Raw genomic sequence first — 57,002 nt, 5'->3', positions numbered from 1 at the left:
ACCTGGTACGTAAATTCGATGCGCTTGAAGCTAAATGTGCGGCACTGGAAAACAAAATAATGCCAGTGTCAGCTGAACTGCCGCCAGCAAATGAAAGTGTTCTGTTATTTGATGCTAACGGAGAAGGCTGGCTGATTGGCTGGCGTTCTCTCTGGTACACCTGGGGACAAAAAGAAACCGGAGAATGGCAGTGGACATTTCAGGTCGGGGACCTTGAAAACGTCAATATCACTCACTGGGCAGTAATGCCAAAAGCACCGGAGAATAAGAAATGAGCGTGATAAAAACTCATACAGGAATTGTTATCACCCGAGACGGTCCGCAGGTAAAAAAACTGCACCAGACAAAGCGGATGTGGGTCGTCGGAAAAAACGAGTTTTACCACAGAGAAACCGGACGCCGCCACTTTGCAGAAAATACTCGCCGCCGACTGCTGATCGATACCATCAAGCCTATCGAGGTGAAGCATGTTTAAACAGAACGAAAAATCTATCGCTCAAATTGCTGAGTATATCCCGCGTGCGTGCCGGGGTATGCAGTTGCAGGAAGCTAAAGCACGCCTAGAGAAAAAAATTGCGCTCTATATCGATGACGGCTGTGATGCTGCCGTTCTTAACGCGGCGTTCGCGCCAGCTCTTAACAGTCATACGCGAGAGTCTTTTTTTTCGTGCATCGCAGCGCAGATCCGCAAAGGAGGCAACCAGTGAGTGAGTCAAAATGCCAAATTAATGGCAATAAGATAGAACCATGTGCAGCACTGGCAAAATCCCTTGAGCATGATGCTGAATACACGGCGCGAAAAGGTCTGCTGATATACAAAATCTGGAATGAGAGTTTAACTCGCGGCCCTGATTTGGTGATGTTGCGTTCCGGTGAATTTTCTAAATCACCAGTGCGGGTTTCATTTTGTCCGTTCTGTGGTGAAAGTCTGAAAACGTGGGAGAACAGAAATGAATGAAATTAAAGAAATACCAGTAGTACGTGATGAATATGGCTGCTGGACGCATCCTGAATATGAAAAATTCTGTGATGGTAGAGAACATATTTCAACGGAAGAGTTTAACGCATGGATGGAGGGAAATAATCTTCAATGGACCATCAGAACTATGGATGAAGATGATTTTAATCTGGACGCAGATGGTCCCGATATTGCCTCCTGGAAACCGGAGCGCCCGGAAGGTGAAGGCTGGTTCATTGGTTCCATTCATGACACTGAAGATGGTCCGGTTTGTGTATGGCTGAGAAATAAGGTTGAAGCATAAAGGCGATAAACCACCTGACAACAAAACACTGAAAAATTTAAATCAGAAGTGAATTTTATTAAATCCTTAACCGGGGGGATTCCTGCACTCTCAGAACATCAGGAGACCGCCCGAAAGGGCGGTAATGAAAAATGGCTGAATTAACCAAATGGCTACAAAACACGATTACCGGAATTGAAACGGTAGTAGACGATAAATCGTTTGTATGTGATGAAATAGTATTCAAAATCGATGTGGTTAAAAACGTACTTACCGCATTTAAAGTCGCGCTGGCATCGCTGGAAGCCGAACCGGTGACATGGCGATATCGCTACGTGAGAAAAGGCGTTACGAACTTTCAGGAGAAGCCGTGGGTTGGTGACTGGAAATATGTACCGACAAAAGAGGATTGCAACGACAGGCCGAACTATGAAATTCAGGCGTTATTCACGGCCCAGCCTGTGCCACTGACACCCGAAGGATTGATTAAAGCGGTGCGCTTCTATGAACAGGTTAAGAGTGAAAATCCGCCAGTCGAAACCGGAGCATGGAAAGACGCTGTTGACTGGGTGCTCAAAGAGGCTTGTCAGGCTGTAAACATTGGCATCAAAGGAGAGTGATATGGCAACTTTGCAGGAATTAATCGACCTGACGCCAGAACAGGAAAAAGCGTGGAATCGCCTTGTGAAGGCTGTAAAGGATTTCAGGGCAGCCGGAGGAAAGTTTTATAGCGTCCTGGACACGCTGAGCGCATACAACGGCGAGCACGTTGCCAGCATTGATAACGATAAGGGCTACCACACTGCAAGCGTTTATATGCCTAGCATTGATGCGCCAGGGCTAACCAGTTGGGCTGATGATTGGCACGGCATCACGCTGAAAGATGGCGTTGAAGTGGATGAGGACTAACACATGACTACTTTTACCGACAAAGAACTGATTAAAGAAATCAGAGAGCGAATCGGCAGCCTGGACGTGCGAGACAATATTGAGCGCCTGGCTTATGAAATCGCGCTGGCATCACTGGAAGCAGTATCGGATGAACGGGCAGCCTATGAATTATTTATGGAGAAGCGTTTCGGGGAATCTGTAGATCGCCGCAGGGCAAAAAATGGCGATGGCGAATACATGGCATGGGATATGGCGATTGGCTGGATTATCTGGTGTCACCGCGCCGCCATGCCTCAGGCCGGAAACTTTCGGGAAATCTCGGAAACGTCAACCTGCTCTCCGGTAATTCCGGCTGGCTGGATAAGCTGTAGTGAGCGAATGCCGGAAGAAACGGGTGACATTATAGTTGTTTCGGATGGCATTGTAATGTCCGGGATTTCTTATTCTCGTCGTGACGGGTTCTATATAGCCGCATTGGAGTACGACGACGATGAACCAATTGACGGTGTAACCCACTGGATGCATCTACCAGAACCGCCGCAGGAGGTGAAGTGATGAACAACTTAATGATCGACCTTGAGACGATGGGGAAAAATAAGGATGCACCGATCGTTTCCATTGGCGCGGTGTTCTTCACTCCAGAAACCGGAGACATCGGACAAGAATTCTATGCGGTTGTCAGCCTAGACAGTGCTATGAAGCAAGGAGCTACACCTGACGGCGATACCATCCTGTGGTGGTTGAAACAAAGCCCTGAAGCGCGAGCTGCAATCTGTATTGATGATACTTTGTCGATCAGCGATGCTCTCTCAGAACTAAACCATTTCATTAACCGGCACGCAGACAATACGAAATATTTAAAAGTCTGGGGTAACGGGGCCACCTTCGACAACGTAATTTTACGTGGAGCTTACGAGCGAGCAGGACAAATCTGCCCGTGGGCGTACTGGAATGACCACGATGTACGCACGATCGTTACGCTTGGGCGTTCCATCGGATTCGACCCCAAAATGGACATGCCTTTCGATGGCGAACGGCACAACGCCCTGGCTGATGCCCGTCATCAGGCAAAATATGTTTCCGCTATCTGGCAGAAATTAATTCCTGCCACCAGCACAGAATTATGATTTTCCCGGGTGCAGCCGGTTTTGATGGAGAAAATTATGAACACCTTGTTTTTACTGATGGCTGAATTCAATACCCCAAACATTGAACTCTCAGCAGTTAGCCAAAAGTACTTTGGTATGAGTCCAGCCACGGCAGAAGCAAAAGCAAACGCTTGTAAGTTGCCCGTTCCAACATATCGCATCGGCACATCACAAAAAGCAAAACGTTGCATCAATATTCAAGATCTTGCGGAATACATAGACAAAAGGCGAGAAGAAGGACGTATCGAGTGGGAACAGGTCAGAACAGTCAAACAGAAGGACAAAGAACATCACTAAAGAAAAACCCGCCTGAAGGCGGGTTTTCAAAAAGCACCAGCTATGATCATGCTGCTTTGCGACGACGAAGCTTACCCTGCTGCTCTTTACCAGAGACAGTAGCGTGAGTGAACGCATTAGGAGCAGCCTTCATCAGAACTTCAACAGCAGCACCCATACCTGCGAATGCTTTCATTGTGTCGAACTTAACCTGTGGCTTGGTTGCTTTTTGATCTTTCATAGAAAACTCCCGAGACAGTAAAGGCGTCTCTAACCCTTTCTTTAAAGCTAGCTTGTTTCGCTAACTTATGCCAATCGATCATGTCGATTGGTGACATCGTTTCTTAGTAGTTTAAGCACAAAACGACTGCCATAGATGTACCTTTAAGGTAATCTGGACGGGTATCCTACAATTTGTAGACCCTTCTCGTCTATACCTACTGAGCAAATTTAAGAAAGATATCCTGCAGCTCATCAATGACTGCCGACATCACATAACCGCACTGTTCCATGCGGAAACCAAAAGACTCGTAATACTGCACCAGTTCTGGTACTGGCTCTACAATGTGGACAACTTTACATTCAACAGCTTTACAAAATATAAAAGCACTCATAAGAGTGAGTAAAACCATGCGCCCTTTCAATGGGTGAGATTCATCTTCTCTAGAAAACCTTTCGATCATATGGATACGAAAGATGTTTTCTTCAACCCCATAAACACAAATTGCTGCTCCTGATGGTATTCCCTGAACCCGACCTTGCTGAACAAGTTTTATGCAGAACTCATACTTTTCTCTGGAGTTGCCATAGGTACTTAACGCATAGTCCCATTCAAGCTCACCATAGCCACCACACAGAATCTTGTAATCATCATCACTGAGCGGACCAACAGCAAGAGGTAAGCCGACATGATCAATAATCAACTGGATATTGTTACGTACTGATTGACCTATCTCGTCCAGGGTAAGCATCATGGCCTCTCAAGCGGAACACTAAAAGTCGCATTATATCTCATTCTTAAGCCGCGTATGGATTACACCTTGAAATGAAAACGCCGGGTTCCCAATAGGCTCCCACAAAGTATATAACTATTTGTTTTTCAAAAACGGTACATCCTATCGAGCATTGGTGCAACGCTAAACCGACCACTCCAGTGAACGTCAGTTTTTTCAGGCATTGCGCTGGTTTGGTTGATTTTTTGCATTTCAGAATTACCGTGCATTTTCAAATGTAGAGATTATTTTATCGATATATCATTGAGTTATGTTATTCAGCATCACTGTTCAGGAGGCTCAATAGCGGGGTACTATACCATAACAACAGGAAGCGCCTGTCTCATTGCAAAAGAAAATTGAGATCCTCTCAAGGCATGAAGCTCTCACGAAGTGAAGATATAATCTTATTAGATGTTAGCGTTGTGAAAAGCAATGATAAACAATTCAGTTTCGACTGATAAATAAAAAATCACACATAAACCATGCTGATATATCTCGCGGCGAATAGTATTGATAGATAAAAAAGAACCCAATCATTGTTGAGTTCTTTTGTATAATGCCTTCCATACCATCGAAGAACTTCACATATTATTTCCCCGATTTAACCCCGAATAAATCATAAATTAATTTAGAAGTGTCTGTAAGTATTTTAATCTCTTCCTTTGAGGTTGGGTCAAACGACTTAGCGAAGCTAATTAATTGCGGTGCAGCATCTCGCATTTTGCTTAAAATATCAGGTTCGAGCTTTCCTTCATTCACCAGAAGTGACATCTTCTCCAGATAGTCATCAAAATTCATTTCTCCCCCATCTGCCAGACGCTTCATCTCTCCCAGATACTTCTTCATATCACGTTGAGATAATTCTTCAAACTGAGCTGTCAGGTAGTTATTATTATATTCATTAATATTCACTCTTCCTGCTAAATCTGCGTAGGCACTAGAATATGAACGTGAAATTAACAGCGAAGCGAATAATTTTAAGCTGTTGTCATCATATTCCTGACATGCATTAACAAACGTTAAGAAACCATAACCTATTGCTTGCAAATGTATATTCGCTAAAGGTTCATTATCTTTAGATTCCTCATAAAATAGCTGAACCGTGGAGGGAAGGCCATTCTTAGTTTCTACGTCAAAAGTACATCGTTCTATGGGCGTCGCATCTTTATTATCCTCGAGATTACATATACTATTAATCGCGAAATGAAAAATAGCCCGGTCAACAACTGATGCAATATATTCACGATCGTTTAATTCCTCATCAGTACAATCTCCAATATACTCATTGACACATATTTTGAGATCATTTATTTGCTTAATTAACGTCACATTTTTTTCACGTGCAGTCCATAAATTATGAGTGATTCTTTGAATAAACAAATCTATTTTTGCAATAATTATATCCCGATGACGCATCGTTGAATAATCAATAGATTTACCATATATACTATTTACTTTACCTTTGATTGCATCTTCATTATCGAATTGATTTGAATTGAGTGTTTTATTAAAGTATCCAGTTGCACCGGGTATTATCTTCAACATGATTCATCTACCTTTTTTGTCGTACCGTGTCCTCCTTATAATTCTTTTGCCATCTGGTCACTATCAAAAATCGCTCATAATTTTCTGAACTACGGGTATGCGATCAACCCCAGTTAAATAAATAGTGAGTTAACTTAAAGCAATTCATTTAAAAATGAATTATTAATTATTATCGTGTAGATAATGGTACTACCAGGCAATACAACACCTTACCGACAAATCAAAAAATCAACATTACGGTAACAATAAGGGTTCTCGGTGTTTTTCCTGGAACATGGTAAAGTAAGGACATTCTTAACCCCCCACTTTGAGGTGCCCGATGGAAAAGACCACAACGCAGGAGTTATTAGCGCAGGCTGAAAAAATCTGCGCGCAGCGTAATGTGCGCCTGACTCCACAGCGCCTGGAAGTGTTGCGCCTGATGAGTCTGCAGGATGGCGCTATCAGCGCTTATGATCTGCTTGATTTGCTGCGCGAAGCTGAACCGCAAGCCAAGCCGCCAACGGTTTATCGCGCGCTGGATTTTCTGCTTGAGCAAGGTTTTGTGCATAAGGTGGAATCCACCAACAGTTATGTGCTCTGTCATCTGTTCGACCAGCCCACCCATACTTCAGCCATGTTTATTTGCGATCGCTGCGGCGCGGTGAAAGAAGAATGTGCAGAAGGCGTGGAAGACATCATGCATACGCTGGCGGCAAAAATGGGGTTTGCCCTGCGGCATAATGTGATTGAAGCACATGGACTCTGTGCGGCATGCGTGGAAGTGGAAGCGTGTCGTCATCCTGAACAGTGCCAGCATGATCACTCTGTACAGGTGAAAAAGAAATCACGTTAAGAGGGCGTACATCCTTGTACACGTCGGGCAGGAGGGATTAATTACCAGCGATACTCATTGCGGGTTTCCCAATCCACGACCTCTTTTTCTGCCTGATCTTTCTGATAACCATAACGTTCCTGGATTTTACCGACCAGTTGATCACGTTTACCTTCAATGATCGTCATATCATCATCGGTCAGTTTGCCCCATTGCTCTTTCACTTTACCTTTAAACTGTTTCCAGTTACCGCCGGCTTCATCTTTATTCATAATCAAGACCTCATCGTTAGGTTGTGAATGAGAGTACGTTCACTTTTCTTCTGAACGTGAGATTAAGTGTAGTCAGCAATTTGGCTTAGGATTATTTATTCAGAATTTTTAACCGTCACGTTGCGGCAAACCAGGTACCGTTGCGCCAGTGACGCCGCCAGATAGCCGCCAGAGAAAGCCCGCGCAAAGCCAGAAAGACGGTTAATGCCAGCCACAAACCATGATTACCCAGCCACGGCAGCGTAAGGAGCGTCAGCGCAAAACCTGCGGCGGCCACCGCCATACTGTTACGCATTTCGGCGGCACGCGTTGCGCCTATAAACATGCCGTCCAGCAGATAACACCAGACGCCAACCAACGGCAAAATCACCTGCCAGATAAGATAGCGGTCGGCCAGCTGCTGAATCTGGGTTAACGACGTCAGTAACGCAATGATGTGTTCCCCTGCCAGCAAATAAACCACCGAAAACAGTAACGCTACGATCCCCGACTGGCGGCACGCTGCCCGCCAGACATCCAGCAACTGGCTACCGTCGCGCGCACCGTATGCCTGACCGGAATGTGCTTCAACCGCGTAGGCAAAACCATCCAGCGCATAGGCGGTAAAGGTGAGTAGCGTCATCAGAACCGCGTTAACAGCGATAATGTCACTCCCCAGTCGCGCGCCAAGTACGGTGATCGCGCCGAAACAGAGTTGCAACAACAGCGAGCGCAGCATGATATCGCGGTTAAGCGCCAGCAAGCGACGGAAATTTCCTCGCCAGGCAGTTTTCAGCATTTCGCCGGAGATTCCGCGTAGTTTGAGGATTTTACGCACCATTAGCAGACCAATCAGCAATGTTGCATATTCCGCAATAACCGTCGCCAGCGCCGCGCCCTGCACGTTCATATGCAGCCCCATCACCAGCCAGACATCCAGCACAATGTTGAGGATATTGCCGACCACTAACAAAATTACTGGCGCACGGGCATATTGCACGCCGAGTAACCAACCAAGTAATACCAGATTCGCCAGCGACGCCGGTGCGCTTAACCAGCGGATTTCAAGAAAGCGCCGCGCCTGTTCCAGGACTGCTTCACTACCGCCAACAATATGCAGCGCCAGATCGATAATCGGCGTACGCAACAGCGCAATTAACGCCCCAGCCCCCAACGCCAACAGCAACGGTTGCACCAGCGCACGGGCTAATGCCTGAGGATTTTTGGCACCATAAGCCTGCGCAGTCAGCCCGGTGGTGCTCATGCGTAAAAAAAGCAACAACATAAAGAGAAAGCTGGTCGCCGTTGCACCAACCGCCACGCCGCCCAAATAAACCGGACTATCAAGATGACCAATAACCGCCGTATCGACCAGCCCCAACAACGGAACGGTGATATTGGAGAAAATCATGGGTAAGGCGAGATGCCAGAGCGCTTTATCAGATGAAGTGAGGAATGCCATGCAGACAAGCCTGATGAAGAGAGATGAAAAACAAACCGCGACGCCAGGCGGCATCGCGGTCTCAGAGATATGTTACAGCCAGTCGCCGTTGCGAATAACCCCAACCGCCAGCCCTTCAATGGTGAAGCTCTGCTGACGAAGGTCAACGACAATTGGTTTAAACTCGCTATTTTCTGGCAACAGTTCGACTTTATTGCCCTGTTTTTTCAGGCGCTTAACGGTAACTTCGTCATCAATACGTGCGACAACGACCTGACCGTTACGTACATCCTGAGTTTTATGCACTGCCAGCAAGTCGCCATCCATAATGCCGATATCTTTCATCGACATCCCGCTGACGCGCAGCAGGAAATCAGCATTCGGCTTGAACAAGGAAGGATCGACCTGATAATGACCTTCAATATGCTGTTGCGCCAGAAGCGGTTCACCGGCAGCCACACGACCTACCAGCGGCAACCCTTCTTCCTCTTCCTGCAACAGACGAATCCCGCGTGATGCGCCGGAAACAATTTCAATAACGCCTTTGCGTGCCAGCGCCTTCAGATGTTCTTCAGCCGCGTTTGGGGAACGGAACCCCAAACGCTGCGCGATTTCCGCACGCGTCGGCGGCATACCTGTCTGGCTGATGTGATCACGGATGAGATCAAACACCTCTTGTTGCCTGGCCGTTAACGCTTTCATTCCGCCCCCTGGGTGTATATACAGTTATGCTGTGAGTATATACAGCAAAAGGCGATTTTGGAACCATAAACTGCACAATAAACCAGAGATTTATCGAAATCTGGAAGGGTTATCCAAAATGCGACCATAACAGGATGCACCAGGTAATCACGGCGACGATAATCGCAATCAGCACCGCGGCGGATCCCATATCTTTAGCGCGTCCGGATAGCTCATGGTATTCAGAGCCAATTCGGTCAACCACTGCTTCGATGGCGCTATTGAGGATTTCCACAATCATCACCAGCATCACGGAGCTGATAAGCAGCACGCGGGTAATTGCGTCCACATCCAGCCAGCAGGCGATGACCACCGCCAACAATACCGCTACGCCTTCCTGACGGAAGGCCGCTTCGTTGATCCATGCAGCGCGTAAACCTTTCCAGGAATAGCCAGCAGCTTTGATAATTCGGGTGAGTCCAGTGGTATTATTGGCCATTGAAAGAACCTTTTTACATTATGAGCGTCAATATCAGTGTACCGTTAAATCCGATGATTCGGGTTTGCGTAACGCCGCGCGAAACATGAGCGGATACCACAGAATTTCCCATGACTTTCTGCTATCCTTGCCGCGCATTTGCATTATTAACCAGAGGCTTTACATCGTTTATGTCCGGCTGGCCACGAATTTACTACAAATTACTGAATTTACCATTAAGCATCCTGGTAAAAAGCAAGTCTATTCCGGCAGATCCTGCCCCGGAACTGGGGCTGGATACCTCTCGTCCAATTATGTACGTTTTACCGTACAACTCGAAAGCAGATTTGCTGACGTTGCGCGCCCAGTGTCTGGCACATGACCTGCCTGACCCGTTAGAGCCGCTGGAAATCGACGGCACGCTACTGCCGCGCTATGTGTTCATTCACGGCGGGCCGCGTGTATTCACCTATTACACGCCGAAAGAAGAGTCTATTAAGCTGTTCCACGACTATCTCGATTTGCACCGTAGCAACCCAAATCTGGATGTGCAGATGGTGCCAGTATCGGTGATGTTTGGTCGCGCGCCGGGGCGTGAAAAAGGCGAAGTGAACCCGCCGCTGCGTATGCTTAACGGCGTACAGAAATTTTTCGCTGTACTGTGGCTCGGTCGCGACAGTTTTGTGCGTTTCTCGCCGTCAGTTTCGCTGCGCCGTATGGCGGATGAACACGGCACGGATAAAACTATCGCTCAGAAACTGGCGCGCGTGGCGCGTATGCACTTTGCCCGTCAACGTCTGGCTGCCGTAGGCCCACGTCTGCCTGCTCGTCAGGATCTGTTTAATAAGCTGCTCGCCTCCCGCGCCATTGCCAAAGCGGTAGAAGATGAAGCGCGCAGCAAAAAAATCTCCCATGAAAAAGCGCAGCAGAACGCGATTGCGCTGATGGAAGAGATTGCGGCGAATTTCTCTTACGAGATGATCCGCCTGACTGACCGTATTCTGGGCTTCACCTGGAACCGCCTTTACCAGGGCATCAACGTCCATAACGCTGAGCGCGTTCGTCAGCTGGCCCACGACGGTCATGAGCTGGTGTATGTGCCTTGCCACCGCAGTCACATGGACTACCTGCTGCTTTCTTACGTGCTGTATCACCAGGGGCTGGTGCCGCCGCATATCGCCGCCGGGATCAACCTGAACTTCTGGCCGGCTGGGCCGATTTTCCGCCGTCTGGGGGCGTTCTTTATTCGCCGTACTTTTAAAGGCAATAAACTTTATTCCACCGTTTTCCGTGAGTATCTCGGCGAACTGTTCAGCCGTGGTTATTCCGTCGAGTACTTCGTGGAAGGCGGTCGTTCCCGCACGGGGCGTTTGCTGGATCCGAAAACCGGTACGCTGTCGATGACCATTCAGGCGATGCTGCGTGGCGGCACGCGTCCGATTACGCTGATTCCGATCTATATCGGTTATGAGCACGTCATGGAAGTGGGTACTTACGCCAAAGAACTGCGCGGTGCGACGAAAGAGAAAGAGAGCCTGCCGCAGATGCTGCGCGGTTTAAGCAAGCTGCGTAATCTCGGTCAGGGTTACGTCAACTTCGGTGAACCAATGCCGTTGATGACCTACCTTAACCAGCACGTACCAGACTGGCGTGAATCTATCGATCCCATCGAAGCGGTGCGTCCGGCATGGTTAACGCCGACGGTCAATAATATTGCTGCCGATCTGATGGTACGCATTAACAACGCAGGCGCGGCAAACGCCATGAACCTGTGCTGTACTGCGCTTCTGGCGTCACGTCAGCGCTCACTCACCCGCGAGCAGTTAACCGAGCAACTCAACTGCTACCTGGATCTGATGCGCAATGTGCCTTACTCCACGGACTCTACCGTTCCTTCAGCCAGCGCCAGCGAGCTTATCGATCACGCGCTGCAAATGAACAAGTTTGAAGTCGAGAAAGACACGATCGGCGACATCATCATTCTGCCGCGCGAGCAAGCGGTACTGATGACCTACTATCGCAACAACATTGCGCATATGTTGGTGCTGCCTTCGCTGATGGCGGCAATTGTCACCCAGCATCGCCACATCTCCCGCGACGTATTGATGGAGCACGTCAATGTGCTTTACCCAATGCTGAAAGCGGAGCTGTTCCTGCGCTGGGATCGCGACGAGTTGCCGGACGTTATTGATGCGCTGGCCAATGAGATGCAACGTCAGGGGCTGATTACCCTGCAAGATGATGAGTTGCATATCAACCCGGCGCATTCTCGCACGCTACAGCTGCTAGCCGCAGGCGCGCGCGAAACGCTGCAACGTTATGCCATCACTTTTTGGCTGTTGAGCGCCAACCCGTCGATCAACCGCGGTACGCTGGAGAAAGAGAGCCGCACCGTCGCGCAACGTCTCTCCGTGCTGCACGGGATCAACGCGCCGGAGTTCTTCGACAAGGCGGTGTTCAGTTCTCTGGTGCTGACACTGCGTGATGAAGGGTATATCAGCGATAGCGGCGACGCCGAACCGGCAGAAACGATGAAGGTGTATCAGTTGCTGGCGGAGTTGATTACATCAGACGTGCGTTTGACGATTGAGAGTGCGACGCAGGGCGAAGGGTAATCAGTGAGAATTGCCGGATGCGGCTCAAACGCCTTATTCGGCCTACTATGAACTGCAAATTCAATAAATTGCGATATGTTGTGTAGGTCTGAGAAGCGCAGCGCATCAGGCAGCCCAGAAGAAAGCCGGATGATCATCCGGCTTTTTTACATCATCAGAAATGCCAGTAACTCATTGCCAGCCCTAAAAACAGTACCAGACCAACATAGTTATTATTCATAAATGCCTTAAAGCAGGCTTCTCGCTCACGGTTGGCAATCAGTTTTTGTTGATAAACAAACAGCGCGCCAGCCACCAGAATTGACCAGTAATATCCCCAGCCTAAGCCATTTAACTCACCGATAATCGCCATCAACGCCAGTACGCCAATCTGCAAAATACCAATAATCAATTTATCGTATTGGCCGAACAGGATTGCAGTGGATTTAATGCCAATCTTCACATCATCATCGCGGTCAACCATCGCATACTGCGTGTCGTAAGCCACCGCCCAGAGAATATTGGCGAGGAACATTAACCAGCAACTCAACGGCACCGACTCACTCACAGCGGCAAAAGCCATTGGAATCGACCAGCCAAACGCCGCCCCCAGCACCACTTGCGGTAGATGGGTATACCGCTTCATAAACGGGTACACCCACGCCAGCGCCAGCGCGGCAATCGACAACAGAATGGTCATCGTATTCAGCGTCAGCACCAGTAAAAACGAAATCAGTACCAGCACGACAAACAGCGCGCGCGCCTCTTTCTCCGTTACCGCGCCGCTGGGAAGTGGTCGGTTCGCCGTACGCTTAACATGACCATCAAACTTGCGGTCAGCATAATCATTCACCACGCAACCAGCAGCGCGCATCAGCCAGACACCCGCGACAAACACCGCCAGGATCCAGAGCTGGGGAACGCCCGGTGTCGCCACCCACAACGCCCATAATGTTGGCCAGAGCAGCAGTAACGCGCCAATTGGCTTATCCGTACGCATTAAGCGATGAAACGCCAGCAGCTTATTCTGCGTCAGACTCCACTCCATATTTTTTTCCTCTTAGTACAACGGTGACGCCGGTAAAAACAGTTCGGTTAGCAACAGCGGTTTACCGCTTAATCGCAGGCGGGAACGTCGCCCCCACAGTCCGGCATCACGGCCTATCTCAATAAAGTCCCGGGTTAATGTCGATGATGTGAACAGATAGCGTCCTAACGGCGTTTTACCCAATTTTTGTAACGCCAGCTCCGGCCCGCTTAACGTTGACACAGGAACGACGGTACGACCGGCAAGCCACGGTTCACCATCGGCACATAACAAAATTTCACGTAACCAGTAACGAGACTCTTTCGGCAGCAGCGGCAGTTCTTCGGGGATTTCATTCTGCTCGACAAACCCTTCGCGGATCATCGTCACGCTCACCGTTTTTCCCTGCTGTTCAAAACGTTTTGTCATGGAATCTTCCAGCAACAGCCAGTCGAGCAGTTGCGTATCCAGGGCAGGGATCTCTGTAAAATAGCGCAGCGCACGCAGTTGCGTTAACGCGGGGTGTGACATGCCGAACTCTCCGTTACATAACGTAAAGGCATTGTATCGCAGAAAAGTGTTTACGGGAGATGTAAAGCAAATTAAGTGATCTAATGCGCAACAAAAACGCAACAATCGCATGAAGTGGTAAAACGCTGTTGAACCTTACGCTTTGCCGATGCCCGTGCTGGCGAGGGCAACCATAGGGACATCACCGCCCAGGATGCCAGGAACGATGATGTTTTCCTTTACTTAAATACCTTTATTCTTTATACGATTAGCTCGCCAACTCGCAGTAAAAATTGGGAAAAGCGCATGTTTATCCTGAGATTTGGTGCCGAAAAGTGTTTCCGGAGTAAGATTAACAGGCAACATCTCATGTCTGGATTTGTAGATATACGTGGAATTCCAATTGGTATCTTTTGTAGGATTCAACATATCATGTAAGCGCTGGGAGCTTACCACCATAACTGGCCCATCATAGACAGAGGAGAACAGGATAAAGATATTATCGTTTCGTGTTAATTCATTCGTGTTAAAGGTTCTTAAATTATCTTCAGTTTCTATAAAGATAGGTGAAACATCATCACTACGAATCCACTCTTTATAAAGATGCCAGGCATTTGCTTTGATCGTATCATCCGTTGATCGTAGAGCCTGATCGATAAGTTGGATAAAAAAATTGTTATTTTGATCAATCAGCCCTTTATTCATATTAAATCTGTTAATAAAAACGATCATCTGTTGGGTATCGAAATTCACTTTACTGAATCGATGTTGACGCATAAAAATATCGAACGTGTTATCTTCATCAGAATGGATATAACTACGTATAATTGGATCTTTTATATAAGGGCAATGGCTAAATATTTTCTTCATATTCTCAATAAAGTTTTTATTAACAATATTAAGAATTTTTAATTGCATCACCAATTTTACTGCCAGAACGGATTTCAATATCATTGCATTATCTGGCAATGTATCAATCATTTTTATAATGTTATTGATATAACCATCAAGATCTTCATTCCCAAATATATCTGAATAATCAATAGTTAATTCCAATCGTTCTGTAATGCAATCTTTAAAATTCCCTGTCGACATTCGCACATGATCAAACATAACAGCTGTCAAATTCGATTTAATAAATGATATTTCTTTGTCAGAAAGAAATTCTGCTCTGGTGAAGTGCGAAGCATAAAGATAACAATTATCGAAGTTTGAATTTTTAATCTGACATTCGCGAAAATTACTATGACCAAGTTGACTCTGCGAGAAGTCAACTGTATCAAGAATATTTTGGCTAAAATCAACACATTCGCCACTCGTTTTGAGAAAAATCACATTGTGTAAACGTCGACATTTAAATATGACATTATTAACTGTTGCCTTAGTAAAATTGCAATTCTCAATGTCTTTACATTCGAAAGTTGCATGTTGTAGATTTGACGATAAAAAAGACACCTCCGAAATAACGTCACCTTTAAAATGGCAACTTGTTAAATCCAAATCAGACAGGTCGATATACCCCTGCGCATCTTTATCCATCATAAAATCACAAGCGCATTCTATTTTTTCATTTCTATAAAATTTTACGCTTATAATATCATTACTGATTGAGACTTCACGAAACATATTTATTGCATGATTTTTTTCGTTCCGTTGTTTTATATTTAAAAATATATTGCTGATATAAATAAAATTTTCTCGATTTAACCCTGGCACCCCATTAAAATTACGTAGTAAATCAAGATCTACTATATTATTTCCTTGCACCACATCATGTTTCATCAAAGAGTTATTGCCGCCAGAATTTGTGATATGACCTATCATAAAACCTCTGTATTACAGAAATAAAATAACCTGGAAAAGTAGCCTGAGCGTCCAGACACTACCGGCGAAAGGAAAAGAATCTCTGATAAGGCATTGAGATAATAGATATTCTTAGTGAAGAAGAAGTGAAGTACTATAAAAAATCGCTCATATCCCTGGAATGAAGCATAAAAAAAGGTGCGCCAGGAGACGCACCAGTTGTTGCAAAATCAGCACTGTGGGGCGTAATTACCCCTTGCCTTTTACACTGCTGATAAAGGTGGAACGGGCAGATGTTGACCCCAGGCGTTCAGCTTCATCAAGCAGTTTTAACGCCTTATCAACATCACCTTTCGCGACAGCGTTTTTGATCGCGGTATTAAAATAACTTTCCGTGTCGTTGAGCATCGGCTCGCTTTTCTTCACCGGTGCCGGAGCGGGTGCAGCCACAGCTGGTGCCGCCGTGTTGCCTACCGTAACCGGAGCTGGAGCGGAAGAACCAAATAGTGGCCCGACCAACACGCTGGAACTGGAGTTCGTTTTGACTTTCAGTTTCAGTAAGCCATCGGTGGTATGACGAGCAACCGGGTCAGGAATATCCGGGATCGAGTTACCGACGCCTTTGGCATAGGCTTTAGCCGGGTCGAGCAGTTGGGTCGTCTGCTGGAGATCTTTTTCCGTGGTAAAGACCAGAACATAAAGTTTTTGCTGCCCCAACGCCGGTGTCAGGCGCATAACGCCTTCCAGCCGATCTGCACTCATCACGCCTGGTTCCTGGTAGGTGAAATAACTGCTGGGGAAGAAGGCTGATGGGGTCATGTTCTGATCAAGAATCAGCACGTTCGGCGCAAAAACGCTGGTTTGTTTGTTCACTTCGCTGGTCAGCGTCAGGGTCAGTTCGCCAATGTTTGCCGGGACGCTGTACGCAGCAACCGGACCACTGATGCCGGGAACGTTCAGTTGTTGGCCGCCGGTCGCCAGTTGGGTGGTCTGGGTTTTAGATTGATCGACCGGTGTCCAGGTGAGTTGTTGCAGCGCGGCAGATGGAATGGCTGGCGCGTCGCTGGTGTTTTGCGGTACGTAGTTAACATCGGCAAGGCTGATTCCAGGCGCGCTTGCCAGCAACCCTGCTGATAAACAGAGGGCGATGAGACTTTTATTCATTTTCATTGTTTTCACCTCAAAATCTGGAGCTCAGCGGTAGCCAGGCAATAGCGCGCTAAACCCGATAATCAGAGGGGCTTGCGCCCCTTTCAGATAATGACAACCTGTTTTTATGCCGGATGCGGCGCAAGCACCTTATCCGGCCCAGTTTTTGCTATTACCACCAGATTTCCATCTGGGCACCGAAGGTCCACTCGTCGCTGTCGCCACGACCGAAGCTGCCGCCGTTGAAATCAGCAGGAACGGCTTTGCCGTAGTTCGGGTTAACCTTGCTATCGCCGTTGTAGTCGTAACCCCATTTCTCATCCCACTTGGCGTAGGTTGCGAAGACACGAATAGCCGGGCGTGACCAGATGCTGTCGCCAGCCTGCCATTGTTGTGCGAGGGTAATTTTGTACTGATTGTTCTTGTCGCCGGTGCGCTGGGATTCGACGTTGTCGTAGCCGATTTCCATCACGGTGCTCATGATTGGCGTCCACTTGTACATCGGGCGAATACCGACGGTCCACCACTTGGTGCCGTTGTCGTTATCCCAGTTGATATCCTGGTACATACCCACGTACATCATGTCCCAGTTGTCGCCCATGGAGATCGCACCGTGGTCGAGGATACGCAGCATGTGACCGTTGTTGTTGATATTGTAGGCAAATTTTTCGTTATCAAACGCGACGCCAGAACCCTGCGACAGACCTTTACCCTGCGAGGTCATCGAGTCAGTAGCGTACTGAACAACAAACTTGTTAAAGCCCTTCAGGACACTCTGAGTATGTTCAGCAGTGAATAACCAGCCGTCTTTCGATGCGCCATCAACCAGACGATAGTTATCACGCAGGTTGGCACGACCGTAGTCGACACCCAGTTCTAATGTGCCGCCCGGGTTGATTTCCATCTGCGCTAAACGCACGTCGAAAACGTCGTTCGCGGTTTCGTTGGTATAGTCATAAATATTGTTGCTGGCGAAAGAGGAAGAACCACCTGCTTCAGAGGAGCGGGTTGCTGCCAGAGAGAGTTTACCGAAGCCAACATCGATGTTTTCCAGACCGGCACCAGGACCAGAAATATCCCAGTAGTAGAAGTCGATCATATGAACGTCATGACGTTGGTAGAAGCGCTTACCTGCCCAGATGGTGGAACCTGGCAGCCATTCGATCAGGTTTTTACCCTGCACGTTTGCTTCACGGAAGGCCGGATCGGTAGCTTCCCAGTCATTCTGTTGTGCGACGGAATAGGCCACGTTAGTGTCGAAATAGAAGCTCTTATCGCCCTCTTTCCACACTTCCTGACCCAATTTTAATTCAGCATAAGTTTCACATTCGTTGCCAAGACGGTATTTACTTTGAGCACCGGTAGTCTGGAAACACTGTTGTTCACCGCCGCTACCTGTCCAGCCAATACCGGAACGTGCATAGCCGTGGAAATCAACAGCCATTGCCTGAGCAGACATTACGCCCGCTGCGACGGCAACCGCCAGAGGAAGTTTGCGCAGAGTAATCATCATTCTATCTCCTGAGTCATTGCTTTTCTTTTTTCACATCACCTGTGACAGGCTTTGTGTGTTTTGTGGGGTGCTTAAACGCCCGGCTCCTTATGCAGTCGACGACATGCAGTGCCATCCTCACGGAACAGATGGCAACGCTCTGGCGGCAGGCCGATAGCGAATGTGGCACCTTCTTCTACCAACACCACGTCGTTCTGGCGGTACACCAGGTTTTGACGAATGGAAGGGATCTGGATATGGATTTGGGTTTCGTTGCCGAGTTGCTCGACGACCTGAACTTCACCCTCAAGGATGACGTCAGCGATATCACTCGGCAGTAGATGTTCCGGGCGAATACCCAGCGACATATTGGCTCCAACCTGGACATCACGGCTTTCAACAGGCAGCCAGACTTGCTGACGATTTGGCATCGGCAGCTCCACCTGCACTTGATCGATTGCGGTGGCAGTCACTTTTACCGGCAGGAAGTTCATCTTTGGCGAACCGATAAATCCGGCGACAAAACGGTCTGCCGGATAGTGGTACAGCTCCAGCGGTTTCCCAACCTGTGCCACGCGACCGGCGTCCAGCACCACGATTTTGTCGGCCAGCGTCATCGCTTCGACCTGATCGTGGGTGACGTAAATCATTGTGCGGCCCAGGCGTTTATGCAGACGGGAGATTTCGATACGCATTTGCACACGTAGTGCAGCATCGAGGTTGGAGAGCGGTTCATCGAGCAAAAATACGCTTGGCTCGGCCACCAGCGTACGGCCAATCGCCACACGCTGACGCTGACCACCGGAGAGCGCTTTCGGTTTGCGATCCAGCAAATGCGCCAGTTGTAGCACTTCCGCCACCTGGTTGACGCGTTGGTTAATCACCTCTTTTTTTGCGCCTGCCAGTTTCAGGCCAAATGACATGTTTTCTGCTACTGACAGGTGGGGATAGAGCGCGTAAGACTGAAACACCATACCAACGCCGCGTTCTGCTGGCGGAGTGTCATTCATCCGTTTCTCACCGATGAACAGGTCGCCGCTGGTGATCGTCTCAAGCCCGGCAATCATGCGCAGTAAAGTCGATTTACCGCAGCCAGACGGTCCGACAAACACCACGAATTCACCTTCATGGATATCGAGATTGATATCTTTCGATACCACGACCTCACCCCAGGCTTTCGTTACATTTTGCAGCTGTACGCTCGCCATGCCCTTCTCCCTTTGTAACAACCTGTCATCGACAGCAACATTCATGATGGGCTGACTATGCGTCATCAGGAGATGGCTTAAATCCTCCACCCCCTGGCTTTTTTATGGGGGAGGAGGCGGGAGGATGAGAACGCGGCTTCTGTGAACTAAACCGAGGTCATGTAAGGAATTTCGTGATGTTGCTTGCAAAAATCGTGGCGATTTTATGTGCGCATCTCCACATTACCACCAATTCTGTAACAGAGATCACACAAAGCAACGGTGGGGCGTAGGGGCAAGGAGGATGGAAAGAGGTTGCCGTATAAAGAAACTAGAGTCCGTTTAGGTGTTTTCACGAGCACTTCACCAACAAGGACCATAGATTATGAAAATAAAAACAGGTGCACGCATCCTCGCATTATCCGCATTAACGACGATGATGTTTTCCGCCTCGGCTCTCGCCAAAATCGAAGAAGGTAAACTGGTAATCTGGATTAACGGCGATAAAGGCTATAACGGTCTCGCTGAAGTCGGTAAGAAATTCGAGAAAGATACCGGAATTAAAGTCACCGTTGAGCATCCGGATAAACTGGAAGAGAAATTCCCTCAGGTTGCGGCAACTGGCGATGGCCCTGACATTATCTTCTGGGCGCACGACCGCTTTGGTGGCTACGCTCAATCTGGCCTGTTGGCTGAAATCACCCCAGACAAAGCGTTCCAGGACAAGCTGTATCCGTTTACCTGGGATGCCGTACGTTACAACGGCAAGCTGATTGCTTACCCGATCGCTGTTGAAGCGTTATCGCTGATTTATAACAAAGATCTGCTGCCGAACCCGCCAAAAACCTGGGAAGAGATCCCGGCGCTGGATAAAGAACTGAAAGCGAAAGGTAAGAGCGCGCTGATGTTCAACCTGCAAGAACCGTACTTCACCTGGCCGCTGATTGCTGCTGACGGGGGTTATGCGTTCAAGTATGAAAACGGCAAGTACGACATTAAAGACGTGGGCGTGGATAACGCTGGCGCGAAAGCGGGTCTGACCTTCCTGGTTGACCTGATTAAAAACAAACACATGAATGCAGACACCGATTACTCCATCGCAGAAGCTGCCTTTAATAAAGGCGAAACAGCGATGACCATCAACGGCCCGTGGGCATGGTCCAACATCGACACCAGCAAAGTGAATTATGGTGTAACGGTACTGCCGACCTTCAAGGGTCATCCATCCAAACCGTTCGTTGGCGTGCTGAGCGCAGGTATTAACGCCGCCAGTCCGAACAAAGAGCTGGCGAAAGAGTTCCTCGAAAACTATCTGCTGACTGACGAAGGTCTGGAAGCGGTTAATAAAGATAAACCGCTGGGTGCAGTGGCGCTGAAGTCTTACGAGGAAGAGTTGGCGAAAGATCCACGCATTGCTGCCACCATGGAAAACGCCCAGAAAGGTGAAATCATGCCGAACATCCCGCAGATGTCCGCTTTCTGGTATGCCGTGCGTACTGCGGTGATCAACGCCGCCAGCGGTCGTCAGACTGTCGATGAAGCCCTGAAAGACGCGCAGACTCGTATCACCAAGTAATGCTGTGAAATGCCGGATGCGGCGTGAACGCCTTGTCCGGCCTACAAAACCGAAACGTATGTAGGCCTGGTAAGGCGCGTCAGCGTCGCATCAGGCAGTTGTTGTCGGATAAGGCGTGAAAGCCTTATCCGTCCTGGAATGAGGAAGAACCCCATGGATGTCATTAAAAAGAAACATTGGTGGCAAAGCGACGCGCTGAAATGGTCAGTGTTAGGTCTGCTCGGCCTGCTGGTGGGTTACCTTGTTGTTTTAATGTACGCACAAGGGGAATACCTGTTCGCCATTACCACGCTGATATTGAGTTCAGCGGGGCTGTATATTTTCGCCAATCGTAAAGCCTACGCCTGGCGCTATGTTTACCCGGGAATGGCTGGAATGGGATTATTCGTCCTCTTCCCTTTGGTCTGCACCATCGCCATTGCCTTCACCAACTACAGCAGCACTAACCAGCTGACTTTTGAACGTGCGCAGGAAGTGTTGTTAGATCGCTCCTGGCAAGCAGGCAAAACCTATAATTTTGGTCTTTACCCGGCGGGCGATGAGTGGCAACTGGCGCTCAGCGACGGCGAAACCGGCAAAAATTACCTCTCCGACGCGTTTAAATTTGGCGGCGAGCAAAAACTGCAACTGAAAGAAACGGCCGCCCAGCCTGAAGGCGAACGCGCGAATCTGCGCGTGATTACCCAGAATCGTCAGGCGCTGAGTGACATTACCGCCATTCTGCCGGATGGCAACAAAGTGATGATGAGCTCCCTACGCCAGTTTTCTGGCACGCAGCCGCTCTACACACTCGACGGTGACGGTACGTTGACGAATAATCAGAGCGGCGTGAAATATCGTCCGAATAACCAAATTGGCTTTTACCAGTCCATTACCGCCGACGGCAACTGGGGCGATGAAAAGCTAAGCCCCGGTTACACCGTGACCACCGGCTGGAAAAACTTTACCCGTGTCTTCACCGACGAAGGCATTCAGAAACCGTTCCTCGCCATTTTCGTTTGGACCGTGGTGTTCTCGCTGATCACCGTCTTTTTAACGGTGGCGGTCGGCATGGTTCTGGCGTGTCTGGTGCAGTGGGAAGCGTTGCGCGGCAAAGCGGTCTATCGCGTCCTGCTGATTCTGCCCTACGCGGTGCCATCATTCATTTCAATCTTGATTTTCAAAGGGTTGTTTAACCAGAGCTTCGGTGAAATCAACATGATGTTGAGCGCGCTGTTTGGCGTGAAGCCCGCCTGGTTCAGCGATCCGATCACCGCCCGAACGATGCTGATTATCGTCAATACCTGGCTGGGTTATCCGTACATGATGATCCTCTGCATGGGCTTGCTGAAAGCGATTCCGGACGATTTGTATGAAGCCTCAGCAATGGATGGCGCAGGTCCGTTCCAGAACTTCTTTAAGATTACGCTGCCGCTGCTGATTAAACCGCTGACGCCGCTGATGATCGCCAGCTTCGCCTTTAACTTTAACAACTTCGTGCTGATTCAACTGTTAACCAACGGCGGCCCGGATCGTCTTGGCACGACCACGCCAGCCGGTTATACCGACCTGCTTGTTAACTACACCTACCGCATCGCTTTTGAAGGCGGCGGGGGTCAGGACTTCGGTTTGGCAGCAGCAATTGCCACGCTGATCTTCCTGCTGGTGGGTGCGCTGGCGATAGTGAACCTGAAAGCCACGCGAATGAAGTTTGATTAAGGGAGATAACAAAAATGGCAATGGTCCAACCGAAATCGCAAAAAGCACGTTTGTTTATTACTCACCTGCTACTGCTACTTTTTATCGCGGCGATTATGTTCCCGCTGCTGATGGTCGTCGCTATCTCGCTGCGTCAGGGAAACTTCGCGACTGGCAGCCTGATCCCGGAGCAAATCTCCTGGGATCACTGGAAACTGGCGTTAGGTTTTAGCGTGGAACAGGCTGATGGTCGCATTACGCCACCGCCATTCCCAGTACTGCTGTGGCTGTGGAACTCGGTAAAGGTCGCCGGGATTTCCGCGATTGGCATTGTGGCGCTCTCCACCACCTGCGCCTACGCTTTCGCCCGTATGCGCTTTCCAGGCAAAGCGACGCTGCTGAAAGGAATGCTGATTTTCCAGATGTTCCCGGCAGTACTTTCACTGGTCGCGTTGTATGCGTTGTTTGATCGTCTGGGTGAGTACATTCCATTCATTGGCCTGAATACTCACGGCGGCGTAATTTTCGCGTATCTGGGTGGGATTGCGCTGCATGTCTGGACCATCAAAGGCTATTTCGAAACCATCGATAGTTCGCTGGAAGAAGCGGCGGCGCTGGATGGTGCGACACCGTGGCAGGCCTTCCGCCTTGTCCTGTTGCCGCTGTCAGTACCGATTCTGGCGGTGGTATTCATCCTGTCGTTTATCGCTGCCATTACTGAAGTTCCGGTCGCGTCGCTGTTACTGCGTGACGTAAACAGCTACACCCTGGCCGTGGGGATGCAGCAATACCTCAACCCGCAAAACTACCTGTGGGGTGACTTTGCCGCCGCTGCCGTGATGTCTGCATTACCGATCACCATCGTCTTCTTGCTGGCTCAACGCTGGCTGGTCAACGGCCTGACGGCAGGTGGTGTGAAAGGTTAAAGATGTTGTTCTGCCAATGTTATGCCGCTGCACCCTCAACTTACGTTATCCCAACTTGTGACTGTTATTCGGCGCTCCACGGAGCGCCTTTTTTTACTCCCGCTTCAACCGTTTCGAATTACATAACCACAGGGTGATCACCAGCAACAGGATCGCTGCCGAGTAGATCAACACATCCAGTGGCGATTTATGATCGACGATGATCAAGCGCACAATGGCGGTGATCCCAATATAGACAAAGTAACGTAGCGGGAAGTGAAAACCGGACTGAAAGTATTTCACAATCAGCGCGATAAATTCGAAATAGAGAAAGTAAACCACCAGCCCTTCTACCAGCTCATATTTGCTGGTTTGTTCTGGCGCGAACAGCACATCAGCCAGATGCACCGTTTCTTTGCCGAGGAAGACAACCAAAATCAGGCCGAGGCACAGCAGGCCAAGATTGAGTACGGTCTGCAAAATGGTGGAGATAAACTCCACGCGCGGACGAGAGAGTGACGTCATAGCAGTACCTCCTTCACAATGGCGAGCTTCCTGTATAACGCAAAAATGTGACGGAGATCTATATTTTTTGTGTATGTTTTGTTCAGCTCGATTAAGTGGGCATCTCCCATCAACATCGTATCTGGCAAAACACACTGTCCAAAAAATCACCCATTCAGGTGATTCCCAGCCACCAGCAATGCGCGAAAAATCGACAATGTTCCTCTGGAACAAATGAAACGTAACCTGATAAAGGTGGTAAAAATGAAGCCTTATTTTGCTGCTTTGATGTTATCAGTCTCTGTTCTTCCTGCTTATGCTGGTCCGCTCGGTACTGCTGATAAAGCCGACCTACCGCAAAGCAATGTCTCCAGCCCAATGATGGCCCAGTCGCTCAGGCAACCAGACCTGCAACCGATATCGACGGACAGGAAGACAGAATGTTTTCGCCTTTACGCACCAGATCGCAAACCGGGGGTGAACTGCGTTCCTGATGGCTCGACAGGCCATTAAGAATGAAGGTGCCAGTGAGTGCGAAAACTGGCACCTTTCCCATGACTTAGCGGAAATTGACGCTACGGTCGCTGGTCATGTCATACAACTGGAACTTACGCCCAAGTTGCTGACCACCGTCACGCGTCAGCGGCGTCCAGCCAATCGCCGCACGGCTGCGTGTCGGGCCAGACGAGAAGAGATCCAACGGTACAGAGACATACACGCCTTTGGTGAAGTCCCCTTCGCCGTACTCCTCTTTCGAAACGTTGGTGATCGTGGCATAGCCGCCAACCACCACGCCGCTGTCAAAGCGTTTGGCTATTTCCAGCGTGCCGCCTTTATCCCCTGCCAGATACTGCCCGACGCTCGCTTTCACTAACACATCCTGAGCAAAAGATGGCGTCCAGTATGCGGTCAGATGTCCGGTTTTCACGCTGTAGTCGGTGAATTTCATCATATCTTTTGCACTACGCCAGTCGCGCTGTTTAACGTAGTTGGCATCCAGACCAAACGCCCAGTTGCTGTCCAGCGGGCGATACAACACTTCTGCCCCCGCACCGCCAAACATGGTTTCGAGATAACCACCGTAGACCTGACCGTAGAAGCCGTTGCCCAGATGCTGGAAGTAGTTGGCTTGCAGGTTATTCACATAGACATCATTCTGCACATACTCGCGCACATGGGTACGAACGCGCGGTAAGTGCGAGTCCTGCGGTGGATTGGTGTAGTTAAACTTGTCGTAGTTGTTGGCAAGATTTGCAAACAGGCTGCCGGTGGTCAGCAGATGGTCCGTCAGCCACAAATCTGCCGTTCCCATCACGCCCAGCTGATACATGTAAAAGTTTTCCGGGCCACCGACCGACTGGTTCAGCACCGGATCGATATGGAAATCAAAGCGTGATTTGTCGATATACCAGCCCTGCTCGGTGGACTGCGGAACCACTGGCTCGACGCGTTTTTGCGCCAGCGTCGTTTCGTGGCCCAACGGCTCTCCGGCGAGATGATTTTTCAGGCTGGCGACATCGGTTTCCGTCGTCACCTGCGGCATGTTAAGGCGATTTTCCGTAATGCGGATCGTTTTGATCCCATCCAGCAGATCGTTCATCACGATCCGATTAGCACGGATGATCCCTTCACGCGAATCACGATATTTCACCTGCTCGCCGGTGACATACAGCGTATCGCCTTTCGCCTGGATCTGCGGATCGGCAAGTCCGGCGTTGTATTTCAGCAACGTTAACTGATTCGCCACCACCGAGTGCTGCAAAATGGCATCCTGTGGCTGCGGTTGATATTGCGGGCGGGCGTTATCGTTGTAGGACGGGCGCAGATCGTTAAAGTTGGTGCGCAGCGTGACGCCAAACATAAAGGTGTTGCCACGTTCATAGCTAAGGTTAACGTCGGCCCAATCGGTAACGCGATAAATCGCACCGACGTTAAACTTACTTTTTTGCTCCAGCTTCCCGGCAAAATCCTGCTGATAATTATTGCCTTCATACTCCAGTTTCAGGCGCAGCGGTTGCCAGGGCGTCTGGTATTCTACGCCGCCAGACAGTGAGGCAGGACCGTGGAACATCTGGCTACCGTCGATAGATCCCGCCTGTTTATAGCTGTTATCGCGATAGCAATATTTATCACTGGCTGAACAGAGCGGATTTTTCACGTTACCGCTGGTGCCCAGATATCCCCATCCCAGGCCGAGCGTGAAATCGAACGGCCCCCAGGCTTTGCTGGCAACAAGATATTCCGCATCAAACAGCCCCGTACCGCCGATATCCCTCGCACCAACCGCCACTTGCGGCAGCCAGTAACTCTCTTCCCACAAACGCAGTTTGAGATCGAAGGCTTTATCTTTATACGTTTGATCGCCAGAGAACGCTTCGACGCTGCTGTACTGCCGGGTGCGCACGTCGGTGTAACGCAGCGTTGTTTCCAGCCACGGGAAGAGTTGCACTGAAGCTGAGTAATAACGGTACTGATCGTTATCTCGATAGTTCAGGCTCAACTCCCCTTCCCGCGCCATGCGCGCGGTGGGCGTTTGTAATAATCCTACGCCACCGAAATCCGACTGCGACGGACCAATGGGCGCAGGATATGTTTCGCCGTAGCAAGCTGTGCTAATGCCCAGCGCCAGTAAGCTAAGCAGATGTCTTTTTTTCATTATTGAGGTATCCGCTGCGTCAGAGTCTGAAGAATGTCGGCGTTAAGGGCATCAGGCGTCTCACTCCAGACGGAGTCCGCGAGGCCAACATAAATAATGCTGCCGGGCATCGGCTCTACGTGACGCTTGTTCCAGTAAGCCACCGGCGCTTTTTGCGTGCGTCCGTCCGGGTAAACCACCCACGCGTAGCTGCGATCCGCACCGCTGAGCAGGCTCTGGTCAGAGAGATAGCTCGCCACGTCGCGACCTGGAGTGAATGGCTGCTTGCCAGGACGGCTGATAAGCCCGAACAACGTGACCGTGGACGGCGGTGGTCCGACCCACAGCGTGTAGTTGCCCTGCAACGGCGGGTTACCGCGTTCGGCAACGCGGACGATATCGGGATCAAGATTGATTTTTTGCCTGCCCGTCACTTTCAACGCCTGAATTTGCTGGCGTAAGGCGTTAATGGCGGCGGCATCGTCGGCGCTGGAGTCTGCGGCCTGTTCAGCCAGCCGTGTCAGCAACGCCTGCTGCTGACGCAATGCTGCCGCCGTTGCCAGCTCTTCGCTAATCACCGCACCAGGCCACCAGCTGTTTGCCAGCCGCGGTTGGCCTACCAGATCGATTAAATGCTCTGCGCCCGTTAGCGTTTTGGCCTCACTGCTGCCATTGCTGAACACCTTGACGGTTCCTGCCGCGAAGACCGATGACGCTCCCACACTCAAAAGCAACGCGACAATAGTTTGTTTAATCATTGTTTTGCCGCCTTGATGAGAGTGGTTTTCACCGGGAAATAATCCGCGCCGAGATACTGTTCCGACTGGCGAATTTGCCCTTCGCTGTCTATCCAATAGCGGTTATGCCAGCGCGCCTGGTCGGTGGAGACTTCTTCGTCCAGCACGCGAACCGGGGTTTCATCGCTGCCGACTTTGACGGTATCGGTGCCATCCCATTTGAAGACTGAGCGTGCGGTGGCGTAGCGTACCTGCTGGTACTCGGTCCAGCCCATCGTGCGCGTCCAGGTTGCACCATCAACAATTTGTGCGGGTTTAATCAGCGGGTCGGCGGCAAGGTTATTCACTTCAATCAGGTTGTCGCCGCCAAGCAAAGTCTTCACCAGACGACCATGTTGTGTGACGAGAGTGGCCTGATCCTGAGTGACCCATTTTTGTTGTCCGTCTTCAGCGAAGGCCAGCACCACAAATAACTGCGGTCCGCCATTAAGCTGCATGTACTGGCTGGCGTAGGGCATATTTTGAATATCATCGTCCGTCAGCTGTACGCCTGGCGTGCCGAACAGACTGTCCCACAGTGAATTGCCCAGCTCTTTAGTCGTGGCTGAACAGGCCTGTAATAGCAGGCAGATAAGAATGAGTGCAGGTCGCTTCACGACTCTTCTCCAGAGGGGCAGAATAACCACACCGGAGTGTGGTTATGGTTAATCCCTTCATATTTCAAGCCACAGATGCAATGACCCGAATTATTTTGGGATACATACTTTATTACTGGGTACTGGTGGTCGTGGTTGTTGTGGTCCCGGTATTAGAACCATCACCGCCACCGGTTGCCGCGAGCGCGACACCCACCGCCGAGCTTACGGTGCTGACGCTGGTCGCGGAGGAACTCCCCGCCGAAACCGACGTTGCTGCCGACCCTGCTGCTTCGCCCACCTGTACAGGTGCAGCCCACGCAGAAGTCGCCGCAAGCGCAGATATGGCAAAAATGCCATACAGAACTTTTTTCATAACAATTTCCCTTCATTGAATGAATGGAGATTTACCCAAAAACATTTCGGGCGGGATCGAGTATACACAACTAAAGCATGCGAATTACGGCGCAGGGAATTAGCGATGGGCTTTTAGGATAATTGGAATGAATATCAAATATAAGTTTCAACTTATATATAAATAAGATTAAAAATCAAAAAGTTAAAATAGAATCAAAAATAATCAACCTACGTATTTTCCGAAATCAATCACGATTAAAAATTTATTTTAGGATTAACCTCACAGCATGATTTCCGTTAAATCACAGACAAGGGGATTTATCTGATAAAAAAATGCCGACATAACGTCGGCATTGTTATTAAGGTTTTTAAATTAACCGCGCCACGCTTTATAGCGGTTAATCAGACCATTGGTCGAGCTATCGTGGCTGCTGATTTCTTTGTCATCTTTCAGCTCTGGCAGAATACGGTTCGCCAGCTGTTTACCCAGCTCAACGCCCCACTGGTCGAAGGTGAAGATGTTCAGGATCACGCCCTGAGTAAAGATTTTGTGCTCATACAGCGCAATCAACGCACCCAGGCTGAACGGAGTGATTTCGCGCAGCAGGATAGAGTTGGTCGGGCGGTTACCTTCGAACACTTTGAACGGCACCACGTAGTCAAGCGTTGCCGGATCTTTACCCTGATCACGATATTCCTGCTCAACCACTTCGCGGGATTTACCAAACGCCAGCGCTTCGGTCTGAGCAAAGAAGTTAGACAGCAGTTTCTGGTGATGATCAGAGAGCGGGTTATGGGTGATAGCCGGGGCGATGAAATCGCACGGTACCATTTTGGTTCCCTGGTGGATCAGCTGGTAGAACGCGTGCTGACCGTTAGTGCCTGGTTCACCCCAGATAATCGGGCCAGTCTGGTAATCCACAACGTTACCGTTACGGTCAACATACTTACCGTTGGACTCCATATTGCCCTGCTGGAAGTACGCCGCGAAACGGTGCATATACTGGTCATACGGCAGAATCGCTTCAGTTTCCGCACCAAAGAAATTGTTGTACCAGATGCCAATCAGCGCCAGCAGTACAGGCAGGTTTTTCTCGGCAGGCGTGGTGGAGAAATGCTTGTCCATCGCGTGTGCGCCAGAAAGCAGTTCAACGAAGTTATCAAAGCCGATGGAGAGAACAATCGACAGGCCAATCGCTGACCACAAAGAGTAACGACCGCCGACCCAGTCCCAGAACTCGAACATGTTGGCGGTATCAATACCAAACTCACCAACGGCTTTGGCATTGGTGGAGAGCGCCGCAAAGTGTTTCGCAACGTGTTTTTCATCACCTGCCGCTTTCAGGAACCAGTCACGCGCGCTATGGGCGTTGGTCATAGTTTCCTGAGTGGTGAAGGTTTTAGAGGCGACCAGGAACAACGTGGTTTCCGGGTTTACTTTTTTCAGCACTTCCGCGATGTGAGTCCCATCGACGTTAGAAACAAAGTGCATGTTCAGGTGATTTTTGTACGGACGCAGTGCTTCGGTCACCATGTACGGGCCGAGATCAGAACCGCCGATCCCGATGTTCACTACGTCAGTGATTGCTTTGCCGGTATAGCCCTTCCACTCACCGGAAATAATCGCTTCCGAGAAGGTTTTCATCTTCTCCAGCACCGCGTTGACTTCTGGCATAACATCTTTGCCATCAACCAGAATCGGGGTATTGCTACGGTTACGCAGCGCTACGTGCAGCACGGCGCGGTTTTCGGTGCGGTTGATCTTCTCACCAGAGAACATCGACTTAATCGCGCCCGCCAGATCGCACTCTTTCGCCAGATCTTGTAATTTCGCCAGCGTCTCTTCAGTGATGCGGTTTTTGGAGTAATCCACCAGCATCTGATCGTCGAAGGTTGCGGAGAACTTAGAAAAACGATCGCCATCTTTAGCAAAAAGATCGGCGATCGTAACGTCTTTCATTTCATCGAAGTGTTTCTGTAGTGCCTGCCAGGCAGCGGTCTGCGTTGGATTGATGTTTTTCATTAGCAATACTCTTCTGATTTTGAGAATTGTGACTTTGGAAGATTGTAGCGCCAGTCACAGAAAAATGTGATGGTTTTAGTGCCGTTAGCGTAATGTTGAGTGTAAACCCTTAGCGCAGTGAAGCATTTATTAGCTGAACTACTGACCGCCAGGAGTGGATGAAAAATCCGCATGACCCCATCGTTGACAACCGCCCCGCTCACCCTTTATTTATAAATGTACTACCTGCGCTAGCGCAGGCCAGAAGAGGCGCGTTGCCCAAGTAACGGTGTTGGAGGAGCCAGTCCTGTGATAACACCTGAGGGGGTGCATCGCCGAGGTGATTGAACGGCTGGCCACGTTCATCATCGGCTACAGGGGCTGAATCCCCTGGGTTGTCACCAGAAGCGTTCGCAGTCGGGCGTTTCGCAAGTGGTGGAGCACTTCTGGGTGAAAATAGTAGCGAAGTATCGCTCTGCGCCCACCCGTCTTCCGCTCTTCCCTTGTGCCAAGGCTGAAAATGGATCCCCTGACACGAGGTAGTTATGTCTGAAATTGTTGTCTCCAAATTTGGCGGTACCAGCGTAGCTGATTTTGACGCCATGAACCGCAGCGCTGATATTGTGCTTTCTGATGCCAACGTACGTTTAGTTGTCCTCTCGGCTTCTGCTGGTATCACTAATCTGCTGGTCGCTTTAGCTGAAGGACTGGAACCTGGCGAGCGATTCGAAAAACTCGACGCAATCCGCAATATCCAGTTTGCCATTCTGGAACGTCTGCGTTACCCGAACGTTATCCGTGAAGAGATTGAACGTCTGCTGGAGAACATTACTGTTCTGGCAGAAGCGGCGGCGCTGGCAACGTCTCCGGCGCTGACAGATGAACTGGTCAGCCACGGCGAGCTGATGTCGACCCTGCTGTTTGTTGAAATCCTGCGCGAACGCGATGTTCAGGCACAGTGGTTTGATGTACGTAAAGTGATGCGTACCAACGACCGATTTGGTCGTGCAGAGCCAGATGTAGCCGCGCTGGCGGAACTGGCCGCGCTGCAGCTGCTCCCACGCCTCAATGAAGGCTTAGTGATCACCCAGGGATTTATCGGTAGCGAAAATAAAGGTCGGACAACGACGCTTGGCCGTGGAGGCAGCGATTATACGGCAGCCTTGCTGGCGGAGGCTTTACACGCATCTCGTGTTGATATCTGGACCGACGTCCCGGGCATCTACACCACCGATCCACGCGTGGTTTCCGCAGCAAAACGCATTGATGAAATCGCGTTTGCCGAAGCGGCAGAGATGGCAACTTTTGGTGCAAAAGTACTGCATCCGGCAACGTTGCTACCCGCAGTACGTAGCGATATCCCGGTCTTTGTTGGCTCCAGCAAAGACCCACGCGCAGGTGGTACGCTGGTGTGCAATAAAACTGAAAATCCGCCGCTATTCCGCGCGCTGGCGCTTCGTCGCAATCAGACTCTGCTCACTTTGCACAGCCTGAATATGCTGCATTCTCGCGGTTTCCTCGCGGAAGTTTTCGGCATCCTCGCGCGGCATAATATTTCGGTAGACTTAATCACCACGTCAGAAGTGAGCGTGGCATTAACCCTTGATACCACCGGTTCAACCTCCACTGGCGATACCTTGCTGACGCAATCTCTGCTGATGGAGCTGTCTGCACTATGCCGGGTAGAAGTGGAGGAAGGTCTGGCGCTGGTCGCGTTGATTGGCAATGACCTGTCAAAAGCCTGCGGCGTTGGCAAAGAGGTATTCGGCGTACTGGAACCGTTCAACATTCGCATGATTTGTTACGGCGCATCCAGCCATAACCTGTGCTTCCTGGTGCCCGGCGAAGATGCCGAGCAGGTGGTGCAAAAACTGCATAGTAATTTGTTTGAGTAAATACTGTATGGCCTGGAAGCTATATTTCGGGCCGTATTGATTTTCTTGTCACTATGCTCATCAATAAACGAGCCTGTACTCTGTTAACCAACGTCTTTATCGGAGAATAATTGCCTTTAATTTTTTTATCTGCATCTCTAATTAATTATCGAAAGAGATAAATAGTTAAGAGAAGGCAAAATGAATATTATCAGTTCTGCTCGCAAACGAATTCCCGTACACTGAACTCTCTGGCTCACTGAGGGCACCAGCATGGCACTCCCCCGTATTACCCAAAAAGAGATGACTGAACGCGAGCAGCGTGAACTTAAAACACTGCTGGATCGGGCGCGGATTGCGCATGGTCGCGTACTGACCAACTCCGAAACCAACAGCATTAAGAAAGAGTACATCGATAAATTAATGGTCGAGCGTGAGGCTGAAGCGAAAAAAGCCCGCCAGTTAAAGAAAAAGCAGGCTTATAAACCGGATCCTGAGGCGTCATTTAGCTGGTCAGCAAATACGTCGACGCGCGGCAGGCGCTGATTAACGCCCCTTCTTTTTACGCCCCGGCGAGGTAAAACGCTTACCGTTGGACGCCGGGCGACCGCCTTTTTCCGCCGTTTTTTCCATCTTAACGACTGGACGTTTGATGCCCGCCGTTTTCGGTTTGGCCTTCGTTTTAGGTTTTGCCTCGGAAGAGGAATTTTCGATGAGTTTAAAGAGGTCGATTAACTCATCGTCAGTTAAATCACGCCATTCCCCCAGCGGAATGCCGCTTAAACTAACGTTCATGATGCGCGTACGTTCCAGCTTTTTCACTTCGTAACCAAAGTGCTCGCACATGCGACGGATCTGACGGTTCAGCCCCTGCACCAGGGTAATGCGGAAGACAAACGGCGCTTCTTTTTTGACTTTACACTTTTTAGTCACCGTCCCGAGGATCGGCACTCCCGCCCCCATACCACGAATAAATTCATCGGTAATCGGTTTATCGACCGTCACCAGATACTCTTTCTCATGATCGTTACCCGCACGGAGGATCTTATTCACCAGATCGCCGTGATTGGTGAGGAAAATCAGCCCCTGGGAGTCTTTATCCAGGCGGCCAATCGGGAACACGCGTTTGCTGTGGTTAACGAAATCGACAATGTTATCGCGCTCGCCATCTTCGGTGGTGCTGACAATACCGACGGGCTTGTTCAGGGCGATAAGTACCAAATCTTCGGCTTCCCGAGGCTCAATCAACTGACCGTTTACTTTCACAACGTCGCCGGGTTTCACCTGATCGCCAATGGTGGCTCGCTTGCCATTAAGGAACACATTGCCTTGCTCGATATAGCGATCCGCTTCGCGGCGTGAGCAAATTCCGCTTTCGCTGATGTATTTATTTAAACGGACTGATGAGTCGGGCAGCATAAATTCTCCTGTAAAACGCGGAATATACCGTACCTCTTAGCGGGGAAAAACAGGGTTATGCGGCAACGTCGAAATTAAATGTGATCTGCCACGCCTTTTATCACAAAAGTGTCTCCGGAAGTACGATGCAAATTTGCCTGGCAAAATAAGGATAATCAACATATTACGAATCGCTGCACACCTGTGCTGATGACTACTAGGCAGAGAAACAAATGTGCAAGAGAAAGCGCTATTTCTCCCCATGCAAAGAGTGAAAAATCGCTTTGAAAGGCCATCATGATGGGGTTATATCAGATCAAGCGGTGAGAAAGCGTATTTGCACAAATGTGCAGAACCAGGAGGCGGCAATGGAAAACAGTGACGATATCCGTTTGATTGTGAAGATTGCCCAACTCTATTACGAACAGGATATGACGCAGGCGCAAATCGCGCGCGAACTGGGTATTTACCGCACCACCATCAGCCGCTTGCTTAAACGAGGCCGCGATCAGGGAATTGTCACCATCGCCATCAACTATGACTACAACGAAAATCTCTGGCTGGAGCAGCAACTGAAGCAAAAGTTTGGCCTGAAAGACGTTGTGGTGGTGTCGGGAAATGATGAGGATGAAGAGACTCAACTGGCGATGATGGGGTTACACGGCGCGCAACTGCTGGATCGCTTGCTGGAGCCTGGCGATATTGTCGGTTTTTCCTGGGGTCGCGCGGTGAGCGCACTGGTTGAAAACTTGCCGCAGGCGGGGCAATCGCGGCAGTTAATCTGCGTACCAATTATTGGCGGACCGTCCGGTAAACTCGAAAGCCGCTATCATGTAAACACATTAACCTACAGCGCGGCAGCGAAGTTGAAAGGAGAATCGCATCTCGCGGATTTTCCGGCTCTACTGGATAACCCCTTAATTCGTAATGGGATCATGCAGTCTCAGCACTTTAAAACCATCTCTGCCTACTGGGATAATCTGGATGTCGCCCTGGTGGGAATTGGCTCACCGGCCATTCGTGACGGCGCTAACTGGCATGCGTTTTATGGTGGTGAAGAGAGTGACGACCTGAATGCCCGCCAGGTTGCTGGCGATATTTGCTCGCGCTTTTTTGATATTCACGGCGCAATGGTTGAAACGAATATGAGCGAAAAAACACTCTCTATCGAAATGAATAAATTAAAGCAGGCGCGGTATTCCATTGGCATTGCCATGAGTGAAGAAAAATACAGCGGAATTGTTGGTGCACTGCGTGGAAAATATATTAATTGTCTGGTAACGAATAGCAGCACAGCTGAACTATTACTGAAATAAAAATCTTCCCGATGTTTACCGTAATAAAAATTACGGCGGGTCCCTATTATCTAAAAACAGGAGTCTGTTATGCAAACGTGGTTAAATTTGCAGGATAAAATCATTATCGTCACCGGCGGCGCATCCGGTATTGGTCTGGCGATTGTAGAGGAATTATTAGCACAAGGCGCAAACGTACAGATGGTCGATATTCACGGTGGCGATGGTCAATATGAAGGTCATAAAGGCTATCAGTTTTGGCCGACCGATATTTCCAGCGCCAAAGAGGTAAATCATACGGTAGCGGAAATTATCCAGCGTTTTGGTCGCATCGACGGTCTGGTCAATAACGCCGGGGTCAATTTCCCGCGTCTGCTGGTCGATGAGAAAGCGCCTGCCGGGCAGTATGAACTCAACGAAGCTGCATTCGAAAAAATGGTCAATATCAACCAGAAAGGCGTTTTTCTGATGTCGCAGGCGGTGGCGCGACAGATGGTCAAACAACATGATGGCGTGATTGTGAATGTTTCCTCAGAAAGTGGGCTGGAAGGCTCAGAAGGCCAAAGCTGTTACGCCGCGACCAAAGCCGCGCTCAATAGCTTCACGCGCTCCTGGTCGAAAGAGCTGGGTAAGCACGGTATCCGTGTGGTCGGTATCGCGCCAGGGATTCTGGAAAAAACAGGACTGCGCACGCCGGAATATGAAGAAGCGCTGGCGTGGACGCGCAATATCACCGTCGAGCAGCTGCGTGAAGGCTATACCAAAAATTCCATTCCTATTGGGCGCGCCGGAAGATTAGCAGAAGTGGCTGATTTTGTTTGTTATCTGCTGTCTGAACGCGCCAGCTATATCACCGGAGTAACCACTAACATTGCAGGCGGCAAAACGCGCGGCTAAGGAGGCTTTATGGTCAATGCCATTTTTTGCGCCCACGGCAAATTAGCCTGCGCCATGCTGGAATCGGTTCAGATGGTGTACGGCGATGCCAGGGTCGAGGCAGTTGAATTTGTGCCCGGCGAGAACGCCGGAGACATTGTGGCAAAGCTGGAGAAGTTAGTGAGCATTCACAATCATGACGAGTGGCTAATCGCCGTGGATTTACAGTGCGGTAGCCCGTGGAATGCAGCAGCGACGCTTGCGATGCGCAATCCGCACCTGCGGGTGATCAGCGGCCTTTCCCTGCCACTGGCGCTCGAACTGGTTGATAACCAGGACAGCATGAATGTTGATGAACTGTGTGAACACCTGACGCAAATCGCAAAGCAAACCTGCGTTGTCTGGAAACAACTGGCAACGGCAGAGGAGGATTTCTGATGAACATTACGCTCGCCCGCATTGATGACCGCCTGATCCACGGCCAGGTCACAACCGTCTGGTCGAAAGTGGCTAACGCCCAGCGCATTATTATCTGCAATGACGAGGTGTATAACGATGAAGTTCGCCGGACATTATTGCGTCAGGCCGCCCCGCCGGGAATGAAGGTTAACGTGGTCAATATTGAAAAAGCCGTCGCGGTTTATCACAACCCGCAATATCAGGACGAAACCGTTTTTTATCTTTTCACTCGCCCACAGGATGCCTTAGCGATGGTTCGCCAGGGGGTAAAAATAGACACCCTGAATATTGGCGGCATGGCCTGGCGGCCCGGTAAAAAACAGTTAACCAAAGCGGTTTCATTAGATGATGATGATATTAACGCATTTCATGAGTTAAATAATCTTGGCGTCATACTGGATTTACGCGTCGTAGCGTCAGATCCCTCAATCAATATTATCGACAAAATAAACGAACAGTTAATCGCAAATTAAATAATAGCGCCTGTGTACATATGCTTTAACAGGCAGGGATGACGACACTTAAAAGGTGACAAATCATGGAAATAAGTACCCTACAAATCATTGCTATATTTCTTTTTTCCTGTATTGCCGGAATGGGCAGCGTGCTGGATGAATTTCAGACTCATCGCCCGTTAATTGCCTGTACGGTGATTGGTTTAATTCTCGGTGATTTAAAAACCGGAATAATACTCGGTGGTACGCTGGAATTGATAGCTCTCGGCTGGATGAACGTCGGCGCGGTGCAATCTCCGGATTCCGCGCTCGCCAGCATTATCTCCGCCATTCTGGTTATCGTTGGTCAGCAAAGCATCGCCACCGGTATCGCCATCGCGTTGCCTGTGGCTGCTGCAGGCCAGGTACTGACGGTGTTTGCCCGCACCATCACCGTAGTGTTCCAGCACGCGGCGGATAAAGCAGCGGAAGAAGCACGGTTTCGCACTCTCGATATTCTGCATGTCTCCGCGCTTGGCGTGCAGGCGCTGCGCGTTGCTATTCCGGCACTGATTGTCTCGCTGTTCGTCAGCGCCGATATGGTCAGCAATATGTTAAACGCCATTCCCGAATTTGTGACCCGAGGACTACAGATTGCTGGCGGTTTTATCGTGGTGGTCGGTTACGCCATGGTGCTACGTATGATGGGCGTGAAATATTTGATGCCTTTCTTTTTCCTCGGTTTCCTCGCAGGTGGCTACCTCGATCTCAGTCTGCTGGCGTTCGGTGGCGTCGGCGTGATCATGGCCCTGCTCTACATCCAGCTAAATCCACAGTGGCGTAAAGCTGAACCTCAACTCCAGGCCACCGCCTCCACCGCCCTTGACCAACTTGACGATTAACGGAGCCATCATGGAACAGAGAAAAATTACACGCAGCGATCTGGTGAGCATGTTTCTGCGCTCCAACCTGCAACAGGCGTCCTTTAACTTTGAACGTATTCACGGGCTGGGTTTTTGCTACGACATGATCCCCGCCATCAAGCGACTTTACCCATTAAAAGAGGATCAGGTTGCGGCGCTCAGGCGACACCTGGTGTTCTTCAATACCACGCCAGCCGTATGTGGCCCGGTCATCGGCGTCACTGCCGCCATGGAAGAGGCGCGGGCCAACGGCGCGGAAATTGATGACGGTACCATTAACGGCATCAAAGTCGGTCTGATGGGACCATTGGCAGGAGTTGGCGATCCACTGGTCTGGGGAACGCTGCGCCCGATTACCGCCGCGCTCGGCGCATCTCTGGCACTTTCGGGCAACATTCTCGGCCCGCTGCTGTTTTTCTTTATTTTCAATGCGGTGCGTCTGGCGATGAAGTGGTATGGCCTACAGCTCGGCTTTCGCAAAGGGGTGAATATCGTCAGCGATATGGGCGGGAATGTGCTGCAAAAACTCACCGAAGGCGCGTCGATTCTCGGACTGTTTGTGATGGGCGTGCTGGTGACCAAATGGACGTCAATCAACGTACCGTTGGTGGTTTCACAAACGCATGCCGCCGATGGCTCCACCGTCACCATGACCGTGCAGAACATTCTCGACCAACTTTGCCCTGGTTTGCTGGCGCTCGGTCTGACGCTACTGATGGTTCGTCTGCTCAACAAAAAAATTAACCCGGTATGGCTGATTTTCGCCCTGTTTGGCTTAGGGATTATCGGCAATGCGCTGGGCTTCCTGTCCTGATTCTTCGCCCCGGCACGACTGCCGGGGCCATCGCTCAACATGAGGTGGTTTATGAAAACAACAGCTCTGCGTCTTTATGGTAAACGTGATTTACGCCTGGAAACCTTTGATCTTCCTGAAATGCAGGAGGATGAAATCCTCGCGACGGTGGTCACCGACAGCCTGTGCCTCTCTTCCTGGAAAGAGGCCAATCTGGGTGAAAACCATAAAAAAGTACCCGACGATGTGGCGACCAACCCCATCATCATCGGCCACGAGTTTTGCGGCGATATTCTGGCCGTGGGTAAAAAGTGGCAGCACAAATTCCAGCCGGGTCAGCGTTATGTGATTCAGGCCAACCTGCAACTCCCCGACCGCCCGGACTGCCCCGGCTACTCCTTCCCGTGGGTAGGCGGCGAAGCCACGCATGTGGTTATTCCCAACGAGGTCATGGAACAAGATTGCCTGCTGGCATACGACGGCGAAACCTATTTTGAAGGCTCGCTGGTTGAACCGCTTTCCTGCGTGATTGGCGCGTTCAACGCCAACTATCATCTTCAGGAAGGTAGTTATAACCACACGATGGGGATTCGCCCGCAAGGGCGCACGCTGATCCTCGGCGGCACCGGACCAATGGGACTGTTGGCGATTGATTATGCGCTACATGGACCCGTTAACCCGTCGCTGCTCGTCATTACCGATACCGACAACGACAAATTGAGTTATGCGCGCAAGCACTATCCATCAGAACCGCAAACACTGATTCATTATCTCAATGCCGCCGATGCAGCATTTGATACGTTAATGGCACTGAGTGGCGGTCACGGCTTCGATGATATTTTCGTCTTTGTGCCTAATGAAGGACTGGTGACTCTCGCCTCTTCCTTGCTGGCGACAGATGGTTGCCTGAATTTCTTCGCCGGACCGCAGGATAAACATTTCAGCGCGCCAATTAATTTCTACGATGTGCATTATGCATTTACCCACTACGTGGGCACGTCAGGCGGCAATACCGATGACATGCGCGCAGCAGTCAAATTGATTGAAGAGAAAAAAGTGCAGGCCGCAAAAGTGGTAACACATATTCTTGGGCTGAATGCCGCGGGCGAAACCACGCTTGAATTGCCTGCCGTCGGCGGCGGCAAAAAGCTGGTGTATACCGGGAAATACCTGCCGCTTATGTCACTCACGCAGATTCAGGATCAAGCACTGGCGGCAATTCTGGCGCGTCATCAGGGGATCTGGTCCGGTGAGGCGGAGCAATATCTGCTCACTCATGCAGAGGCAATTTCCCATGATTAATCGCGCTACTTAACTCTGCATGTCGCTGGCTGGTCGCCGCGGCAACTTCGCGACCGGATGTGCGGCTGATTGCTGAAGCAGCACAATTTGCATGAGAAGGATAAAAAATATCAGCGCCTTAAGGGGCGCTCAAATTGGTGGCAAAGTACACATTGTTTATGCCGGATGCGGAATGAAGCCTTATTCGGCCTACATAATCTCGAAAATTCAATATATTGCAGTTATCTGGTAGGACTGGTAAGCGTAGCGCATCAGGCAATGCTGTGTTTGTCATCAGTCTCAGCGCCCGGTGCAATACGTGACATCGTGAGCCATGTCAGTAAGTGGTTAAATTCGCAGTGGTAGCATGCCTTCCGTGATTTCTTACTAACCGGAGAAGTAATGGAACTGCTTTTATTGAGTAACTCGACGCTGCCGGGTAAAGCCTGGCTGGAACATGCGCTGCCGCTAATTGCTGAACAGTTGCAGGGTCGCCGCTCAGCGGTGTTTATCCCTTTCGCTGGCGTAACGCAGACCTGGGATGATTACACAGCGAAAACGGCTGCGGTTCTCGCTCCGCTGGGTGTTTCTGTCACCGGTATTCATAGCGTTGTCGATCCCGTTGCCGCGATTGAAAATGCTGAGATCGTGATTGTCGGCGGCGGTAATACTTTCCAGTTGCTGAAACAGTGCCGCGAGCGCGGGCTGCTGGCACCAATTACTGACGTGGTGAAACGTGGCGCGCTGTATATTGGCTGGAGCGCAGGCGCTAACCTTGCTTGCCCAACCATTCGTACCACCAACGATATGCCGATTGTCGATCCGCAAGGTTTCGATGCGCTAAATCTGTTCCCGCTGCAAATCAACCCGCACTTCACCAACGCGCTGCCGGAAGGTCATAAAGGTGAAACCCGTGAACAGCGTATTCGCGAACTGCTGGTCGTCGCGCCAGAACTCACAATTATTGGTCTGCCGGAAGGTAACTGGATCACAGTGAGTAAAGGTCACGCTACGCTGGGTGGCCCGAACACCACTTATGTGTTTAAGGCTGGTGAAGAAGCGGTTCCGCTGGAAGCGGGTCACCGTTTTTAAGTGAATTGCCGGATGCATGATCCGGCATCTTGTACATAGTGCCTGATGCGACGCTTTACATGTCTTATCAGGCCTTCAGGGTCACGGTATTAATACTCGTCCCGTCCTTCATCTTCATCCGGCTGTTCCAGCACACTGTAAGCCACCGAACAAAACAGCGAGTTCAGACGCTGCATATCTCCCAGTAAGCCTAAATGTAGCGAACTGGTTTCAATGCTTTGCACGTTTTGCTGATGCAGGCGATCGACGTGGGCATGGGAATAGCGGCGATTAAGAATGCGAAAACGATGTTTGCTGCGGCGCAAACGACGAGCGCTGGTGACATCGCCAGAGAAGAACACCGACATTGCCAGCTTTAAATTACTGAGCAATTGCTCATAGAGTGCATCCAGTTCCTTCAACCCATCAAGCGAAAATGCCCGCCGTGCTGCCAGTGATTTGTCGGCAATTTCACTCCCCATGCGCTCGACGATATCGGAGGCCTGTTCAAGGTTGAGCGACATTTCGATGATCTCCGCCCAGCGGCGCGACTCTTCCTCCGCCAGCTCTTCTTTTGGCATCCGCGCCAGATACAGCTTAATGGCGGTATAGAGAACGTTGATATCATCTGCCAGCTTACGCAGCTCTTTCTCCTGCCGTGGCTCGCCGTGCATCACTTTATTCAACCCTTCCATCATCTGTTCCATGGCGTCGCCAATGCGCAGGGTTTCGCGCGCGGCGTTCGCCAGAGCAAGCGTGGGCGTATCCAGCGCGCTGACATCCAGATGTTTGGGCCGTAGCTGGGTATCCAGTTCCGGTTCATCGCGAATAATCGTTTTGCAAAACCGTGCCATCGGGTCAACAAATGGCAGCATGACCAGGCAGCGTACAAGGTTGTAGAAGACGTGGAAATAGATCACCAGTTCCGCTTTTGGCAATGACAACTTCCCCATTGTCTCTGCCAGCAAATGAACAAACGGCAGGATAATCAGGCTACCCACCAGCTTAAACAGCAGACTACCCAGCGCGACACGGCGGGCTGCGGCATTGGCGGCACTGTTGTTGAGCATCGCCAGCAGGCCGGAACCGAGGTTAGCACCAATCACCAGACAGAGCGCCACGGGGAAGGAGATAATGCCTGCAGCGGTCAGAGTCGCGGTCAGCAGTACAGCAGCAAGGCTGGAGTAGCTGATAATGGCGAACATCGCGCCAATCAGCGCATCCAGCAGAATATCGCCGGTCAGCGAGGCAAAGATCACCTGAACGCCGTTTGCCTGGGTGATCGGCGTTACGGCCTGCACAATCAACTCCAACGCCAGCAAAATCAACCCAAGACCAATACCGACGCGGCCCAGTTGCCCGGCGCGTGACTGTTTGCGTCCGAGGAAAAAAATCACGCCGATAAAAATAAGTAATGGTGACAGCCAGGATAAATCGAAGGTGAGAATACGCGCCATTAGCGCCGTCCCGACATCTGCACCCAGCACAATCACCAGAGCCGGTGCGAGGGCTACCAGATCCTGAGCGACGAACGAGGTCACCAGCATGGTGGTGGCATTACTGCTCTGTACCAGTGCGGTAACGCCGATCCCCGCGCAAAAGGCGAGCGGCTTTTTTTCGACGCTCCGGCTAAGGACAGTACGCAAACGCGCGCCGAAGACGCGCATTACGCCGGTTCGAACAATATGAGTCCCCCAGACCAGCAGGGCGACGGCAGAAAGCAGGTGAAGCAGCGTTAACACGAGTTCAGGTTCTCCTTATCGTTATATGTTCCTGAAGCAATTGAATGACCAAAGGACCGGAAACACGCTGACTGGCATCTTTACTGTGCCTTTTGACCTTCGTTTTTCCGGCTAAGATTATTCCAGCCTGATTCCAGTATAAGTGTTTCATATTAATAAAGAGACAGGGCACTCATTGAGCGCCCTGTTTGTTGTAAGGAAAAGTGACAGATTTGTGAATCAGTCCGCGTCATACCCCAGATTCGGTGCCAGCCAGCGCTCAACATCTGAGACGCTCATACCTTTACGGCGGGCATAGTCTTCAACCTGATCGCGCTGGATTTGCGCCACCGCGTAATACTTGCTGTCCGGGTGGCTGAAGTACCAACCCGAAACCGATGCACCAGGCCACATGGCGAAAGATTCTGTGAGTTTCATGCCAGTGTGTTTTTCCACTTCCAGCAGCTCCCAGATGGTGGCTTTTTCCGTATGTTCCGGGCAGGCCGGATAGCCCGGTGCCGGACGGATGCCCTGATAGTTTTCGCGGATCAGCTCTTCGTTGCTGAGGTTCTCGTTCGGCGCATAGCCCCAGTAGACTTTACGCACACGCTCATGGAGATACTCCGCAAAGGCTTCGGCTAAACGGTCGGCAAGCGCTTTCACCATGATTTTGTTGTAATCATCGTGCTGCGCTTCAAAGGCATCAGCCAGTGCGTCCTCTTCCAGCCCGCCAGTCACGGCAAATGCACCGATGTAATCTGCTTTACCAGAAAGCTTCGGCGCAACGAAGTCAGCGAGACAGTAGTTAGCGAAGCCGGTTTTTTCGGTCTGTTGACGCAGATGGTGGCTGACGTTGATCACATGGGTACGCGTTTCGTCACGGTAGATTTCAATGTCATCGCCCACACGGTTTGCCGGGAACAGGCCCACCACGCCACGCGGATTCAGCGTTTTTTCGGCGCTTAATTTATCCAGCATGTCGTTGGCGTCTTTAAACAGCCGCTGCGCCTCAACGCCTACCACTTCATCTTCCAGAATGCGCGGATACTTCCCGGCCAGCGACCAGGTCATAAAGAACGGTGTCCAGTCGATGTAATTACGCAGCGTTTCGATGCTGGCTTCGACTTCCTGCACGCCGAGACGGTGCGCCACCGGCGGCGTATAAGCCTGCCAGTCAAAAGCGAAGTCGTTATCACGCGCCGCTTCCAGCGTGACCGGTGGTGTGCGCGGTTTCTTGCGCCCGTGCTGAATACGTACGGTTTCGTACTCCTTGCGGGTACGAGCGACAAAATCATCACGCTGAGTATCGGAAAGCAGCGCCGCCACCACACCAACGGTGCGCGATGCGTTCTGTACATACACCGTCGGGCCGCTGTAGTTCTGCTCAATTTTCACCGCCGTGTGCGCTTTTGAGGTGGTCGCGCCGCCAATCAGTAACGGAATGGTGAAGCCCTGACGCTCCATCTCTTTCGCCACGTTAACCATCTCGTCCAGCGACGGCGTGATCAATCCTGAAAGGCCAATCAAATCAGCATTCACTTCTTTGGCGGTACGGAGAATTTTTTCCGCAGGCACCATCACGCCGAGATCGACAATTTCGTAGTTGTTACATTGCAGCACCACACCAACGATATTTTTACCGATGTCGTGGACGTCGCCCTTCACGGTGGCGATCACCATCTTGCCGTTGGTTTTGCCCTGCTCTTTGCTGGCTTCAATAAACGGTTCGAGGTAGGCCACCGCCTGCTTCATCACACGCGCCGATTTGACCACCTGTGGCAGGAACATTTTGCCTTCGCCGAACAGATCGCCGACCACGTTCATGCCGTCCATCAACGGGCCTTCAATCACTTCAATCGGGCGCGTAGCCTGCTGGCGGGCTTCTTCGGTATCCTGCTCGATAAACTCGGTAATGCCTTTGACCAGCGAGTATTCCAGACGTTTATTCACTTCCCACGAGCGCCACTCCGCCTGCTGGGCGTTGGCGGTGTCGTCGGTTTTGCTGCCGCGATATTTCTCGGCAAGCTCCAGTAAACGCTCAGTGCCATCGTCGCGACGGTTAAGAATCACATCTTCCACCGCGTCGCGCAGTTCAGCGGGTAGGTCGTCGTAAATCGCCAGCTGCCCGGCGTTGACGATCCCCATATCCATGCCATTGCGAATAGCGTAGTAGAGGAACACCGCGTGAATGGCTTCGCGCACCGGATCGTTACCACGGAATGAGAAAGAAACGTTAGATACGCCGCCGGAAATCAGCGCGTGCGGCAGTTCGCGTTTGATGTCTTCACACGCGCCGATAAAGTCCTGTGCGTAGTTGTTGTGCTCTTCAATGCCAGTTGCGACCGCGAAGATGTTCGGGTCGAAGATGATATCTTCTGGCGGGAAGCCAACCTCTTCGGTGAGGATTTTGTACGCCCGACGGCAAATCTCGATTTTCCGCGCGCGGGTATCGGCCTGCCCCTGTTCGTCAAAGGCCATTACCACAACTGCCGCACCGTAACGACGCAACAATTTCGCGTGATGGATAAAAGCGTCGACGCCTTCTTTCATCGAAATAGAGTTAACAATGCCTTTGCCCTGGATACACTTCAGACCTTTTTCAATGACATCCCATTTTGAGGAGTCGATCATAATCGGCACGCGAGCGATATCCGGTTCACCGGCAATCAGATTGAGAAAACGCACCATCGCCGCTTCGGCGTCGAGCATCCCTTCATCCATATTGATATCGATAATCTGCGCACCGTTTTCCACCTGCTGGCGGGCCACATCCAGTGCCTCGCTGTATTTCTCTTCTTTGATCAGGCGCTTGAACTTAGCGGAACCGGTGACGTTGGTGCGTTCACCCACGTTCACAAACAGGCTATCTTCGCCAATGCTCAGCGGCTCCAGGCCGGACAAACGGCAGGCTACGGGGATTTCCGGCAGTTTGCGCGGCGCTAATCCTTCTACTGCACGAGTCATCGCGGCAATATGTTGTGGCGTGGTGCCACAGCAGCCGCCGACGATATTGAGAAAGCCCGCTTGCGCCCATTCACGTATCTGTTTTGCCATCGTGTCGGCGTCGAGATCGTACTCACCAAAGGCGTTGGGTAGCCCGGCGTTCGGGTGCGCTGTGACGTAGCATTCCGCAATCCGTGATAATTCCTGCACGTACTGGCGCAGTTCGTCTGGCCCCAGCGCACAGTTAAGGCCGAAAGTCAGCGCTTCGGCGTGGCGCAGAGAGTTATAAAACGCTTCGGTGGTCTGCCCGGAGAGCGTGCGCCCGGAGGCGTCGGTGATGGTGCCGGAGATCATAATCGGCAGCTCAACGCCCAGCGCTTCAAACTCCGTTTTCACCGCAAAGACCGCCGCTTTGGCGTTAAGGGTGTCGAAAACGGTTTCAATCAGGATCAGATCCGCACCACCTTCCACCAGCGCTTTGGTGGATTCGCGATAGGCCGCCACCAGCTGGTCAAAAGTGATGTTGCGGAATGCCGGATCGTTGACGTCCGGAGAAATAGACGCCGTGCGGTTGGTCGGGCCGAGAACACCGGCAACGTAGCGCGGTTTCTCCGGCGTGCGCGCGGTCCACTCATCAGCACAGGCGCGCGCCAGTTTCGCCGCCGCAAAGTTGATTTCCGCCGACAGGGATTCCATCTGGTAATCCGCCATCGCAATGGTTGTGGAGTTGAAGGTGTTGGTTTCGATGATATCCGCGCCCGCTTCAAAGTAGGCGTTGTGGATAGCGGCGATCACTTCCGGTTTACTGAGTACCAGCAGGTCGTTGTTGCCTTTGAGGTCGCATGGCCAGTCGGCAAAGCGTTCACCACGAAAATCGGCTTCGTTCAGTCGATAGCTCTGGATCATAGTGCCCATACCGCCGTCCAGCACCAGAATACGTTCATTTAACTGCGCACGCAGTTGTTCCACTTTGCTGCTCACACTTGCTCCCGACACGCTCAACCCAGATTTAATAAAAATTCAACAAACCATACTGGCATAAACGCATCTGTGGTAAAAGCGACCACCACGCAACATGAGATTTGTTCAACATTAACTCATCGGATCAGTTCAGCAACTATTGCATTAGCTAACAATAAAAATGAAAATGATTTCCACGATACAGAAAAAGGAGACTGTCATGGTCGCACCCATTCCCGCGAAACGCGGCAGAAAACCCGCCGTTGCCACCGCACCAGCGACTGGACAGGTTCAGTCTTTAACGCGTGGCCTGAAATTACTGGAGTGGATTGCCGAATCCAATGGCAGTGTGGCACTCACGGAGCTGGCGCAACAAGCCGGGTTACCCAATTCCACGACCCACCGCCTGCTAACCACGATGCAACAGCAGGGTTTCGTGCGTCAGGTTGGCGAACTGGGACACTGGGCAATCGGCGCACATGCCTTTATGGTCGGCAGCAGCTTTCTCCAGAGCCGTAATTTGTTAGCAATTGTTCACCCTATCCTGCGCAATCTAATGGAAGAGTCTGGCGAAACGGTCAATATGGCGGTGCTTGATCAAAGCGATCATGAAGCGATTATTATCGACCAGGTACAGTGTACCCACCTGATGCGAATGTCCGCGCCTATCGGCGGTAAATTACCGATGCACGCTTCCGGTGCGGGTAAAGCCTTTTTAGCCCAATTAAGTGAAGAGCAGGTGACGAAGTTACTGCATCGCAAAGGCTTACATGCCTATACCCACGCGACGCTGGTGTCTCCTGTGCATTTAAAAGAAGATCTCGCCCAAACGCGCAAACGGGGTTATTCATTTGACGATGAGGAACATGCGCTGGGGCTACGTTGCCTTGCAGCGTGTATTTTCGATGAGCACCGTGAACCGTTTGCCGCAATTTCTATTTCCGGACCGATTTCACGTATTACCGATGACCGTGTGACCGAGTTTGGCGCGATGGTGATTAAAGCGGCGAAGGAAGTGACGCTGGCGTACGGTGGAATGCGCTGACTTTTTCTGGCGGGCAGAGGCAATATTCTGCCCATCATACCTGAGTGGCAATAGAATAAGGGTGTCTGTTAATCGCATTGACGCCAAAATAACTTAATGTCATACACTTCACACACTTTTATTAACTCAGTATTATTTTTAAACATCAAACCACTTAATTATTAACAAAATCGCAAGATCTCATTCCACCGAAACTTTTACGGCTGCATTATGAGATTGAGCGATTTATGATATTTCTTTACTTGTAATCATATTAAATTTTTTCACTGTTCTGATAGTTAAAATTCAAGACATCAATAAACAATGAGATATTTAAATGATTACTCGTATTCCTCGTAGTTCTTTCTCTGCAAATATTAATAATACAGCCCAGACAAATGAACACCAAACCCTGAGTGAATTGTTTTATAAAGAACTCGAGGATAAATTTTCTGGCAAGGAGCTGGCGACGCCTCTATTAAAAAGCTTCTCAGAGAACTGTAGACAAAATGGTCGTCATATCTTTAGTAACAAGGATTTTGTCATTAAGTTTTCCACGTCCGTCTTACAGACTGATAAAAAAGAAATTACGATAATTAATAAAAATGAAAACACGACACTCACTCAAACCATTGCTCCAATATTTGAAGAATACCTGATGGAAATTTTACCTCAACGCTCAGACACTCTTGATAAACAAAAATTAAATCTAAAATCAGATAGAAAAGAAAAAGAATTTCCAAGAATTAAACTTAATGGTCAATGTTATTTTCCGGGGCGACCCCAAAACCGTATAGTATGCCGACACATTGCTGCACAATATATTAATGATATTTATCAGAATGTTGACTACAAACCTCATAAAGATGATTACTCTTCAGCTGAAAAATTTCTCACTCACTTCAACAAAAAATGCAAAAACCAGACTTTGGCGTTGATTTCCAGCCGTCCTGAGGGGCGTTGCGTTGCTGCCTGCGGTGATTTCGGGCTAGTTATGAAAGCATATTTTGACAAGATGGCATCAAATGGCATCAGTGTTATGGCAGCCATATTATTGGTGGATAACCATGCTTTGACGGTCCGGCTAAGAATAAAGAACACAACTGAAGGATGTACCCATTACGTGGTTTCGGTTTATGATCCAAATGTAACTAACGATAAAATAAGAATCATGAGCGAAAGTAAAGAGGATATTAAACACTATTCACTGATGGACTTTATGAATGTAGATTATAGCCTCCTGAAATGGTCAAATGATCATGTTATTAACCAATCTGTTGCAATAATTCCAGCACTTCCGAAAGAACAGCTATTGATGCTAAAAGGATCTGTGGATGAAATAACCCCTCCATTATCACCTGCAACGATGAATTTGCTAATGGCAATTGGTCAGAATCATCAACTTACGCAACTGATGACTCAACTCCAGAAAATGCCAGAACTACATAGAACAGAAATGTTGACTGCCTATAATAGTATTAACCTCCCCGGTTTATATTTGGCTATAAATTATGGTAATGCGGATATCGTTGAGACTATTTTCAATTCATTGTCAGAGCCAGGATATGAAGGGTTACTCTCGAAAAAAAATCTCATGCATATTCTGGAGGCAAAAGATAAAAATGGTTTTTCTGGATTATTTTTAGCGATATCACGTAAGGATAAAAATGTTGTAACCTCGATTCTGAACGTCTTACCTAAACTGGCCGCAACACATCATTTAGATAATGAACAGGTGTATAAATTCCTGAGTGCCAAAAATAGAACGTCCAGCCATGTTTTATACCATGTTATGGCGAATGGTGATGCCGACATGCTGAAAATTGTTTTGGACGCGTTACCTTTGTTAATTCGCACATGTCATTTGACTAAAGAACAGGTACTCGATCTCCTGAAGGCAAAGGATTTTTATGGTTGCCCAGGACTATACCTGGCGATGCAAAATGGACATAGCGATATCGTGAAAGTTATTCTCGAAGCATTACCCTGTCTGGCCCAGGAAATTAACATTTCAGCTTCCGATATTGTAGATCTTCTGACCGCTAAAAGTCTTGCGCGCGACACGGGTTTGTTTATGGCCATGCAGCGCGGACATATGAACGTTATTAAGACTATTTTTAACGCATTACCCACTCTGTTTAATACGTTTAAATTCGATAAAAAAAATATGAAGCCCCTCCTCCTGGCAAATAATTCTAATGAATATCCCGGTTTGTTTTCAGCGATACAGCATAAACAACAAAACGTTGTAGAGACGGTTTATCTTGCTTTATCTGACCATGCACGTCTGTTTGGATTTACTGCTGAAGATATTATGGATTTTTGGCAACACAAAGCGCCACAAAAATACTCTGCCTTTGAGTTGGCTTTTGAATTGGATCACCGGGTTATTGCTGAATTAATCCTTAATACGATAAATAAGATGGCTGAAAGCTTTGGCTTTACGGATAACCCTCGATACATTGCGGAGAAAAATTATATGGAAGCTTTACTCAAAAAAGCATCTCCCCATACCGTACGCTAAATCTTTGCCTGCGCCGATACGCATAAACATCTTCCACATGTCCTTCACGAATACGGTTTTGTAGTGCGCGCCAGTAATCAGCGCGGAACAGGTCGGCGTGCATCTCTTCAAAGAGTGGCCCAATGCGGGGGTCGGCGCATAGCCAGTGGCGAAACTCTTCCGGGAAAACATCGCCCGGCGAGACGCTGTACCACGGTTCGCTGGCAAGTTCGTCCTCCGGGTAGCGCGGCGGCGGGATGTCGCGGAAGTTCACTTCCGTCATGTAGCAAATTTCGTCGTAATCATAAAACACCACACGCCCGTGACGGGTGACACCGAAGTTTTTAAACAGCATGTCGCCAGGGAAAATGTTAGCAGCGGCAAGCTGGCGAATAGCGTTACCGTATTCTTCAATGGCATCGCGCAACTGCTGACCTTCCACTTGTTCCAGCCAGATATTGAGCGGCACCATCCGCCGCTCAATATAAAGATGGCGAAGCACAATTTGTTCGCCGAGATCGGTGATTTTTTCCGCTGCTTCCTGGAGCAGTAATGCCATTAATGCCGGGGAAATATGCCGCTTCTCCAGCACAAAGTTTTCAAACTCCTGGGTGTCCGCCATTCGGCCCACGCGATCGTGCTCTTTCACCAGTTGATAGCAGGCGCGAACGTGAGCGGCAGACATCTCTTTCTGCGGCGCGAACTTGTCTTTGATCACTTTGAATACCCGATCAAAGCCCGGCAGCGTAAACACCAGCATCACCATGCCACGAATACCCGGCGCTTCAATGAACTGCTCATTACAGCCCTGGAGATAAACGAGATATTCGCGGTAGCTTTCGGTTTTGGCGTGCTTCTGGCAGCCGATAGCCATATACAATTCAGCGGTGGTTTTACCTGGCAGAATTTCCCGTAGCCACTCGACCAGTGCTGCGGGCAGCGGCGCGTAAACCATAAAATAAGAACGCGCAAAGCCAAAAACAATGCTCGCTTCGGCGGTCGTCGTCAGGCAGGTATCAATAAATAACTCGCCGTCGTCCGTCTGGTGGATCGGCAGCAAAAATGGCAATGTGCCGGAAGGCGTGATCAGTTTGCCTACCAGCCAGGCGGCTTTATTGCGGTAAAACAGTTCGTTCGCCACCTGTAAATGACTTTCCGCGAGGTTGTCTGTCCCCAGCGTTTCCGTCAGATGGCGAACGATGTAATGAATGTCACGGCTTTTATTCTGCCAACGCAGACGCAGCGGCAGATCGCTGATAACGCGCATCAGCAGAGATTCCCAGCCGTGATCGGGGTGAAAGTCTTTCGCCAGCGGGCGGGGAATGGTACGAAAACGGCGCTCTGGCTGGGAGCTAAAGATAAAAAGCCGCTCGGGAGTAAGCGAGCGGTGGTCAAATAACCGACAGTACACGGAGTTAAAAAAGCTCTCCGCAATCTCGAAGCGCGGGTAATCCGGCAACAGCCGGGTGTAATGCTCTTTGACGCGCAGTAAAAATGCCGCGTCCGTGCTTTGGCCGTTGGTAATGCAGCGCAGTTGCTCCACGACCAGACCCACGTGATGATCGTAAAGATGGATACGGTTTTTCATCGCCTGCTGGACAGCGTGCCAGTCGGCTTGTTCGAAACGCTGCTGCGCCCCGGAAGTCACTTCGAGGAATCGACCATACTGAGCGTCGAAACCTTGCAAAATGGTTTGTGCAATCAGTAATTCCAGGCCACGCGGCATCGCCTCTCCTTAATTCGCCCCTCGCCTTACGGAAAGGGGCGTTGGTTGTTAGAACTGCGATTCTTCGGTGGAGCCGGTCAGCGCGGTGACTGAAGACGTGCCGCCCTGAATAATGGTCGTCACTTTATCGAAATAACCTGTACCCACTTCCTGCTGGTGAGATACGAAGGTATAGCCATCTTTCGCAGCGGCAAATTCCGGCTGCTGCACTTTCTCAACGTAATGCTTCATGCCTTCGCCCTGGGCATAGGCATTTGCCAGGTCGAACATGTTAAACCACATGCTGTGGATGCCTGCCAGGGTGATGAACTGGAACTTGTAGCCCATATCCGACAGCTGCTGCTGGAAGCTGGCAATAGTTTTGTCGTCGAGGTTTTTCTGCCAGTTGAACGACGGCGAGCAGTTATAAGCCAGCAGTTTGCCCGGATATTTCGCGTGGATAGCTTGTGCAAAGCGACGCGCCAGTTCCAGGTCTGGCGTGGAGGTTTCACACCATACCAGGTCAGCATATGGCGCATACGCCAGGCCACGGCTGATCGCTTGTTCAATACCTGCATGAGTACGGAAGAAGCCTTCGCTGGTACGCTCGCCGGTAATAAATTCGCTGTCATATGGGTCGCAATCGGAGGTAATCAGATCCGCCGCATCGGCATCGGTACGAGCAACCAGCAGGGTTGGAACGCCCGTCACGTCAGCTGCCAGACGCGCCGCGACCAGTTTCTGAATAGCTTCCTGAGTTGGCACTAAAACTTTGCCGCCCATGTGACCGCATTTCTTCACTGATGCCAGCTGATCTTCGAAGTGAACTGCCGCTGCACCGGCTTCAATCATCGCTTTCATCAGTTCAAAGGCATTCAGGACACCGCCAAAACCGGCTTCCGCATCGGCAACGATCGGCAGGAAGTAATCGACATAGCGCGGATCGCCCGGCTCAATGCCCGCGGACCATTGGATCTGATCCGCACGGCGGAAAGTATTGTTGATCCGCTCCACCACAGCTGGCACCGAGTTTGCCGGATAGAGCGACTGATCCGGATACATGCTGGCCGCCAGGTTAGCGTCCGCCGCTACCTGCCATCCCGACAGATAGACTGCTTCAATACCCGCTTTCGCCTGTTGCAGCGCCTGACCGCCAGTCAGTGCGCCGAGGCTGTTGATGTAGCCTTTTTTCGACTCGCCGTGCAGCAGACGCCACATTTTCGCCGCGCCCAGTTGCGCCAGGGTGCATTCAGGATTGACTGAACCGCGTAATTTCACCACATCTTCCGCGCTGTACGGGCGAGTAATGCCTTCCCAACGCGGTTGAGTCCACTCTTTCTGTAATTCTTCAATTTGTTGTGTACGGGTTTTCATGTGCAGATGCTCCATAGTTATGTGGTGGTTTACGCTAACAGGCGGTAGCCTGGCAGGGTCAGGAAATCTATTAACTCATCGGAAGTGGTGATCTGTTCCATCAAGCGTGCGGCATCGTCAAAACGCCCCTGGGAGAAACGTTCTTCGCCCAGTTCGCTGGCAATGACTTTCATCTCTTCGCCCAGCATCTGGCGGAACAAGGCTTTGGACACCGGTTTGCCATTGCTCAACGTTTTTTGATGATGGATCCACTGCCAGATCGAGGTACGGGAAATTTCAGCCGTCGCCGCATCTTCCATCAGGCCATAAATCGGCACGCAGCCGTTGCCGGAGATCCATGCTTCGATGTACTGCACAGCCACGCGAATGTTGGCGCGCATACCTTCTTCGGTGCGTTCACCATCACAAGGTGCCAGCAGCTGATCGGCAGTAATCGGCGCGTCTTGTTCGCGCATCACTTCAAGCTGATTTTTACGGGAGCCGAGAATGTCGTTGAATACCGCCATTGCCGTATCCGCAAGGCCTGGGTGAGCGATCCATGTGCCATCGTGACCGTTATTGGCTTCCAGCGCTTTATCCGCTTTTACTTTGTTGAGCACCTGGTTATTACGCTCTTCATCTTTGCTCGGAATAAACGCTGCCATGCCGCCCATAGCAAAAGCACCGCGTTTATGGCAGGTTTTAATCAGCAGGCGTGAGTAGGCATTAAGGAACGGTTTATCCATCGTCACTGCCTGTCTGTCTGGCAGGACGCGATCGGGATAGTTTTTCAACGTTTTGATATAGCTGAAGATGTAATCCCAACGACCGCAGTTCAGACCAACAATATGGTCACGCAGCGCGTGAAGGATTTCATCCATCTGGAACACGGCGGGCAGCGTTTCAATCAGCAACGTCGCCTTGATGGTGCCGCGCGGCAGATTAAAGCGATCTTCTGCATAGCTGAAGACTTCGCTCCACCAGGCCGCTTCCTGCCAGGACTGGGTTTTCGGCAGATAGAAATAGGGACCGCTGCCCTTTGCCAACAGTGCCTGATAGTTGTGGAAGAAATAGAGCGCAAAATCAAACAGGCTACCGGGGATTGCCTCACCACGCCAGGTGACATGTTTTTCCGGCAAGTGCAGACCGCGTACCCGACAAATCAACACCGCTGGATTGGGCTTGAGCTGATAAATTTTGCCTGCTTCATTGGTATAGCTGATGGTGCCGTTAACTGCATCACGCAGGTTAATTTGCCCGTCGATCACTTTGTTCCAGTCTGGTGCCAGTGAATCTTCGAAATCGGCCATAAAGACTTTCACATTGGCGTTGAGCGCGTTGATCACCATCTTGCGCTCAACCGGGCCGGTAATCTCTACCCGACGATCTTGTAAGTCCGCGGGAATACCACGAATTTTCCAGTCAGCATCACGAATGGAAGCTGTTTCCGAAATAAAATCAGGCAACGTTCCGTTATCGATATCCTGCTGCTGCTGAATGCGCGCTGCCAGAAGTTTATTGCGTTGTGGCGTAAAATGCGTCACCAGCTCAGTCAGAAATTCTACCGCTTCGGCAGTAAGAATTTGCTTCTCCTGCTCGCCATACGGCCTTATGAAAGCCAGTTCATCGGTTGTTGTTGCCTGTTCAGTCATCGTGCAGCTCCTCGTCATGGATCCGAAAACTTCCCCACTGTGAACGAAGGATCGTTGTGCGCTTTTCGTTCAGCACAACTAAGACTACTCATTTAAAATGCAAAATCAAAAACAATTTCCATTTTAATTAAAAATACCTTATAACTTATTGATAACAATATGAATAAAATTTATTCACCTACTGAGGTGCGTTTCGGAAATAAAAAAGGCACCCGAAGGTGCCTGAGGTAAGGTGCTGAATCGCTTAACGATCGACTATCACAGAAGATTAATCCAGCGTTGGATTCATGTGCCGTAGATCGTATGGCGTGATCTGGTAGACGTAATAGTTGAGCCAGTTGGTAAACAGCAAATTACCGTGACTACGCCAGCTCGCTCGCGGTGTATTTTGCGGATCATTATGCGGAAAATAGTTATACGGTACATCCGGGTCCAGTCCGGCTTCCACATCGCGGAAAAATTCCTGCGCCAGCGTTTGCGCATCATATTCGGGATGGCCCGTCACAAAGGCAATGCGCTTATCTTTGCTGGCAAACAGATATGCATCCCCTTCTTCCGTCTCTGCCAGAATTTCCAGATCGGTATAATCACGAATCAACGCTGCCGGAAAGTCAGCATAGCGCGAATGTGGTGCCAGGAATGAATCATCAAAGCCACGCGTCAGAAGCGCATGAGGATGGAGAATATGATGCTCGTAAACGCCAGAGAGTTTGTCGGTGCGGGTTTGCTTAGGAATGCCGTAGAGGATATTGAGCGCGGCTTGGACCGCCCAACAGACAAACAGCGTCGAGGTGACGTGATCTTTCGACCACTCCAGCACCTGTTTGATCTGCGGCCAGTAAGCGACATCATTAAACTCCACCAGGCCCAGCGGCGCGCCGGTAACTATCAGACCGTCAAAGTTTTGTTCCTGAATATCTTCAAAGTTACAGTAGAAGTTATTCAGATGCTCTGCGGGCGTGTTGCGCGATTCACGGGAATCGATGCGCAACAGCTGAATATCGACCTGCAAAGGTGAGTTTGAAAGCAGGCGCAGAAACTGATTTTCAGTTTCAATCTTCTTCGGCATCAGGTTTAGGATCAGAACCTTAAGTGGACGAATTTCCTGACCAGACGCACGAGAAGTTGTCATCACAAAGACGTTTTCTTCACGCAAGAAATTGACGGCGGGTAGCTCGTCCGGCACACGAATCGGCATAACCTGATTACCTCACTACATACGCTTATACGTTTAGACATCCAGATAGCTGAAGATAACCAGAAAATTTGCCAATGTCGAGTCTGCATGTTGAAGGTGAGAAAGTTTCAAGGAAAAGGCTACGTTAGAATATAAGAATGACGAAAAGGAGAGAAAATGGTTATTAGTATTCGCCGCTCACGGCATGAGGAAGGGGAGGAACTGGTTGCGATTTGGTGCCGTTCTGTCGATGCCACTCACGATTTTTTATCAGCAGAGTATCGGGCCGAGCTGGAAGAGCTGGTGCGTTCCTTCCTGCCGGAAGCGCCGTTGTGGGTCGCGGTTAATGAGCGGGATCGGCCGGTTGGGTTTATGTTGTCAAGTGGGCAGCATATGGATGCGCTGTTTATCGATCCTGATGTGCGCGGCTGCGGCGTGGGTCGGATGCTGGTGAAGCATGCGCTCTCGATGGCACCGGAACTGACAACCAACGTTAATGAGCAAAATGAGCAGGCGGTTGGGTTCTATAAGAAGGTGGGTTTTAAGGTTACGGGACGCTCTGAGGTGGACGATTTGGGGAAACCGTATCCGTTGCTGAATCTGGCGTATGTGGGGGAATAAGCTGCCCCTGCCGTGCCTGCCCAGGCTGGAGAAGACGCGCCAGCGTCGCACCCGGCATTTTTTTTGCACCAACGCAAAAAGGCCATCCTGACGGATGGCCTTTCGCTTAATTTGATGCCTGGCAGTTTATGGCGGGCGTCCTGCCCGCCACCCTCCGGGCCGTTGCTTCGCAACGTTCAAATCCGCTCCCGGCGGATTTGTCCTACTCAGGAGAGCGTTCACCGACAAACAACAGATAAAACAAAAGGCCCAGTCTTCCGACTGAGCCTTTCGTTTTATTTGATGCCTGGCAGTTCCCTACTCTCGCATGGGGAGACCCCACACTACCATCGGCGCTACGGCGTTTCACTTCTGAGTTCGGCATGGGGTCAGGTGGGACCACCGCGCT

55 protein-coding genes, 1 rRNA gene, 2 pseudogenes and 1 riboswitch (1 of these 59 running past the window's edge) are annotated in these 57,002 nt (G+C 50.2%); of the genes and pseudogenes, 30 read left to right on the top strand and 28 right to left on the bottom strand.

What is annotated here, in order from left to right; genetic code table 11:
- The 11 genes and pseudogenes from ACJHX3_RS21085 to ACJHX3_RS21035 form a co-directional block, all read left to right on the top strand.
- Nucleotides 1-275, top strand: partial view of a hypothetical protein gene (locus ACJHX3_RS21085; RefSeq protein WP_024166531.1) — the 3' portion only. Its footprint begins 88 nt before the window's first position; only the last 275 of its 363 coding nucleotides appear in the window; the start codon falls outside the window, past its left edge; its stop codon occupies nt 273-275.
- On the top strand, nt 272-475 hold the full coding sequence (locus ACJHX3_RS21080) for a hypothetical protein (protein ID WP_410236201.1): 204 nt from the start codon (nt 272-274) through the stop codon (nt 473-475). The genes ACJHX3_RS21085 and ACJHX3_RS21080 overlap by 4 nt, the downstream gene beginning before the upstream one ends.
- Nucleotides 468-707, top strand: coding sequence for a hypothetical protein (locus ACJHX3_RS21075; RefSeq protein WP_000476211.1), 240 nt, complete (start codon nt 468-470; stop codon nt 705-707). Before ACJHX3_RS21080 ends, ACJHX3_RS21075 begins: the two co-directional genes overlap by 8 nt.
- The gene (locus tag ACJHX3_RS21070; RefSeq protein WP_027661982.1) at nt 704-958 is read left to right on the top strand and encodes a hypothetical protein; all 255 of its coding nucleotides are present in this window, start codon (nt 704-706) and stop codon (nt 956-958) included. The genes ACJHX3_RS21075 and ACJHX3_RS21070 overlap by 4 nt, the downstream gene beginning before the upstream one ends.
- On the top strand, nt 951-1,262 hold the full coding sequence (locus ACJHX3_RS21065) for a hypothetical protein (RefSeq protein WP_027661983.1): 312 nt from the start codon (nt 951-953) through the stop codon (nt 1,260-1,262). Before ACJHX3_RS21070 ends, ACJHX3_RS21065 begins: the two co-directional genes overlap by 8 nt.
- A gap of 131 nt (nt 1,263-1,393) precedes the next feature.
- Nucleotides 1,394-1,861: a hypothetical protein gene (locus tag ACJHX3_RS21060; RefSeq protein ID WP_016241028.1), complete on the top strand. Its 468-nt coding sequence runs from the start codon at nt 1,394-1,396 to the stop codon at nt 1,859-1,861.
- A gap of 1 nt (nt 1,862) precedes the next feature.
- Nucleotides 1,863-2,150, top strand: coding sequence for a hypothetical protein (locus ACJHX3_RS21055; protein WP_000212745.1), 288 nt, complete (start codon nt 1,863-1,865; stop codon nt 2,148-2,150).
- Nucleotides 2,151-2,153: 3 nt separating this feature from the next.
- A pseudogene (locus ACJHX3_RS21050) lies at nt 2,154-2,423 on the top strand (hypothetical protein); the annotation flags it as partial.
- Nucleotides 2,421-2,687 carry a DUF551 domain-containing protein gene (locus tag ACJHX3_RS21045; RefSeq protein ID WP_262228402.1) on the top strand — a complete coding sequence of 89 codons (267 nt, stop codon included), beginning with the start codon at nt 2,421-2,423 and terminating at the stop codon, nt 2,685-2,687. The pseudogene ACJHX3_RS21050 and the gene ACJHX3_RS21045, both read left to right, overlap by 3 nt.
- The gene (locus tag ACJHX3_RS21040; protein WP_001061339.1) at nt 2,687-3,259 is read left to right on the top strand and encodes a 3'-5' exonuclease; all 573 of its coding nucleotides are present in this window, start codon (nt 2,687-2,689) and stop codon (nt 3,257-3,259) included. Before ACJHX3_RS21045 ends, ACJHX3_RS21040 begins: the two co-directional genes overlap by 1 nt.
- A 36-nt stretch (nt 3,260-3,295) precedes the next feature.
- Nucleotides 3,296-3,577, top strand: coding sequence for a pyocin activator PrtN family protein (locus ACJHX3_RS21035; protein ID WP_001093918.1), 282 nt, complete (start codon nt 3,296-3,298; stop codon nt 3,575-3,577).
- Between the two features lie 46 nt (nt 3,578-3,623).
- Here ACJHX3_RS21035 and ACJHX3_RS21030 read toward each other — a convergent pair whose 3' ends face one another.
- The 4 genes and pseudogenes from ACJHX3_RS21030 to ACJHX3_RS21015 all read right to left on the bottom strand — a co-directional run bounded on the left by ACJHX3_RS21030 (nt 3,624) and on the right by ACJHX3_RS21015 (nt 6,096).
- Complete coding sequence (locus ACJHX3_RS21030) at nt 3,624-3,797, bottom strand: hypothetical protein (protein ID WP_000654815.1); 174 nt, start codon at nt 3,795-3,797, stop codon at nt 3,624-3,626.
- 196 nt (nt 3,798-3,993) lie between these two features.
- Nucleotides 3,994-4,527, bottom strand: coding sequence for a hypothetical protein (locus ACJHX3_RS21025; protein ID WP_000956557.1), 534 nt, complete (start codon nt 4,525-4,527; stop codon nt 3,994-3,996).
- Between the two features lie 146 nt (nt 4,528-4,673).
- Nucleotides 4,674-4,778, bottom strand: a pseudogene (locus ACJHX3_RS21020) (tRNA-dihydrouridine synthase); the annotation flags it as partial.
- Nucleotides 4,779-5,139: 361 nt separating this feature from the next.
- Complete coding sequence (locus ACJHX3_RS21015; RefSeq protein ID WP_000912586.1) at nt 5,140-6,096, bottom strand: DUF2713 family protein; 957 nt, start codon at nt 6,094-6,096, stop codon at nt 5,140-5,142.
- Between the two features lie 319 nt (nt 6,097-6,415).
- Here ACJHX3_RS21015 and zur point away from each other — a divergent pair, with 319 nt between their 5' ends.
- Nucleotides 6,416-6,931: a zinc uptake transcriptional repressor Zur gene (gene zur, locus ACJHX3_RS21010; protein ID WP_000416263.1), complete on the top strand. Its 516-nt coding sequence runs from the start codon at nt 6,416-6,418 to the stop codon at nt 6,929-6,931.
- A 41-nt stretch (nt 6,932-6,972) separates the two neighbouring features.
- Here the strand turns inward: zur and ACJHX3_RS21005 are convergent, their stop codons facing one another.
- The 4 genes from ACJHX3_RS21005 to dgkA form a co-directional block, all read right to left on the bottom strand.
- On the bottom strand, nt 6,973-7,182 hold the full coding sequence (locus ACJHX3_RS21005) for a CsbD family protein (protein WP_001030593.1): 210 nt from the start codon (nt 7,180-7,182) through the stop codon (nt 6,973-6,975).
- A gap of 115 nt (nt 7,183-7,297) precedes the next feature.
- Nucleotides 7,298-8,623: an MATE family efflux transporter DinF gene (gene dinF, locus ACJHX3_RS21000; RefSeq protein WP_001301116.1), complete on the bottom strand. Its 1,326-nt coding sequence runs from the start codon at nt 8,621-8,623 to the stop codon at nt 7,298-7,300.
- 72 nt (nt 8,624-8,695) lie between these two features.
- Complete coding sequence (gene lexA, locus ACJHX3_RS20995) at nt 8,696-9,304, bottom strand: transcriptional repressor LexA (protein WP_000646078.1); 609 nt, start codon at nt 9,302-9,304, stop codon at nt 8,696-8,698.
- Between the two features lie 109 nt (nt 9,305-9,413).
- Nucleotides 9,414-9,782, bottom strand: a complete 369-nt coding sequence (gene dgkA, locus ACJHX3_RS20990; RefSeq protein WP_000002913.1) for a diacylglycerol kinase — start codon at nt 9,780-9,782, stop codon at nt 9,414-9,416.
- Between the two features lie 170 nt (nt 9,783-9,952).
- Here dgkA and plsB point away from each other — a divergent pair, with 170 nt between their 5' ends.
- A complete protein-coding gene (plsB, locus tag ACJHX3_RS20985; protein ID WP_000017354.1) occupies nt 9,953-12,376 on the top strand; it encodes a glycerol-3-phosphate 1-O-acyltransferase PlsB in 2,424 nt (807 codons plus the stop codon).
- A 154-nt stretch (nt 12,377-12,530) separates the two neighbouring features.
- Here plsB and ubiA read toward each other — a convergent pair whose 3' ends face one another.
- The 6 genes from ubiA to malK all read right to left on the bottom strand — a co-directional run bounded on the left by ubiA (nt 12,531) and on the right by malK (nt 19,544).
- Nucleotides 12,531-13,403, bottom strand: coding sequence for a 4-hydroxybenzoate octaprenyltransferase (ubiA, locus tag ACJHX3_RS20980; RefSeq protein WP_000455227.1), 873 nt, complete (start codon nt 13,401-13,403; stop codon nt 12,531-12,533).
- Between the two features lie 12 nt (nt 13,404-13,415).
- The gene (ubiC, locus tag ACJHX3_RS20975; RefSeq protein ID WP_001468913.1) at nt 13,416-13,913 is read right to left on the bottom strand and encodes a chorismate lyase; all 498 of its coding nucleotides are present in this window, start codon (nt 13,911-13,913) and stop codon (nt 13,416-13,418) included.
- Nucleotides 13,914-14,135: 222 nt separating this feature from the next.
- Nucleotides 14,136-15,716, bottom strand: a complete 1,581-nt coding sequence (locus ACJHX3_RS20970; protein ID WP_000579095.1) for a SopA family protein — start codon at nt 15,714-15,716, stop codon at nt 14,136-14,138.
- Nucleotides 15,717-15,944: 228 nt separating this feature from the next.
- Complete coding sequence (gene malM / locus ACJHX3_RS20965) at nt 15,945-16,865, bottom strand: maltose operon protein MalM (RefSeq protein WP_000783444.1); 921 nt, start codon at nt 16,863-16,865, stop codon at nt 15,945-15,947.
- A 151-nt stretch (nt 16,866-17,016) separates the two neighbouring features.
- Nucleotides 17,017-18,357 (bottom strand): maltoporin LamB, encoded by a 1,341-nt coding sequence (lamB, locus tag ACJHX3_RS20960; RefSeq protein ID WP_000973658.1) that lies wholly within the window; start codon nt 18,355-18,357, stop codon nt 17,017-17,019.
- 71 nt (nt 18,358-18,428) lie between these two features.
- Nucleotides 18,429-19,544, bottom strand: a complete 1,116-nt coding sequence (gene malK / locus ACJHX3_RS20955) for a maltose/maltodextrin ABC transporter ATP-binding protein MalK (RefSeq protein ID WP_000179165.1) — start codon at nt 19,542-19,544, stop codon at nt 18,429-18,431.
- A gap of 364 nt (nt 19,545-19,908) precedes the next feature.
- Between malK and malE the strand changes: the two genes are divergently transcribed.
- The 3 genes from malE to malG all read left to right on the top strand — a co-directional run bounded on the left by malE (nt 19,909) and on the right by malG (nt 23,702).
- Nucleotides 19,909-21,099 carry a maltose/maltodextrin ABC transporter substrate-binding protein MalE gene (gene malE / locus ACJHX3_RS20950; protein ID WP_000695381.1) on the top strand — a complete coding sequence of 397 codons (1,191 nt, stop codon included), beginning with the start codon at nt 19,909-19,911 and terminating at the stop codon, nt 21,097-21,099.
- A 153-nt stretch (nt 21,100-21,252) separates the two neighbouring features.
- A complete protein-coding gene (gene malF, locus ACJHX3_RS20945) occupies nt 21,253-22,797 on the top strand; it encodes a maltose ABC transporter permease MalF (RefSeq protein ID WP_024046228.1) in 1,545 nt (514 codons plus the stop codon).
- Between the two features lie 14 nt (nt 22,798-22,811).
- Nucleotides 22,812-23,702 carry a maltose ABC transporter permease MalG gene (gene malG / locus ACJHX3_RS20940; RefSeq protein ID WP_001252058.1) on the top strand — a complete coding sequence of 297 codons (891 nt, stop codon included), beginning with the start codon at nt 22,812-22,814 and terminating at the stop codon, nt 23,700-23,702.
- A gap of 93 nt (nt 23,703-23,795) precedes the next feature.
- Here malG and psiE read toward each other — a convergent pair whose 3' ends face one another.
- Nucleotides 23,796-24,206 carry a phosphate-starvation-inducible protein PsiE gene (gene psiE, locus ACJHX3_RS20935; protein WP_000202902.1) on the bottom strand — a complete coding sequence of 137 codons (411 nt, stop codon included), beginning with the start codon at nt 24,204-24,206 and terminating at the stop codon, nt 23,796-23,798.
- 213 nt (nt 24,207-24,419) lie between these two features.
- Here psiE and ACJHX3_RS20930 point away from each other — a divergent pair, with 213 nt between their 5' ends.
- Nucleotides 24,420-24,698, top strand: a complete 279-nt coding sequence (locus ACJHX3_RS20930) for a hypothetical protein (RefSeq protein WP_024216242.1) — start codon at nt 24,420-24,422, stop codon at nt 24,696-24,698.
- Nucleotides 24,699-24,744: 46 nt separating this feature from the next.
- Here the strand turns inward: ACJHX3_RS20930 and ACJHX3_RS20925 are convergent, their stop codons facing one another.
- The 5 genes from ACJHX3_RS20925 to pgi all read right to left on the bottom strand — a co-directional run bounded on the left by ACJHX3_RS20925 (nt 24,745) and on the right by pgi (nt 30,572).
- Nucleotides 24,745-26,841: a YjbH domain-containing protein gene (locus tag ACJHX3_RS20925; protein WP_094308023.1), complete on the bottom strand. Its 2,097-nt coding sequence runs from the start codon at nt 26,839-26,841 to the stop codon at nt 24,745-24,747.
- The gene (locus tag ACJHX3_RS20920) at nt 26,841-27,578 is read right to left on the bottom strand and encodes a capsule biosynthesis GfcC family protein (RefSeq protein ID WP_024216243.1); all 738 of its coding nucleotides are present in this window, start codon (nt 27,576-27,578) and stop codon (nt 26,841-26,843) included. Before ACJHX3_RS20920 ends, ACJHX3_RS20925 begins: the two co-directional genes overlap by 1 nt.
- Nucleotides 27,575-28,213 (bottom strand): YjbF family lipoprotein, encoded by a 639-nt coding sequence (locus tag ACJHX3_RS20915; protein ID WP_001296632.1) that lies wholly within the window; start codon nt 28,211-28,213, stop codon nt 27,575-27,577. The genes ACJHX3_RS20920 and ACJHX3_RS20915 overlap by 4 nt, the downstream gene beginning before the upstream one ends.
- 112 nt (nt 28,214-28,325) lie before the next feature.
- On the bottom strand, nt 28,326-28,568 hold the full coding sequence (gene yjbE / locus ACJHX3_RS20910; RefSeq protein WP_000757333.1) for an exopolysaccharide production protein YjbE: 243 nt from the start codon (nt 28,566-28,568) through the stop codon (nt 28,326-28,328).
- A gap of 354 nt (nt 28,569-28,922) precedes the next feature.
- A complete protein-coding gene (gene pgi / locus ACJHX3_RS20905; RefSeq protein ID WP_000789986.1) occupies nt 28,923-30,572 on the bottom strand; it encodes a glucose-6-phosphate isomerase in 1,650 nt (549 codons plus the stop codon).
- Nucleotides 30,573-30,808: 236 nt separating this feature from the next.
- Nucleotides 30,809-31,005, top strand: a riboswitch (Lysine riboswitch).
- 91 nt (nt 31,006-31,096) lie between these two features.
- Here pgi and lysC point away from each other — a divergent pair.
- The gene (lysC, locus tag ACJHX3_RS20900) at nt 31,097-32,446 is read left to right on the top strand and encodes a lysine-sensitive aspartokinase 3 (RefSeq protein ID WP_001290322.1); all 1,350 of its coding nucleotides are present in this window, start codon (nt 31,097-31,099) and stop codon (nt 32,444-32,446) included.
- 252 nt (nt 32,447-32,698) lie between these two features.
- The gene (locus tag ACJHX3_RS20895) at nt 32,699-32,971 is read left to right on the top strand and encodes a DUF3811 domain-containing protein (RefSeq protein ID WP_001207638.1); all 273 of its coding nucleotides are present in this window, start codon (nt 32,699-32,701) and stop codon (nt 32,969-32,971) included.
- Here the strand turns inward: ACJHX3_RS20895 and rluF are convergent, their stop codons facing one another.
- Nucleotides 32,972-33,844, bottom strand: a complete 873-nt coding sequence (rluF, locus tag ACJHX3_RS20890) for a 23S rRNA pseudouridine(2604) synthase RluF (protein WP_000936367.1) — start codon at nt 33,842-33,844, stop codon at nt 32,972-32,974.
- Nucleotides 33,845-34,191: 347 nt separating this feature from the next.
- On the opposite strand from rluF, the gene ACJHX3_RS20885 reads away from it, so the two are divergent.
- The 8 genes from ACJHX3_RS20885 (at nt 34,192) to pepE (ending at nt 40,976) form a co-directional block, all read left to right on the top strand.
- Complete coding sequence (locus tag ACJHX3_RS20885; RefSeq protein ID WP_000431660.1) at nt 34,192-35,139, top strand: sugar-binding transcriptional regulator; 948 nt, start codon at nt 34,192-34,194, stop codon at nt 35,137-35,139.
- A gap of 69 nt (nt 35,140-35,208) precedes the next feature.
- Nucleotides 35,209-36,015, top strand: coding sequence for an SDR family oxidoreductase (locus tag ACJHX3_RS20880; protein ID WP_001195425.1), 807 nt, complete (start codon nt 35,209-35,211; stop codon nt 36,013-36,015).
- A gap of 9 nt (nt 36,016-36,024) precedes the next feature.
- Nucleotides 36,025-36,432 (top strand): mannose/fructose/sorbose PTS transporter subunit IIA, encoded by a 408-nt coding sequence (locus ACJHX3_RS20875; RefSeq protein ID WP_000245625.1) that lies wholly within the window; start codon nt 36,025-36,027, stop codon nt 36,430-36,432.
- On the top strand, nt 36,432-36,926 hold the full coding sequence (locus ACJHX3_RS20870; RefSeq protein ID WP_001027849.1) for a PTS system mannose/fructose/N-acetylgalactosamine-transporter subunit IIB: 495 nt from the start codon (nt 36,432-36,434) through the stop codon (nt 36,924-36,926). The genes ACJHX3_RS20875 and ACJHX3_RS20870 overlap by 1 nt, the downstream gene beginning before the upstream one ends.
- 65 nt (nt 36,927-36,991) lie before the next feature.
- Complete coding sequence (locus ACJHX3_RS20865) at nt 36,992-37,789, top strand: PTS mannose/fructose/sorbose transporter subunit IIC (protein ID WP_094322032.1); 798 nt, start codon at nt 36,992-36,994, stop codon at nt 37,787-37,789.
- A 10-nt stretch (nt 37,790-37,799) separates the two neighbouring features.
- Nucleotides 37,800-38,624 carry a PTS system mannose/fructose/sorbose family transporter subunit IID gene (locus tag ACJHX3_RS20860; protein WP_000437902.1) on the top strand — a complete coding sequence of 275 codons (825 nt, stop codon included), beginning with the start codon at nt 37,800-37,802 and terminating at the stop codon, nt 38,622-38,624.
- A 51-nt stretch (nt 38,625-38,675) separates the two neighbouring features.
- A complete protein-coding gene (gene sorE / locus ACJHX3_RS20855; RefSeq protein ID WP_000858557.1) occupies nt 38,676-39,905 on the top strand; it encodes an L-sorbose 1-phosphate reductase in 1,230 nt (409 codons plus the stop codon).
- A 381-nt stretch (nt 39,906-40,286) separates the two neighbouring features.
- Nucleotides 40,287-40,976 (top strand): dipeptidase PepE, encoded by a 690-nt coding sequence (gene pepE / locus ACJHX3_RS20850; RefSeq protein ID WP_000421763.1) that lies wholly within the window; start codon nt 40,287-40,289, stop codon nt 40,974-40,976.
- Nucleotides 40,977-41,065: 89 nt separating this feature from the next.
- Here the strand turns inward: pepE and ACJHX3_RS20845 are convergent, their stop codons facing one another.
- Both ACJHX3_RS20845 and metH read right to left on the bottom strand, forming a co-directional pair.
- The gene (locus ACJHX3_RS20845; protein WP_000956830.1) at nt 41,066-42,697 is read right to left on the bottom strand and encodes a Na/Pi cotransporter family protein; all 1,632 of its coding nucleotides are present in this window, start codon (nt 42,695-42,697) and stop codon (nt 41,066-41,068) included.
- A 219-nt stretch (nt 42,698-42,916) separates the two neighbouring features.
- A complete protein-coding gene (gene metH, locus ACJHX3_RS20840) occupies nt 42,917-46,600 on the bottom strand; it encodes a methionine synthase (RefSeq protein WP_000096062.1) in 3,684 nt (1,227 codons plus the stop codon).
- Between the two features lie 199 nt (nt 46,601-46,799).
- On the opposite strand from metH, the gene iclR reads away from it, so the two are divergent.
- Both iclR and espL4 read left to right on the top strand, forming a co-directional pair.
- Complete coding sequence (gene iclR, locus ACJHX3_RS20835; protein WP_000226403.1) at nt 46,800-47,624, top strand: glyoxylate bypass operon transcriptional repressor IclR; 825 nt, start codon at nt 46,800-46,802, stop codon at nt 47,622-47,624.
- A 316-nt stretch (nt 47,625-47,940) separates the two neighbouring features.
- Nucleotides 47,941-50,127 (top strand): type III secretion system effector EspL4, encoded by a 2,187-nt coding sequence (gene espL4, locus ACJHX3_RS20830; protein ID WP_094308021.1) that lies wholly within the window; start codon nt 47,941-47,943, stop codon nt 50,125-50,127.
- On the opposite strand, the gene aceK is transcribed toward espL4, so the two are convergent.
- The 4 genes from aceK to metA form a co-directional block, all read right to left on the bottom strand.
- Nucleotides 50,096-51,832: a bifunctional isocitrate dehydrogenase kinase/phosphatase gene (aceK, locus tag ACJHX3_RS20825; protein ID WP_094308020.1), complete on the bottom strand. Its 1,737-nt coding sequence runs from the start codon at nt 51,830-51,832 to the stop codon at nt 50,096-50,098. The two genes, espL4 and aceK, sit on opposite strands and share 32 nt — an antisense overlap.
- A 48-nt stretch (nt 51,833-51,880) precedes the next feature.
- A complete protein-coding gene (aceA, locus tag ACJHX3_RS20820) occupies nt 51,881-53,185 on the bottom strand; it encodes an isocitrate lyase (RefSeq protein WP_000857856.1) in 1,305 nt (434 codons plus the stop codon).
- 29 nt (nt 53,186-53,214) lie between these two features.
- Nucleotides 53,215-54,816 (bottom strand): malate synthase A, encoded by a 1,602-nt coding sequence (aceB, locus tag ACJHX3_RS20815; protein ID WP_000138866.1) that lies wholly within the window; start codon nt 54,814-54,816, stop codon nt 53,215-53,217.
- A 268-nt stretch (nt 54,817-55,084) separates the two neighbouring features.
- Complete coding sequence (gene metA, locus ACJHX3_RS20810) at nt 55,085-56,014, bottom strand: homoserine O-succinyltransferase (RefSeq protein WP_001122782.1); 930 nt, start codon at nt 56,012-56,014, stop codon at nt 55,085-55,087.
- Nucleotides 56,015-56,170: 156 nt separating this feature from the next.
- On the opposite strand from metA, the gene ACJHX3_RS20805 reads away from it, so the two are divergent.
- Nucleotides 56,171-56,614: an acetyltransferase gene (locus tag ACJHX3_RS20805; RefSeq protein ID WP_000236993.1), complete on the top strand. Its 444-nt coding sequence runs from the start codon at nt 56,171-56,173 to the stop codon at nt 56,612-56,614.
- Between the two features lie 284 nt (nt 56,615-56,898).
- Here ACJHX3_RS20805 and rrf read toward each other — a convergent pair.
- Nucleotides 56,899-57,002, bottom strand: a 5S ribosomal RNA gene (gene rrf, locus ACJHX3_RS20800); the annotation flags it as partial.

Source organism: Escherichia sp. WS1265 (assembly GCF_046487585.1).
Taxonomy (GTDB): Bacteria; Pseudomonadota; Gammaproteobacteria; order Enterobacterales; family Enterobacteriaceae; genus Escherichia; species Escherichia coli.
The sequence above is the reverse complement of the archived record's forward strand: the minus strand, read 5'-3'. Positions and strand labels throughout refer to the sequence as shown.

What these genes read in the sequence shown, in the direction of transcription:
- ACJHX3_RS21080 (WP_410236201.1), top strand. Translation starts at nt 272, where the DNA reads ATGAGCGTGATAAAAACTCATACAGGAATTGTTATCACCCGAGACGGT.
- ACJHX3_RS21075 (WP_000476211.1), top strand. Translation starts at nt 468, where the DNA reads ATGTTTAAACAGAACGAAAAATCTATCGCTCAAATTGCTGAGTATATC.
- ACJHX3_RS21065 (WP_027661983.1), top strand. Translation starts at nt 951, where the DNA reads ATGAATGAAATTAAAGAAATACCAGTAGTACGTGATGAATATGGCTGC.
- ACJHX3_RS21060 (WP_016241028.1), top strand. Translation starts at nt 1,394, where the DNA reads ATGGCTGAATTAACCAAATGGCTACAAAACACGATTACCGGAATTGAA.
- ACJHX3_RS21055 (WP_000212745.1), top strand. Translation starts at nt 1,863, where the DNA reads ATGGCAACTTTGCAGGAATTAATCGACCTGACGCCAGAACAGGAAAAA.
- ACJHX3_RS21045 (WP_262228402.1), top strand. Translation starts at nt 2,421, where the DNA reads ATGCCTCAGGCCGGAAACTTTCGGGAAATCTCGGAAACGTCAACCTGC.
- ACJHX3_RS21040 (WP_001061339.1), top strand. Translation starts at nt 2,687, where the DNA reads ATGAACAACTTAATGATCGACCTTGAGACGATGGGGAAAAATAAGGAT.
- ACJHX3_RS21035 (WP_001093918.1), top strand. Translation starts at nt 3,296, where the DNA reads ATGAACACCTTGTTTTTACTGATGGCTGAATTCAATACCCCAAACATT.
- ACJHX3_RS21030 (WP_000654815.1), bottom strand. Translation starts at nt 3,797, where the DNA reads ATGAAAGATCAAAAAGCAACCAAGCCACAGGTTAAGTTCGACACAATG.
- ACJHX3_RS21025 (WP_000956557.1), bottom strand. Translation starts at nt 4,527, where the DNA reads ATGCTTACCCTGGACGAGATAGGTCAATCAGTACGTAACAATATCCAG.
- ACJHX3_RS21015 (WP_000912586.1), bottom strand. Translation starts at nt 6,096, where the DNA reads ATGTTGAAGATAATACCCGGTGCAACTGGATACTTTAATAAAACACTC.
- zur (WP_000416263.1), top strand. Translation starts at nt 6,416, where the DNA reads ATGGAAAAGACCACAACGCAGGAGTTATTAGCGCAGGCTGAAAAAATC.
- ACJHX3_RS21005 (WP_001030593.1), bottom strand. Translation starts at nt 7,182, where the DNA reads ATGAATAAAGATGAAGCCGGCGGTAACTGGAAACAGTTTAAAGGTAAA.
- dinF (WP_001301116.1), bottom strand. Translation starts at nt 8,623, where the DNA reads ATGGCATTCCTCACTTCATCTGATAAAGCGCTCTGGCATCTCGCCTTA.
- lexA (WP_000646078.1), bottom strand. Translation starts at nt 9,304, where the DNA reads ATGAAAGCGTTAACGGCCAGGCAACAAGAGGTGTTTGATCTCATCCGT.
- dgkA (WP_000002913.1), bottom strand. Translation starts at nt 9,782, where the DNA reads ATGGCCAATAATACCACTGGACTCACCCGAATTATCAAAGCTGCTGGC.
- plsB (WP_000017354.1), top strand. Translation starts at nt 9,953, where the DNA reads ATGTCCGGCTGGCCACGAATTTACTACAAATTACTGAATTTACCATTA.
- ubiA (WP_000455227.1), bottom strand. Translation starts at nt 13,403, where the DNA reads ATGGAGTGGAGTCTGACGCAGAATAAGCTGCTGGCGTTTCATCGCTTA.
- ubiC (WP_001468913.1), bottom strand. Translation starts at nt 13,913, where the DNA reads ATGTCACACCCCGCGTTAACGCAACTGCGTGCGCTGCGCTATTTTACA.
- ACJHX3_RS20970 (WP_000579095.1), bottom strand. Translation starts at nt 15,716, where the DNA reads ATGATAGGTCATATCACAAATTCTGGCGGCAATAACTCTTTGATGAAA.
- malM (WP_000783444.1), bottom strand. Translation starts at nt 16,865, where the DNA reads ATGAAAATGAATAAAAGTCTCATCGCCCTCTGTTTATCAGCAGGGTTG.
- lamB (WP_000973658.1), bottom strand. Translation starts at nt 18,357, where the DNA reads ATGATGATTACTCTGCGCAAACTTCCTCTGGCGGTTGCCGTCGCAGCG.
- malK (WP_000179165.1), bottom strand. Translation starts at nt 19,544, where the DNA reads ATGGCGAGCGTACAGCTGCAAAATGTAACGAAAGCCTGGGGTGAGGTC.
- malE (WP_000695381.1), top strand. Translation starts at nt 19,909, where the DNA reads ATGAAAATAAAAACAGGTGCACGCATCCTCGCATTATCCGCATTAACG.
- malF (WP_024046228.1), top strand. Translation starts at nt 21,253, where the DNA reads ATGGATGTCATTAAAAAGAAACATTGGTGGCAAAGCGACGCGCTGAAA.
- malG (WP_001252058.1), top strand. Translation starts at nt 22,812, where the DNA reads ATGGCAATGGTCCAACCGAAATCGCAAAAAGCACGTTTGTTTATTACT.
- psiE (WP_000202902.1), bottom strand. Translation starts at nt 24,206, where the DNA reads ATGACGTCACTCTCTCGTCCGCGCGTGGAGTTTATCTCCACCATTTTG.
- ACJHX3_RS20930 (WP_024216242.1), top strand. Translation starts at nt 24,420, where the DNA reads ATGAAACGTAACCTGATAAAGGTGGTAAAAATGAAGCCTTATTTTGCT.
- ACJHX3_RS20925 (WP_094308023.1), bottom strand. Translation starts at nt 26,841, where the DNA reads ATGAAAAAAAGACATCTGCTTAGCTTACTGGCGCTGGGCATTAGCACA.
- ACJHX3_RS20920 (WP_024216243.1), bottom strand. Translation starts at nt 27,578, where the DNA reads ATGATTAAACAAACTATTGTCGCGTTGCTTTTGAGTGTGGGAGCGTCA.
- yjbE (WP_000757333.1), bottom strand. Translation starts at nt 28,568, where the DNA reads ATGAAAAAAGTTCTGTATGGCATTTTTGCCATATCTGCGCTTGCGGCG.
- pgi (WP_000789986.1), bottom strand. Translation starts at nt 30,572, where the DNA reads ATGAAAAACATCAATCCAACGCAGACCGCTGCCTGGCAGGCACTACAG.
- lysC (WP_001290322.1), top strand. Translation starts at nt 31,097, where the DNA reads ATGTCTGAAATTGTTGTCTCCAAATTTGGCGGTACCAGCGTAGCTGAT.
- ACJHX3_RS20895 (WP_001207638.1), top strand. Translation starts at nt 32,699, where the DNA reads ATGGCACTCCCCCGTATTACCCAAAAAGAGATGACTGAACGCGAGCAG.
- rluF (WP_000936367.1), bottom strand. Translation starts at nt 33,844, where the DNA reads ATGCTGCCCGACTCATCAGTCCGTTTAAATAAATACATCAGCGAAAGC.
- ACJHX3_RS20885 (WP_000431660.1), top strand. Translation starts at nt 34,192, where the DNA reads ATGGAAAACAGTGACGATATCCGTTTGATTGTGAAGATTGCCCAACTC.
- ACJHX3_RS20880 (WP_001195425.1), top strand. Translation starts at nt 35,209, where the DNA reads ATGCAAACGTGGTTAAATTTGCAGGATAAAATCATTATCGTCACCGGC.
- ACJHX3_RS20875 (WP_000245625.1), top strand. Translation starts at nt 36,025, where the DNA reads ATGGTCAATGCCATTTTTTGCGCCCACGGCAAATTAGCCTGCGCCATG.
- ACJHX3_RS20870 (WP_001027849.1), top strand. Translation starts at nt 36,432, where the DNA reads ATGAACATTACGCTCGCCCGCATTGATGACCGCCTGATCCACGGCCAG.
- ACJHX3_RS20865 (WP_094322032.1), top strand. Translation starts at nt 36,992, where the DNA reads ATGGAAATAAGTACCCTACAAATCATTGCTATATTTCTTTTTTCCTGT.
- ACJHX3_RS20860 (WP_000437902.1), top strand. Translation starts at nt 37,800, where the DNA reads ATGGAACAGAGAAAAATTACACGCAGCGATCTGGTGAGCATGTTTCTG.
- sorE (WP_000858557.1), top strand. Translation starts at nt 38,676, where the DNA reads ATGAAAACAACAGCTCTGCGTCTTTATGGTAAACGTGATTTACGCCTG.
- pepE (WP_000421763.1), top strand. Translation starts at nt 40,287, where the DNA reads ATGGAACTGCTTTTATTGAGTAACTCGACGCTGCCGGGTAAAGCCTGG.
- iclR (WP_000226403.1), top strand. Translation starts at nt 46,800, where the DNA reads ATGGTCGCACCCATTCCCGCGAAACGCGGCAGAAAACCCGCCGTTGCC.
- espL4 (WP_094308021.1), top strand. Translation starts at nt 47,941, where the DNA reads ATGATTACTCGTATTCCTCGTAGTTCTTTCTCTGCAAATATTAATAAT.
- aceK (WP_094308020.1), bottom strand. Translation starts at nt 51,832, where the DNA reads ATGCCGCGTGGCCTGGAATTACTGATTGCACAAACCATTTTGCAAGGT.
- aceA (WP_000857856.1), bottom strand. Translation starts at nt 53,185, where the DNA reads ATGAAAACCCGTACACAACAAATTGAAGAATTACAGAAAGAGTGGACT.
- aceB (WP_000138866.1), bottom strand. Translation starts at nt 54,816, where the DNA reads ATGACTGAACAGGCAACAACAACCGATGAACTGGCTTTCATAAGGCCG.
- metA (WP_001122782.1), bottom strand. Translation starts at nt 56,014, where the DNA reads ATGCCGATTCGTGTGCCGGACGAGCTACCCGCCGTCAATTTCTTGCGT.
- ACJHX3_RS20805 (WP_000236993.1), top strand. Translation starts at nt 56,171, where the DNA reads ATGGTTATTAGTATTCGCCGCTCACGGCATGAGGAAGGGGAGGAACTG.